The 55479-nt window shown below is 64.2% G+C and carries 52 protein-coding genes, 1 tRNA gene and 1 pseudogene (1 of these 54 only partly in view); 27 read left to right on the forward strand and 27 right to left on the reverse strand.

What is annotated here, in order from left to right; genetic code table 11:
• Positions 1-194: 194 nt before the first annotated feature.
• The 8 genes and pseudogenes from ACLV8F_RS17055 to ACLV8F_RS17090 form a co-directional block, all read right to left on the reverse strand.
• Entirely contained in the window at positions 195-1037 is an 843-nt protein-coding gene (locus ACLV8F_RS17055; RefSeq protein WP_411885399.1) for an alpha/beta hydrolase, read from the reverse strand.
• Positions 1038-1040: 3 nt separating this feature from the next.
• Positions 1041-1868, reverse strand: a complete 828-nt coding sequence (locus tag ACLV8F_RS17060; RefSeq protein WP_411885400.1) for a peptidase — start codon at positions 1866-1868, stop codon at positions 1041-1043.
• A 50-nt stretch (positions 1869-1918) separates the two neighbouring features.
• On the reverse strand, positions 1919-4468 hold the full coding sequence (gene mutS / locus ACLV8F_RS17065; protein ID WP_411885401.1) for a DNA mismatch repair protein MutS: 2550 nt from the start codon (positions 4466-4468) through the stop codon (positions 1919-1921).
• Between the two features lie 294 nt (positions 4469-4762).
• Positions 4763-4972, reverse strand: a pseudogene (locus ACLV8F_RS17070) (RNA polymerase sigma factor); the annotation flags it as partial.
• A 24-nt stretch (positions 4973-4996) separates the two neighbouring features.
• Positions 4997-5725: a cytochrome c biogenesis CcdA family protein gene (locus ACLV8F_RS17075; RefSeq protein WP_411885402.1), complete on the reverse strand. Its 729-nt coding sequence runs from the start codon at positions 5723-5725 to the stop codon at positions 4997-4999.
• Positions 5725-6111 (reverse strand): thioredoxin family protein, encoded by a 387-nt coding sequence (locus ACLV8F_RS17080; protein ID WP_411885403.1) that lies wholly within the window; start codon positions 6109-6111, stop codon positions 5725-5727. The genes ACLV8F_RS17075 and ACLV8F_RS17080 overlap by 1 nt, the downstream gene beginning before the upstream one ends.
• A 191-nt stretch (positions 6112-6302) precedes the next feature.
• Positions 6303-8591 carry an FUSC family protein gene (locus ACLV8F_RS17085; RefSeq protein ID WP_411885404.1) on the reverse strand — a complete coding sequence of 763 codons (2289 nt, stop codon included), beginning with the start codon at positions 8589-8591 and terminating at the stop codon, positions 6303-6305.
• Positions 8592-8665: 74 nt separating this feature from the next.
• Positions 8666-9664: an inositol monophosphatase family protein gene (locus tag ACLV8F_RS17090; RefSeq protein ID WP_411885405.1), complete on the reverse strand. Its 999-nt coding sequence runs from the start codon at positions 9662-9664 to the stop codon at positions 8666-8668.
• Between the two features lie 140 nt (positions 9665-9804).
• On the opposite strand from ACLV8F_RS17090, the gene ACLV8F_RS17095 reads away from it, so the two are divergent.
• Positions 9805-10596, forward strand: a complete 792-nt coding sequence (locus ACLV8F_RS17095) for an RNA methyltransferase (protein WP_411885406.1) — start codon at positions 9805-9807, stop codon at positions 10594-10596.
• Positions 10597-10605: 9 nt separating this feature from the next.
• Entirely contained in the window at positions 10606-11382 is a 777-nt protein-coding gene (cysE, locus tag ACLV8F_RS17100) for a serine O-acetyltransferase (protein WP_411885407.1), read from the forward strand.
• Positions 11383-11392: 10 nt separating this feature from the next.
• Here cysE and ACLV8F_RS17105 read toward each other — a convergent pair whose 3' ends face one another.
• The 3 genes from ACLV8F_RS17105 to yjgA are packed head-to-tail and all read right to left on the reverse strand — an operon-like array spanning position 11393 to position 13889.
• Positions 11393-12664, reverse strand: coding sequence for an amidase (locus ACLV8F_RS17105; protein ID WP_411885408.1), 1272 nt, complete (start codon positions 12662-12664; stop codon positions 11393-11395).
• Complete coding sequence (gene mog / locus ACLV8F_RS17110) at positions 12661-13275, reverse strand: molybdopterin adenylyltransferase (RefSeq protein ID WP_411885409.1); 615 nt, start codon at positions 13273-13275, stop codon at positions 12661-12663. The genes ACLV8F_RS17105 and mog overlap by 4 nt, the downstream gene beginning before the upstream one ends.
• Entirely contained in the window at positions 13272-13889 is a 618-nt protein-coding gene (gene yjgA, locus ACLV8F_RS17115) for a ribosome biogenesis factor YjgA (protein ID WP_411885410.1), read from the reverse strand. Before yjgA ends, mog begins: the two co-directional genes overlap by 4 nt.
• A gap of 25 nt (positions 13890-13914) precedes the next feature.
• On the opposite strand from yjgA, the gene pmbA reads away from it, so the two are divergent.
• The 3 genes from pmbA to ACLV8F_RS17130 all read left to right on the forward strand — a co-directional run bounded on the left by pmbA (position 13915) and on the right by ACLV8F_RS17130 (position 16017).
• Positions 13915-15339 carry a metalloprotease PmbA gene (gene pmbA / locus ACLV8F_RS17120; RefSeq protein WP_411885411.1) on the forward strand — a complete coding sequence of 475 codons (1425 nt, stop codon included), beginning with the start codon at positions 13915-13917 and terminating at the stop codon, positions 15337-15339.
• An 88-nt stretch (positions 15340-15427) separates the two neighbouring features.
• Positions 15428-15646 carry a hypothetical protein gene (locus ACLV8F_RS17125; RefSeq protein WP_411885412.1) on the forward strand — a complete coding sequence of 73 codons (219 nt, stop codon included), beginning with the start codon at positions 15428-15430 and terminating at the stop codon, positions 15644-15646.
• On the forward strand, positions 15643-16017 hold the full coding sequence (locus ACLV8F_RS17130) for a hypothetical protein (protein ID WP_411885413.1): 375 nt from the start codon (positions 15643-15645) through the stop codon (positions 16015-16017). Before ACLV8F_RS17125 ends, ACLV8F_RS17130 begins: the two co-directional genes overlap by 4 nt.
• Positions 16018-16046: 29 nt before the next feature.
• On the opposite strand, the gene ACLV8F_RS17135 is transcribed toward ACLV8F_RS17130, so the two are convergent.
• The 15 genes from ACLV8F_RS17135 to ACLV8F_RS17205 all read right to left on the reverse strand — a co-directional run bounded on the left by ACLV8F_RS17135 (position 16047) and on the right by ACLV8F_RS17205 (position 33259).
• Complete coding sequence (locus ACLV8F_RS17135) at positions 16047-16496, reverse strand: GatB/YqeY domain-containing protein (protein WP_411885414.1); 450 nt, start codon at positions 16494-16496, stop codon at positions 16047-16049.
• 120 nt (positions 16497-16616) lie between these two features.
• Entirely contained in the window at positions 16617-16829 is a 213-nt protein-coding gene (gene rpsU / locus ACLV8F_RS17140; RefSeq protein ID WP_007872347.1) for a 30S ribosomal protein S21, read from the reverse strand.
• A gap of 266 nt (positions 16830-17095) precedes the next feature.
• Positions 17096-18337, reverse strand: coding sequence for an NAD(P)/FAD-dependent oxidoreductase (locus tag ACLV8F_RS17145; RefSeq protein WP_411885415.1), 1242 nt, complete (start codon positions 18335-18337; stop codon positions 17096-17098).
• A gap of 27 nt (positions 18338-18364) precedes the next feature.
• Positions 18365-19489, reverse strand: coding sequence for a sterol desaturase family protein (locus tag ACLV8F_RS17150; protein WP_411885416.1), 1125 nt, complete (start codon positions 19487-19489; stop codon positions 18365-18367).
• Between the two features lie 58 nt (positions 19490-19547).
• On the reverse strand, positions 19548-19739 hold the full coding sequence (locus ACLV8F_RS17155) for a hypothetical protein (RefSeq protein WP_411885417.1): 192 nt from the start codon (positions 19737-19739) through the stop codon (positions 19548-19550).
• Positions 19736-20905: a PepSY-associated TM helix domain-containing protein gene (locus ACLV8F_RS17160; RefSeq protein ID WP_411885418.1), complete on the reverse strand. Its 1170-nt coding sequence runs from the start codon at positions 20903-20905 to the stop codon at positions 19736-19738. The genes ACLV8F_RS17155 and ACLV8F_RS17160 overlap by 4 nt, the downstream gene beginning before the upstream one ends.
• Before the next feature lie 132 nt (positions 20906-21037).
• Positions 21038-21805, reverse strand: a complete 768-nt coding sequence (gene cobA, locus ACLV8F_RS17165; RefSeq protein ID WP_411885419.1) for a uroporphyrinogen-III C-methyltransferase — start codon at positions 21803-21805, stop codon at positions 21038-21040.
• Between the two features lie 8 nt (positions 21806-21813).
• Positions 21814-22722 (reverse strand): DNA-binding protein YbiB, encoded by a 909-nt coding sequence (ybiB, locus tag ACLV8F_RS17170; protein ID WP_411885420.1) that lies wholly within the window; start codon positions 22720-22722, stop codon positions 21814-21816.
• A gap of 43 nt (positions 22723-22765) precedes the next feature.
• The gene (locus ACLV8F_RS17175; RefSeq protein WP_411885421.1) at positions 22766-25669 is read right to left on the reverse strand and encodes a molybdopterin-dependent oxidoreductase; all 2904 of its coding nucleotides are present in this window, start codon (positions 25667-25669) and stop codon (positions 22766-22768) included.
• The gene (gene nirD, locus ACLV8F_RS17180; protein ID WP_411885422.1) at positions 25666-26052 is read right to left on the reverse strand and encodes a nitrite reductase small subunit NirD; all 387 of its coding nucleotides are present in this window, start codon (positions 26050-26052) and stop codon (positions 25666-25668) included. Before nirD ends, ACLV8F_RS17175 begins: the two co-directional genes overlap by 4 nt.
• 20 nt (positions 26053-26072) lie before the next feature.
• A complete protein-coding gene (gene nirB, locus ACLV8F_RS17185) occupies positions 26073-28523 on the reverse strand; it encodes a nitrite reductase large subunit NirB (protein ID WP_411885423.1) in 2451 nt (816 codons plus the stop codon).
• A gap of 45 nt (positions 28524-28568) precedes the next feature.
• Positions 28569-29378 (reverse strand): ABC transporter ATP-binding protein, encoded by an 810-nt coding sequence (locus ACLV8F_RS17190; RefSeq protein ID WP_411885424.1) that lies wholly within the window; start codon positions 29376-29378, stop codon positions 28569-28571.
• A gap of 17 nt (positions 29379-29395) precedes the next feature.
• Complete coding sequence (ntrB, locus tag ACLV8F_RS17195; RefSeq protein ID WP_411885425.1) at positions 29396-30358, reverse strand: nitrate ABC transporter permease; 963 nt, start codon at positions 30356-30358, stop codon at positions 29396-29398.
• 63 nt (positions 30359-30421) lie between these two features.
• Positions 30422-31678 carry an ABC transporter substrate-binding protein gene (locus ACLV8F_RS17200; protein WP_411885426.1) on the reverse strand — a complete coding sequence of 419 codons (1257 nt, stop codon included), beginning with the start codon at positions 31676-31678 and terminating at the stop codon, positions 30422-30424.
• Between the two features lie 369 nt (positions 31679-32047).
• Positions 32048-33259 (reverse strand): nitrate- and nitrite sensing domain-containing protein, encoded by a 1212-nt coding sequence (locus ACLV8F_RS17205; RefSeq protein WP_411885450.1) that lies wholly within the window; start codon positions 33257-33259, stop codon positions 32048-32050.
• 101 nt (positions 33260-33360) lie between these two features.
• Between ACLV8F_RS17205 and tsaD the strand changes: the two genes are divergently transcribed.
• Positions 33361-34404: a tRNA (adenosine(37)-N6)-threonylcarbamoyltransferase complex transferase subunit TsaD gene (gene tsaD / locus ACLV8F_RS17210; protein ID WP_411885427.1), complete on the forward strand. Its 1044-nt coding sequence runs from the start codon at positions 33361-33363 to the stop codon at positions 34402-34404.
• A gap of 31 nt (positions 34405-34435) precedes the next feature.
• On the opposite strand, the gene ACLV8F_RS17215 is transcribed toward tsaD, so the two are convergent.
• On the reverse strand, positions 34436-34837 hold the full coding sequence (locus ACLV8F_RS17215; protein WP_411885428.1) for an Hsp20/alpha crystallin family protein: 402 nt from the start codon (positions 34835-34837) through the stop codon (positions 34436-34438).
• Positions 34838-34978: 141 nt separating this feature from the next.
• Here ACLV8F_RS17215 and ACLV8F_RS17220 point away from each other — a divergent pair, with 141 nt between their 5' ends.
• From ACLV8F_RS17220 to ACLV8F_RS17320, 21 genes are all read left to right on the forward strand, one after another.
• Positions 34979-36244, forward strand: coding sequence for a branched-chain amino acid ABC transporter substrate-binding protein (locus ACLV8F_RS17220; protein ID WP_411885429.1), 1266 nt, complete (start codon positions 34979-34981; stop codon positions 36242-36244).
• 54 nt (positions 36245-36298) lie between these two features.
• The gene (locus ACLV8F_RS17225) at positions 36299-37486 is read left to right on the forward strand and encodes a pyridoxal phosphate-dependent aminotransferase (protein WP_411885430.1); all 1188 of its coding nucleotides are present in this window, start codon (positions 36299-36301) and stop codon (positions 37484-37486) included.
• Positions 37487-37620: 134 nt separating this feature from the next.
• Positions 37621-37887, forward strand: a complete 267-nt coding sequence (gene rpsO, locus ACLV8F_RS17230) for a 30S ribosomal protein S15 (RefSeq protein ID WP_348046953.1) — start codon at positions 37621-37623, stop codon at positions 37885-37887.
• Positions 37888-38108: 221 nt separating this feature from the next.
• Positions 38109-40226: a polyribonucleotide nucleotidyltransferase gene (pnp, locus tag ACLV8F_RS17235; RefSeq protein WP_411885431.1), complete on the forward strand. Its 2118-nt coding sequence runs from the start codon at positions 38109-38111 to the stop codon at positions 40224-40226.
• Between the two features lie 77 nt (positions 40227-40303).
• On the forward strand, positions 40304-41290 hold the full coding sequence (locus ACLV8F_RS17240) for an NAD(P)H-quinone oxidoreductase (protein ID WP_411885432.1): 987 nt from the start codon (positions 40304-40306) through the stop codon (positions 41288-41290).
• Between the two features lie 7 nt (positions 41291-41297).
• On the forward strand, positions 41298-42059 hold the full coding sequence (tpiA, locus tag ACLV8F_RS17245) for a triose-phosphate isomerase (protein WP_411885433.1): 762 nt from the start codon (positions 41298-41300) through the stop codon (positions 42057-42059).
• A 33-nt stretch (positions 42060-42092) separates the two neighbouring features.
• A complete protein-coding gene (secG, locus tag ACLV8F_RS17250; protein ID WP_411885434.1) occupies positions 42093-42512 on the forward strand; it encodes a preprotein translocase subunit SecG in 420 nt (139 codons plus the stop codon).
• Positions 42513-42626: 114 nt separating this feature from the next.
• Positions 42627-42711: transfer RNA gene (locus tag ACLV8F_RS17255), tRNA-Leu, on the forward strand.
• Positions 42712-42810: 99 nt separating this feature from the next.
• On the forward strand, positions 42811-43170 hold the full coding sequence (locus ACLV8F_RS17260) for an NADH-quinone oxidoreductase subunit A (RefSeq protein WP_007864471.1): 360 nt from the start codon (positions 42811-42813) through the stop codon (positions 43168-43170).
• A 71-nt stretch (positions 43171-43241) separates the two neighbouring features.
• Positions 43242-43721 (forward strand): NuoB/complex I 20 kDa subunit family protein, encoded by a 480-nt coding sequence (locus ACLV8F_RS17265; RefSeq protein WP_007864469.1) that lies wholly within the window; start codon positions 43242-43244, stop codon positions 43719-43721.
• Between the two features lies 1 nt (position 43722).
• A complete protein-coding gene (locus tag ACLV8F_RS17270) occupies positions 43723-44340 on the forward strand; it encodes an NADH-quinone oxidoreductase subunit C (protein WP_411885435.1) in 618 nt (205 codons plus the stop codon).
• 25 nt (positions 44341-44365) lie between these two features.
• Complete coding sequence (locus ACLV8F_RS17275) at positions 44366-45619, forward strand: NADH-quinone oxidoreductase subunit D (RefSeq protein WP_411885436.1); 1254 nt, start codon at positions 44366-44368, stop codon at positions 45617-45619.
• 17 nt (positions 45620-45636) lie between these two features.
• Positions 45637-46131 (forward strand): NADH-quinone oxidoreductase subunit NuoE, encoded by a 495-nt coding sequence (gene nuoE, locus ACLV8F_RS17280; RefSeq protein WP_411885437.1) that lies wholly within the window; start codon positions 45637-45639, stop codon positions 46129-46131.
• Positions 46128-47531, forward strand: coding sequence for an NADH-quinone oxidoreductase subunit NuoF (gene nuoF, locus ACLV8F_RS17285; RefSeq protein ID WP_411885438.1), 1404 nt, complete (start codon positions 46128-46130; stop codon positions 47529-47531). Before nuoE ends, nuoF begins: the two co-directional genes overlap by 4 nt.
• Before the next feature lie 20 nt (positions 47532-47551).
• On the forward strand, positions 47552-49708 hold the full coding sequence (nuoG, locus tag ACLV8F_RS17290) for an NADH-quinone oxidoreductase subunit NuoG (protein ID WP_411885439.1): 2157 nt from the start codon (positions 47552-47554) through the stop codon (positions 49706-49708).
• The gene (nuoH, locus tag ACLV8F_RS17295) at positions 49705-50778 is read left to right on the forward strand and encodes an NADH-quinone oxidoreductase subunit NuoH (RefSeq protein WP_411879974.1); all 1074 of its coding nucleotides are present in this window, start codon (positions 49705-49707) and stop codon (positions 50776-50778) included. The genes nuoG and nuoH overlap by 4 nt, the downstream gene beginning before the upstream one ends.
• Before the next feature lie 144 nt (positions 50779-50922).
• Positions 50923-51420: an NADH-quinone oxidoreductase subunit NuoI gene (nuoI, locus tag ACLV8F_RS17300; RefSeq protein ID WP_411885440.1), complete on the forward strand. Its 498-nt coding sequence runs from the start codon at positions 50923-50925 to the stop codon at positions 51418-51420.
• 38 nt (positions 51421-51458) lie between these two features.
• Positions 51459-52112 carry an NADH-quinone oxidoreductase subunit J gene (locus ACLV8F_RS17305; protein WP_411885441.1) on the forward strand — a complete coding sequence of 218 codons (654 nt, stop codon included), beginning with the start codon at positions 51459-51461 and terminating at the stop codon, positions 52110-52112.
• Positions 52109-52417 (forward strand): NADH-quinone oxidoreductase subunit NuoK, encoded by a 309-nt coding sequence (gene nuoK, locus ACLV8F_RS17310; RefSeq protein ID WP_007864437.1) that lies wholly within the window; start codon positions 52109-52111, stop codon positions 52415-52417. The genes ACLV8F_RS17305 and nuoK overlap by 4 nt, the downstream gene beginning before the upstream one ends.
• A gap of 7 nt (positions 52418-52424) precedes the next feature.
• Entirely contained in the window at positions 52425-54449 is a 2025-nt protein-coding gene (gene nuoL / locus ACLV8F_RS17315) for an NADH-quinone oxidoreductase subunit L (protein ID WP_411885442.1), read from the forward strand.
• A gap of 30 nt (positions 54450-54479) precedes the next feature.
• Positions 54480-55479, forward strand: the 5' portion of a protein-coding gene (locus ACLV8F_RS17320; RefSeq protein WP_411885443.1) for an NADH-quinone oxidoreductase subunit M. Its footprint extends 476 nt past the window's final position; 1000 of the gene's 1476 nt are visible here — the first part of the coding sequence; it begins with the start codon at positions 54480-54482; the stop codon falls past the right edge of the window.

Genomic DNA, 55479 nt, shown 5'->3' on the forward strand with positions numbered 1-55479 from the left:
GGGTCGCCTTTTCTTTGGTGACTTTGGTGTTCGCGTAACTTCGCTGCGCGAAGTGAGCGAACCCCGCGCGCGCAGCGCGCCTTTTGGCGAACAAAAGAAAACCCGCTTTGCGGGTTTCGCCAAAGTTACTGGCCGCCGGGCCACTCCCGGCCAGCAGGACCCAGCAGCGAGCACACCGCCGGAGCAAGAAAGAACTACTCGAGGAAATTCCTCAAAGCAGCTTCGACGGCCGCTGCCGTCGCCAGCGGCTTCTCCATCGGAAACAGGTGGCTCCCATCGAGCATCATGATCCGCCCCTTTGTCACCTTCTCGGTCATCGCCATCCCGACCTGTTTCATCTCGACCGACTCCCGCCCGCCTATGAACGTCACGGGGCATTTGAGCGGATGGCGCTTGAGCAGGCCTTCGAGGTTGTCGGGCAGGGTGTTGTAGATCGCGGTTTCCACGTCGCGGTCGAAGCTGAGGAGTTGCTTGCCTTCGTCGTCTCCGGTGCCCGCATAGGTGCCGTGTTCTATGTAGTCGCGCAGCACCTGCTCGTCCCAGGCGGCAAAGGCTTTTTTGCTTCGGAAGTGCTCAAACACTTCTTCTTTGCCCAGCCACTGGTTCTTGCGTTTGCGGCTGATGGCGCCGGGCGAGATGGATCCGACCAGTTGCGCGCGTTTGGCGACGCTCAAGGCGCGGGCGCGCCAGCCGCCCAGGATGGGCGAGTCGACCAGCACCACGCCTTTGACGGGTTGGCCGCCCAGTTGCGGGTTGCGCGCGGCGCACATCAGGCTTAAAAATCCGCCCAGCGAATGGCCGACGAGGAAAGCCGGCTGGCCGCACTTTTCAACCTCGCGGGCCGTGAAGTCGGCGAGCTGCTGCACCAGGTGGGGCCAGTTGCTGGTGACGGGGTAGCGCGGGTCGTGGCCGAATTTGTCGATGGCCTTGACCTGGAAGCCGCGGGCTTTCAGGCTCTGGAACAACACGCTGTAAGTGCCGGCCGGGAAGCTGTTGCCGTGCGAAAAAATGACCAGCGGTTTTGACGAAGAGGGCACGGTTTAAATGAGTTTCTCGTCGGGCGTGCTGATTTTCTTGAGGGGCTCGTGGCGTGTGGCCGGCATCTTCAGCGGGATGTCGGTGTGCGCGTCGTCCCAGACCGGGTCCTCGATGCTGTCGAAAACCTCGCGCAGCTTCTGGCCCCAGCTGCTGTGCATCATGCGGTAGTAGGGGTTGTCGTTGTCGATGCAGACAATCTTGTCGCTCTTGTAGGTGTCGGCTTCATAGACCACCAGGTCCAGCGGCAGGCCCACCGAGAGGTTGGACTTCATGGTCGAGTCCATGGACACCAGCACGCATTTGGCGGCCTCGGCCAGCGGCGTGGCGGGGGTCAGCACGCGGTCCAGCACGGGTTTGCCGTACTTGGATTCGCCGACCTGGAAGTAAGGCGTTTCGTCGGTGGCCTCGATGAAGTTGCCGGCCGAATACATCTGGAACAGGCGCATGTTCTCGCCGCGGATCTGCCCGCCGAAGACCAGCGAGACGTTGAAGTCCACGTCGGCGTTTTTCAGCGCTTCCGCGTCGCGGTCGTAGACGCGGCGAATCGCCGAGCCCAGCACGCGGGCGGCGTCGAACATGCTTTTGGCGTTCCAGATGGTGATGGCTTCGCCGCCTTCGTGGTCCTTGAGCTGCTCGACCTGCAGGATTTCGCGGATGGACTGCGAGATCGACAGGTTGCCGGCCGACAGCAGCACCATGAAGCGGTCGCCAGCCTTCTCATAAACAATCATCTTGCGGAAGGTGCTGATGTGGTCCAGGCCCGCGTTGGTGCGGGAGTCTGACAAAAACACCAGCCCGGCGTTGAGTTTGGCGGCGACGCAGTAGGTCATGAGGTGCTCTGGAAGTGTGGGGGATGTGGGGGAGGTCGGGTTGCGCTGGGTCACGGCGAGGCGGAAATCTTTTTCAGGCGGTACAGGGCGTCCAGCGCTTCGCGCGGCGTCAATGCATCGGGGTCTATGGTACCCAATGCCTTGTCGACGGCGCTTTGCTCGGGCGCGAAGGCTTCGGGAGGCGCGGCGAACAGGTCGACCTGGGCGCGGGCTTCGGTCTGGTGGGCCTCGAGCGCATTGAGCGCGTGGCGGGCATGGTTGACGACGGCGGCGGGCACGCCGGCCAGCTTGGCCACGGCAATCCCGTAGCTCTTGCTGGCGGGGCCGGGCTCGATGTGGTGCAGGAACACGATGTCGGCGCCGGACTCGACCGCGCTCACATGCACGTTGATCGCGCCGTGGTGCTGCGCCGGGAATTCGGTGAGTTCGAAGTAATGCGTGGCGAACAGCGTGAAGGCTTGCGTCTTGTTGTGCAGGTAGGCGGCGATGCCGCCGGCCAGCGCCAGGCCGTCGAAGGTGGAGGTGCCGCGGCCGATTTCGTCCATCAGCACCAGCGAGTGCGGCGTGGCGGCGTGCAGGATCTGCGCGGCCTCGGTCATTTCCAGCATGAAGGTCGACTGCGCGTTGGCCACGTCGTCGGCCGCGCCTATGCGGGTGTGGATGGCGTCTATGGGCCCGAGCCGGCAACTGGCGGCGGGCACATAAGAGCCCACACCGGCCAGCAGCACGATGAGCGCCACCTGGCGCATATAGGTCGACTTGCCGCCCATGTTGGGGCCGGTGATGACCTGCATGCGGTGCTTGCCGCTCATGCTGGAATCGTTGGCGATGAATGAGCCGCCGCCGGTTTCGGCCAGGCGCGCCTCCACCACCGGGTGCCGGCCTTGCACGATGTCTATGCAGGGCTCGCGCACAAACACCGGCGCCGCCCAGTTCAGCGTGAGGGAGCGTTCGGCCAGCGCGCACAGCGCGTCCAGCGAGGCCAGGGCGCGCGCCAGGCGGCTCAGCGCGGGGATGAAGTCCTGCAGCTGGTCCAGCAGCTGTTCGTACAGCCATTTTTCGCGTGCCAGGGCGCGCTCCTGCGCCGACAGGGCCTTGTCTTCAAAGGCTTTCAGTTCGGGCGTGATGTAGCGTTCGGCGTTTTTCAGGGTCTGGCGGCGGCGGTAGTCGTCGGGCACCTTGTCGAGCTGGCCCTGCGTGACTTCGATGTAGAAGCCGTGCACCTTGTTGAACTGCACGCGCAGGTTGGCGATGCCGGTGCGGGCTTTTTCGCGGCCTTCGAGGTCCAGCAGGAAATCGTCGCAATTGGTCTGGATGGCGCGCAGCTCGTCCAGATCGGCGTCGCAGCCATGGTTGATGACGCCGCCGTCGCGTATCAGCGCGGCGGGCTCGTCCAGCACATAGCGGCCCAGCAGCGCGGCACAGCCGGCCGGCGGCTGCAGGTCTTCAAAGATGCGCGTCAGCAATTCCGGGAAGTCGCTGCCCGCGGGCGCGGCGAGTTCGGCCTTTTGCAGCGTGTCTTTGAGCGCCACCAGCTCGCGCGGCCGCACCTGGCGCAGCGCGATGCGGGCGGTGATGCGTTCCACGTCGCTGCAGCCCTTGAGCCTGGCGCGCAGGGTTTGCTGCGAGCCGCCGCGCAAATGCGTGATGGCTTCGAGGCGCGCCGCGGCCTGCGCGCGGTCGCGGCGCGGCGTGAGCAGCCAGCTCTTGAGCGCGCGGCTGCCCATGCCGGTGGTGCAGGTGTCCAGCAGGGAGAACAGCGTGGGCGAATCCTCGCCGCGCAAGGTTTGCGTGAGTTCCAGGTTGCGGCGCGTGGTTTGCGGCAGCTCGATCAGCTCGCCGGAACGCACCACCTGCAAACCCTGCACATGCGACAGCGCGCGGCCCTGCGTGTGTTCGGCATACCCGAGCAGCGCGGAGGCGGCGGCGTGCGCTTCGTTCAAGGCCTCGGCGTTCCAGGAGGCGAGCGAGGCGACCTTGAGCTGGTCCAGCAGGCGGCGCGCGCCCAAGGCGGCGTCGAATTGCCAGGCCGGGCGGGCGGTGGCGGCGCAGCGCTGGCCCTTCAGGCGCTGCTCGAAAGCCGGCGTCACGTCGACGTTGTAGAGCAGCTCGCTGGGGGCCACGCGGGCCAGCCAGGCTTCGAGCTCGTCGTTCGCGCAGTGCGCCAGGTGGATTTCGCCCTGCGTCACGCTGAGCCAGGCCAGGCCGCAGGTGTTGCGCGCGCCCTGGTGCACGGCCAGCAAAATCGATTCGGTCTTGTCGTTCAGCAGTTCGGTGTCGGTCAGCGTGCCGGGCGTGACCACACGCACCACCTTGCGCTCGACCGGGCCCTTGCTGGTCGCGACGTCGCCGACCTGCTCACAAATCGCCACCGACTCGCCGAGCTTGATCAGCTTTGCCAGGTAGCCTTCGAGCGAATGAAAGGGCACACCGGCCATGACCACAGGTTCGCCGGCCGACTGGCCGCGCCGCGTCAGCGTGATGTCGAGCAGGCGCGCGGCTTTTTCGGCATCGGCGAAAAACACCTCATAGAAGTCGCCCATGCGGTAGAACACCAGCGTGTCGGGGTACTCGGCCTTGATGCCGAGGTACTGCTGCATCATGGGCGTGTGGGAAGGTGCTAGCCCGTCCTCCCCCCGCAGCTTGATTTTTTGCTCGCTTTTTATCAACTTGGCACGACCTTTTCTCTCAATCTCTGTTCCCCTCTGCTGCATCGAATTTCAGAAAAGTCCACCAATTCATCGCCGGAAAGGCTGGCCCAATATCGGCCAAACTGTTTTTGGCGGCGTCGATATCCAGGATTGTCGGGCCTGGTTTGTGAGACCAGAACCATTATCTTGCATATGGGAACTCCCCTGTGGCCGGGTAAGCGGGCTCAAGTGCAGATCGTGCTATCAGGACGTTCGCCGGGGGGGGCAGGCCAAACCGAGGGGACCTGTCATGTATTCGCGCACCAGCTCGCGCGCCCGGTGCCGCCGGCTTTTGATCGCGCCGTCCTTCTCGCCAAGCCGTCCGGCGATTTCGGCGATGGTGAGCTCCTCGAAATCGCGAAGGAGCACCACTTCAAGGTAATGCGCGGGCAGCGACTCCAATGCGGCGACAAGGGTGGGTTTTCCCCGGTACAACGGTTAAAAGCGCGTCGTCAATTGTGTCAACCATGCGGGTGATCGATCTACCAGCCATGCCTCAACCGGTTTGTCGGCGCCGGTAAGAACCGTGGCCGCCAGGGCAATCATGATGATGCCAAGCACGACCTTGCCGGTTTTGCCGGCCTCCATCAGCCTGTTGCGCATCTTCATCATTGCGCCGCGCGAAACATAAGCCAGGGCAACGACAGGCAGGGCTGCCCCCACGCCGAAGATGCCCATCAGCAAGGCGACCTGCGGCAGTTTTGAGCCCTGGCTGGCCAGCAGGACAGCGGCTCCCAGGGTTGGCCCAACGCAGGGGCTCCATACGACGCCCAAAACAAGGCCAATGGCGAACTGGCCCCAAAGGCCGTCCAGCTGCATGCGGGCGATGAGGTTGTTGCCGGCGTCTCCAAGGCCTGAAGTGGCTGATGCGAAGCGTTGTTGCAAACTGCCCGACACCAGCACGAGCCCGATCAGGCCCAGCATCACCGCGCCGACATCGCGAAAGAGGGCGGTGTCCAGGCCGAGGGTCGACCCCGCCCATGCCAGGGCTGTCCCTATCAAGGCGTAGGAAAGGGCAAGTCCTCCGGCCAGAACCAGGGGTGCCTGCGGATGGGCGTTGGTGGCCGAACCCAGAAGGATCGGGATGATGGGCAGTACGCAGGGTGAAAGCGTCGAGAGAAGCCCCGCAAGAAAGCCGAACCCGTATGAGCCAGGCCCGAACTCCATCAGTTGACCGTCTTCTTGATCAGCCCTTCAATGCCGCCCGGGCTGGTGTCGCCGACTGAACGGCCGACTTCCTTTGCGCCCTTGAAGGCCACAAGCGTGCTTTGCATGGTGACCTTGTATTTCTTGAGCGTGGGTTTACTGGTGTCGAAATCGATAGTCATCAAGGTCACATCCTTGTAGGCAGGCTGCTGCATCAGGCTGTCGACGATAGGTTTTTGCTGCTTGCAGGTAGGGCACCAGGTTGCGCTGATGTCCAGCACAACCGGTTTGCCTTCGCTCGCCAGTTTGTCGAAGTCTTTTTGGTCAAATGGCTTGATATCTCCTGCCATCGCCAGAGAGGTCATCGCCGTCAAGGCAAACAAAAGGGCGGTTTTCGTGAGTGTCATGGGGATATCTCCTGGGGGTTGAGGTTGAGGAAGGCTTGGCAGAATTTCGTTGAGTCCGGACATAAGCCGCCAACGCTGCAGGTCCTTTCGAGCTCCACTGTGGCGGTTTGTCATGTACCAAGAGGCGGTGAGGCGTCAAAAAAGTTCGCGACGGCGTCAATATTTATTTTGTCGTTTCGTGAGGCGTTTTCTTACAGGGGATGGTGATCATCTCCATTTCGCGCCGCGGTCGGCTCAGCAGGTTCCGCCAGCGCGCGGGCCTGGGCCTGCCGCAGTTCGCTGGCCATCGCGCAGGCCAGCGTCAGCCGCCGCAGCAGCCAGGGCGTGAGGTCGGCGGCCAGCAGCGGGTCGGGGCGGGGCTGGAAGGGCTGGCCGGCAACGGGCGGGCCGGCTTCGGGGATGGCCTGCCCGGCGGTGTCTGTGCCCGCCAGCTCGGCGGCTATGCAGCGGGCGGATTGCGCCAGCGCCGGCTGGGCCACCGCCATGTCCAGCTGGGCGCGGTGCAGCAACAGCAATGATTTCACCGCCGTGAGCTGGGCCAGCAACTGGTAGCTGCGTGCCTGCAGGGCTTCCAGCGGCTCCAGCGGCGGGCGCACCTTTTGCGGTTCGGCCAGGCTGCGCTGGGTGGCCAGTGTGAGGTCCGACAGGCTGTTGTAGGCCTCGCGCCGCGCCAGCCGCCAGGGCAGGTCGGAGGTCTTGCTATCGTCCAGCAGCGCCAGCGCCAGCTGCGCATGCTTGAGCTGCGCCTGCACGCTGCGCCGCACCAGCGCCGGGATCTGGTTGCGCTCCCAGGCCGGCAGCACATAGCTGAACAGCCAGGCGATCAGCGCGCCCAGCAGGGTGTCGCCCAGGCGCTCGGCCATGGCGAAGCTGGGCTGTATGCCCACCAGCAACAGATGCGCCTGCAGCAGGCCGGCCACGGTGGCGGCGATCGAGGTGTAGAGGTAGCGCCTGAGCGCAAACGCATGCGCCAGGCCCATGGCGAGCGCCACCACGCCGAAGAGGGTGCGGGCGCCGGGGTGCGCGGCCAGCACGGCCATGACCAGCGCGCAGCCCAGCAGCGTGCCGGCGACGCGGGCGTTGCGGCGCTGCACGGTTTGCGCCAGGTTGCCGCGCATCACCACCACGATGGTCAGCAAAATCCAGTACTCATGCGCCACCCAGGGCAGGTGCAGCGACACCCCATAACCGGCGGCCACGGCCAGCGTGCAGCGCAGGGCGTAGCGCAGTGTGGGCGCGCTCCAGGTCAACTGGCCCAGCAGCGGCTTCCAGGACCAGCGCGTGGCGCTGACGAAGAGCTGCCACTGCGTGCGCACGGCCGTCAGCACGGGCGCCAGGTCGCCGCGCGCCAGCGCCGCCATCTTCACGGCCTCGTCGTTGATGTGGCCTATGCGGTCGGCCATGTTGTGCAGCAGCGCCAGCGGGTCCGTGGTGTCGATGCGCAGCGGGTCGGGCGCCAGCGGGTCGGCGGGCTGGGTGCGCGGCGGCAGCGCACCGGCCAGTTGCGGGCGCAGGTCGGTGATGGGGCTGATCGCCGCGCCGCGCCGGCTCAGCAGCAAGTCCATGCCCAGGGCTTCGAGCTGCGCGGCGGTGCCGTCCAGCGCCAGCTGCAGGGCGGGCAGCGCGGCCACGCTGGCGCTGTGCTCCAGCAGGAAATCCAGGTCCAGGTCGCAGGCCAGTTGGTGGTCGCGCGCCTCCAGCAGGCTCAGCAGCAGTGCGGCCAGGCGCTGGCGCCCGGGCGTGGTGGGCGACTCCAGCACCACGTCGCGCGTGTTCTGCAAATGGTCGGCCAGCGTGGCCTGCTGCTGCAGCACGCTCGCCAGCAGCGCGGAATGGTCGGGTTGCGGGCCGAAGCGCCGGGCCTGCGTGCGCAGGATCTGCGCGAAGCTGTGCAGGCATTCGGCCAGCAGCTGCGCGCGAAAGCGGGCGTTCAGCAAATGCGTGGTCAGCACCGCCCACAGCAGGTACAGCCCGGCGCCGGCCAGGAACCAGGCGCCGTGCAGCGCGATCTGCTCGAGCGTGCCGACCGGCGGCGCGGCCATCGAAAACAAGGTGGAGAACAGCAGCGAAAAACAGATGGGCCCGCCGCGCTTGCCCCAGGCCATCATCATCACGGCCAGGAAGGTGGCGGCCGTGACCACGATGCCCAGCAGCAGTTCGTCGTGATGCACCAGCTGCACCAGCATGAAGAGCGGCGCGCCCAGCAGCGGCGCGGGCAGCATCTGCATGATCTTGCGTTTGCGCGGCGCCGGCACGTCGGGCAGGCTGGTGATCATCACGCCGACGGCGGCGGTGGAGGCGGCGGCCAGGCCGGCGGCCTCGAAGATGGCCAGCATGATGAGCACCAGGCCCAGCGAGACGGTGAGCCCGTTGGCGACGTACTGGCTCAGCAGCACGTGCAGGCTTTTTTGCAACCAGCCTTGCGCCTGGTACCGCAGGCTTGCCGGCGTGGGGGATGAGGCGGTGTCGGGCGGGTTCATGGTGTGCCTGGGCACACTTTACCGAAACGCATGAGGCATGAAAAAAGCCCGCGAGGCGGGCTTTTTTGTTTTGCTTAGAAAGGGGCGTCAGGCGCCTTGTTGGCCGGGTGGTCCCCGGCCTTGATGCGCTTGGCTTTGAGAGTGGGCTTTTCGGCCGGCGCGGGAGCTGGCGCTGCCGTTGCCGCGTCTTCGGCGCTTTCCTCAGGCTCTTGCGCGTCGGACGTGTCCTTGAGGGCCTTGCGCACGGCGGCCTTGTCGCCGGCGCCGGCGAATTTGCTGTACTTGCCCAGGGTGGTGACCAGCTGGCCGTAAATGCGCGGGTTGCCGGCGACGCATTCGCCGTGGTCCATGAAGTCGGCCTCGCCCGTGAAGTTGCCGATCAGGCCGCCGGCTTCGGTCACCAGCAGCGAGCCGGCCGCCACGTCCCAGGGCTTGAGGTTGGATTCAAAAAAGCCGTCGCTGAAACCGGCGGCCACATAGGCCAGGTCCAGCGCGGCGGCGCCGGGGCGGCGCACGCCGGCGCACTGGCTCATCACTTCGCCCAGCATGTTGAGGTAGGTCTTGAGCTTGTCGCCGGGGCGGTAGGGGAAACCGGTGGAGATCAGGCATTCCTGCAGGCGGGTGCGCTTGGCCACGCGGATGCGGCGGTCGTTCATGTAGGCGCCGCGGCCCTTGGTGGCGCAGAAGATGTCGTTGCGGGTGGGGTCGTAGACCACGGCCTGCTCGACCTTGCCCTTGACGGCCAGCGCAATGCTGACGCAATAGACCGGGAAGCCGTGGATGAAGTTGGTGGTGCCGTCCAGCGGATCGATGATCCAGACGAAGTCGGAGTCCTTGGCGCCATGCTCGCTGCCCGATTCCTCGGCCAGGATGCCGTGGCCGGGGTAGGCGGTCAGCAGGGTTTCGATGATCGCGGCCTCGGCGGCCTGGTCGATCTCGGTGACGAAGTCGTTGGTCTGCTTGACCGAAATGCGGACCGATTCAACGTCAAGCGCCGCGCGGTTGATGATGGCGCCGGCAGCGCGCGCAGCCTTGATGGCCACGTTGAGCATGGGGTGGAGGTTGCTGGACATAACTTGTAGGGAAGAACGGGAAAAACCGGCGCCGGCGATGCGGGCGGCGGGCAATGGCGGTATTTTCCCATAAATGGGATTCGCCCCGGTTTCGGGCCGGCTGGCGGCCCCGAAGCAGGTTTCCAGGACAATCCAGCCCCATGCACACCCGATTCATCCTGATCAACACCAGCCACGCCGGCAATGTAGGCGCCACCGCCCGCGCCATGAAAACCATGGGTTTCGACGACCTGGTGCTGGTCGCGCCGCGCTGGGCCAATGTGCTGAACCGCGAAGAAACCATACAGCGGGCCAGCGGCGCGCTCGACGTGCTCAAGAACGCCCGCATCGTCGCCACGCTGGACGAGGCGCTGGACGGCATGGCCCACCTGTGCGCCACCGCCATGACGCCGCGCGACTTCGGCCCGCCCACGCGCGCGCCGCGTGAGCACTTTGCGGGCTTGCTGGGGCAGGACGCGCCCTCCGGAGCGCTGCCAGCCGCGCCCGAATCGGTGGCCTTTCTGTTCGGCTCCGAGCGCTTCGGCATGCAGAACGAGGACGTCTACCGCTGCCACGTGGCGCTCAGCATCCCGACCGATCCGAAGTTCGGCTCGCTGAACCTGGGCGCGGCCGTGCAGCTGATTGCTTACGACTGGCGCCAGGCGCTGGGCGGCTTCAGCGTGCAGGCCGCGACGGCCGAGCCCACGCTGGCCGATGCGGCGGCGGTGGCCGGCATGCTCAAACACTGGGAAGAAGCGCTGGCCGGCATAGGCTTCCTGGACCCGGCCTCGCCCAAAAAGCTGATGCCGCGGCTCAACCAGCTCTTTAACCGGGCGCAACTGAGCCCCGAGGAAATCCACATCCTGCGGGGCGTGGCCAAGGCCATGCTGCAGAAAGCCGCCCAGTTGCCGTCTAAAGACAGCACGCCAGCAGGGTCGGCGGACGGCCACTAAACTCCCCCCATGTTTTCCCGACTCCGCTCCGACATCCAGTGCATCCTCGACCGCGACCCCGCCGCCCGCACGGCCTGGGAAGCGCTGACCTGCTACCCGGGCCTGCATGCCCTGGTGCTGCATCGCCGCGCGCACTGGTGCTGGAACCACGGCTTCAAATGGCTGGGCCGGTTTATCTCGCATGTTTCGCGCTGGATGACCGGCATTGAAATCCACCCCGGCGCCAAAATCGGCGAGCGGGTGTTCTTCGACCATGCCATGGGCGTGGTGGTCGGTGAAACCGCCGAGATCGGCGACGGCTGCACGATTTACCAGGGTGTCACTCTGGGCGGCACCTCGCTCTACAAGGGCGCCAAACGGCATCCGACGCTGGGCCGCGACGTGGTGGTCAGCGCCGGTGCCAAGGTGCTGGGCGGTTTTGTGGTCGGTGACGGCGCCAAGATCGGCAGCAATGCGGTGGTGATCAAGCCCGTGCCGGCAGGGGCCACGGCGGTGGGAATTCCCGCGCGCATCATCCCGTCCAAAGTGGGCGAAAGCGCGGACGTCACGACCTCGCCCAAGTTTTCCGCCTACGGTATCACCCTGGACGACGACCCGATCGGGCAGGCCATGAAAGGGCTGATCGACAACGCGTCGTCCCAGGAGCACCAGATCGCCCTGCTCTGGCAGGCGATTGAAAAACTCTCCGGCCCGCAAACGGCCATGAGCAAGGACTGCGTGCCCAAGGACGCGGCGCTCACCGAGACGTTTGAAGCCGAGAAGCTCAATCAGCTGGTCGGCAAGTAAGCCGCCGGTTTCAGGCCGGCTTCAGCGCGCGTTCGAGGAAAGCGGCGGCCTGCAGGCAGGCGCGGTCGGCATACGGCGCGCCAATGATTTGCAGGCCCATAGGGAAACCGTTCACCCCCTCCGCGCCGGCCACGTTCACACAGGGTACGCCGAGCAGCGTCCAGGCGCGGTTAAAGATCGCCGCGCCGGTGCTGCCGTAGCCCGCCGGCGCTTCGTCGGGTGCGCTGGGCGTCATCAGCACGTCGAATCCCTCAAACCATTCCGCGCAGGCTTTGCGGCCTTCTGAGGCGGTGCGTTGCGCGGCTTCGTAGGTGGCCGGCGTGATGTTGCGGGCGGCTAGCAGGTAGTTGCGCAGGATGTCCGACAGCGCCTCGGGATGGTGGTCCACCTCCCAGGCCAGGCTGCGCCAGACCTCGTAGCCCTGGATGATGTCCTGGGCGTCGAATATGTCCTTGATCCAGGCGGGCAGGGTGATGCGTTTCACGTCGGCGCCTGCGGCCTTCAGCGCCTGGCTGCCGGCTTCGATCGCTTGCCGGGCGCTGGGGGACAGCTCGGCCCAGGGATAGGTGTCGGGCACACCCACGACCCATGTTTTTGGGGCCGGCGCAGCATCGAGCGCCAGCGCGCGGCCGGTTACAGCTTGGGCAAACCAGGCTGCGTCGGCCACGCTGGCGGCGAACAGGCCGACCGTGTCCAGCGACCAGGAAAAACATTTGAGGCCGGCTGTCGGCAGCAGGCCGAAGCTGGGCTTGAAACCCGTGACGCCGCAATAGGATGCCGGGCGGATGACCGAACCGCCGGTTTGTGTGCCGATGGCAAAAGGCACCAAGCCGGCCGCGACGGCCGCCGCCGAGCCGGCCGAGGAGCCGCCCGGCGTGCGGCCCGGCGCGTTCGGGTTCAGTGTGACGGTCGGATGCAGGAAAGCGAATTCGGTGGTGCTGGACTTGCCTATCACCAGCCCGCCGGCGCGGCGGATCACGCCGACCATGGCCGCATCGGCGCGCGCCGGTTCAGCCGGGTAGAGCGCCGAGCCGTAGCGCGTCGAGAAGCCGCGGGTGTCGAAGATGTCCTTGACGGCCACCGGCAAGCCCTGCAACGGGCCTGTGAGGACCGGGAGCTGGGCGAGGGCCGTGGGCAGGTCCAGGCGGGCCGTGAAGGCGCGCAGGGTGGGGTCTGTGGCGTCCAGCCGTGCAAAGGTTTCCTTGAGCAGGCCGGCCGCGTCCAGCGTGCCGGCAGCCAGCCGGGCGGCCGTCTCGATGGCGGACGGCGCTTGCGGCTTCATGCGGCCGGCGTGCTTGACGTACCTGGCGTACGGATGGCCGACTTGGGCCGGAAGGCCTTGCAGACGGCCGGGTCGGTTTCGAGGTAAGGGCCGCCTATCAGGTCTATGCAATAGGGCACGGCGGCAAAGATGCCGGGCACCACCGACTCGCCGGCCTCGTTTTTGAGGCCCTCGAGGGTTTCCTGGATGGACTTGGGCTGGCCGGGCAGGTTGAGGATCAGGCTTCTATCGCGTATCACCGCGCACTGGCGCGACAGGATGGCCGTGGGCACAAATTTGAGGCTGATCTGCCGCATCTGCTCGCCGAAACCGGGCATTTCCTTGTGGGCGACGGCCAGCGTGGCCTCGGGCGTCACGTCGCGCGGCGCGGGGCCGGTGCCGCCGGTGGTCAATACCAGCGAGCAGCCGGCGTCGACCAGCGCGATCAGCGCGGCGCTGATACCAGCCTGCTCGTCGGGAATCAGGCGTTCTTCAAAGGTGATGGGGTTGCGCAATGCGCGTGTAAGCCAGTCTTTCAGCGCCGGCAGGCCTTTGTCGACGTAGACGCCGGCCGAGGCGCGGTCGCTGACCGAGACGATGCCGACCTTGACCGCGTCGAAGGCCTGGCTCACGCCTGGGGCTCCTCGGACTCCTCGGGTTCCCCAGGGCCTTGGGCCATGGTTTGCCGCACCAGCTGGAAGATTTCGCGGTAGGACTTGCCGTGGCGCGGTGCTTCACCGGGTTTTTCGGGCTTGGCGTCCTTGCGGGCCTGGCGGACCAGCGCGCGCAGCTGTTGCGAATCGGTGCCGGGATATTCTCCGAGCCAGTCGCCCAGCGCGGCGTCGTCGGCGATCAGCTTGTCGCGCCACTGTTCGGCCAGGTGCAGCGCCAGCGTCAGGTCGGCCGAGCCGTTGAGCTGTTCGTTGATGGCCTCGCGTATCGGTTCCGGGTCCAGCGGGCGCATCAGCTTGCCGATGAACTGCATCTGGCGGCGTTTGCCCTCGAAGTTGGTGATTTTTTTGGCGTCGGCGATCGCGTCGCGCAGCTTGTCGGGCAGGTCCAGGCGCGCCATCAAATCGGCGCGCAGGGTCAGCAGCGCTTCACCGAGAGCCTGTTTTTCGTCGGCCTCGGCCTTGAGTTGGGTTTTGCTGGGCGGGCCGACTTCCTCGAGTGCGATTTCCTCGGGTTTGACGAAGCGTCCGTTGGACCAGTAGCCCTTGATGGCCTTGGGAGTCTTGTTGTTCATGGCAGTCAGTATCATAGCTACCCATATGACCCAAAAAGCTTCCTCTCGTTCCGGCGCCGCAAAGCGCGCCGCTTCCAGTCCTTCCCGCCCCTCCTCGCAGCCCGAATCCGGCTTCAGCTACCACCGCGATTTTTTCGAAGACCTCGTCGACACCGCACTGGGTCACGCCAAAAAACTGGGCGCTACGGATGCCGCGGCCGAGGCTTCCGAAGGCTGCGGCCTGTCGGTCAGCGTGCGCAAGGGCGAGCTGGAAAACGTCGAGCGCAACCGCGACAAGTCGCTGGGCATCACCGTCTACATCGGCAAAAAGCGCGGCAATGCCGCCACCAGCGATTTCTCCAAGGCGGCCATCCAGCAGACCGTGAAAGCGGCCTACGACATCGCGCGCTTCACGGCCGAAGACGAAACCTCGGGCCTGCCCGACGAGCGCGACATCGCGCGCAAGCACCCCGAACTCGACCTGTTCCACCCCTGGTCCATCGATTCCGAAGAAGCCGCGCGCCTGGCCCTGCTGTGCGAGGCCGCCGCGCTGGGCACCAGCCGCCTCATCACCAACAGCGAAGGCGCCGGCGTGTCGGCCCAGCAAAGCCACTTTTTCAGCGCCCACACCAAGGGCTTTCGCGGCGGTTATGCCAGTTCGCGCCACAGCATTTCGGTGGCGCCGATTGCCGGCAAGGGCAACCAGATGCAGCGCGATGCCTGGTACAGCTCCATGCGCGACGCGGCTGAGCTGGCCGCCCCCGAGGCCGTGGGCCGCTACGCCGCCGAGCGCGCGCTGGCACGCCTGAAAAGCCGCAAGATCCCGACCACGCAATGCCCGGTGCTGTTCGAGTCGCCGCTGGCCGCGGGCCTCCTGGGCGGCTTTGTGCAGGCCGTGAGCGGCGGCGCGCTGTACCGCAAAAGCACCTTCCTGGCCGACAGCCTGGGCAAGGCGGCCTTCCCGAAACACATCGACGTCGCCGAAGACCCGCACCTGCGCAAAGGCAAGGGCAGCGCGCCCTTCGACGAAGAAGGCGTGAAGACCAAGGCGCGCCAGGTGGTGGCCGGCGGCCGCGTTGAGGGCTACTTCCTGAGCACCTATTCGGCCCGCAAGCTGGGCATGCGCACCACCGGCAATGCCGGCGGTTCGCACAACCTTGTCATGACCAGCCGCCTGACCCGCCCAGGCGACGATCTGGACGCCATGCTGCGCAAGCTGGGCCGCGGCCTTTTCGTGACCGAGCTGATGGGCCAGGGCGTGAACTACGTGACGGGCGACTACTCGCGCGGCGCTTCGGGTTTCTGGGTCGAAAACGGCCGCATTGCCTTTCCGGTCGAGGAAATCACGATTGCCGGCAACCTCAAGGACATGCTCATGGGCATTGAGGCCGTGGGCGCCGACGCCTATAACTACGGCGCCAAAACCGTGGGGTCAATCCTGGTCAACCGCATGAAGGTGGCGGGGAGTTGAAATCGGAGGCTTTTAGGTGCATTTTTGGTCTTGTATTTTCACCTTTTTGGTACTACATTGATTCTTTAATTCCCAACAGGAGAATTCAATGGCTGATGTACGTGTTCTTAAATTCGATGTGGGTTCGAGTACTGATGTTGCGTTGCAGCGGCTAAAGAACCGCTTTGATGCGTCCACTTCATCGGAGGCAATGCGAAGAAGCTTGGCAATTGCTGATACGGTGACCGAGTTGAGTGCCAAAGGCGAACGCATTTTTGTTCGAGACATCAACGGGGAAATTCGCGAATTGCTGATCGGTGCGCAATGAGTGATGGGGTGGCGGAGGCGGCCGTCCGTCAGGGAATTGAGGCCGCGGCCGCTACTGCTGCGCCCAAGCTTGCTGTCAAAGCCCTGTCCGAGGATAAGTCAGTCCAGGACGGGCAATTCACGCATCAAAAATGGGAGCGATTGAGCACCCAGCGCGATACCCTTATTAACGCCGTCATCCGTGTGTTCACTTGGCTCAACGGAGGTGTTTATCTGCTAGTTCTTCTCGCCTGGATTGCCGGGCATTTTTCAAACTACCGAATCGTTGACGGAAATACGCTTATGGCCTTGATTGGAGCAACTGTGGTGCAAGCCGGACTTGCTTTTGCGGCCATCGTGAAGTTCTTGTTTCCGGCCACTTCTGACGAATAGGAAAGGCGCGGTAGGAAGTCTGTTTGTAATCAGCCAGCCAGCGCCGCCTTCACTGCCGCCGAGACCTGGCCCATGTCGGCCTTGCCGGCCAGTTTGGCCTTGACCGCGCCCATGACCTTGCCCATGTCGCCGGGGCCCGTAGCGCCCAGCTCGGCCACGATGGCCTTGACGGCGGCGGTGACTTCATCGGCGCTCAGGCGCGCCGGCAGGTAGGCCTGCAGCACCACCAGTTCGGCGGCTTCCTTGTCGGCCAGGTCCTTGCGTTCGGCCTTCTGGAAGGCTTCCAGCGAGTCCTTGCGCTGCTTGATCAGTTTGTCGACGATGGCGACCACGGCCGCGTCGTCCAGCACCACGCGCTCATCGACCTCTTTTTGCTTGAGGGCCGCCAGCAGCAGGCGTATGGTGCCCAGGCGCTCGCTGTCCTTGGCGCGCATGGCGGTCTTCATGTCTTCGGTGATCTGGTCTTTGAGGGCTGACATTCGGGGCTCCTGAGGGCGGGAATATGGGGAGGGGCTGGCGCACGCAGGCGCCAAAAAGCACAAAAGCCCGCAGAGCGTCCTCGTGCGGGCTTTTTGTTGCCGTGAGGCGGTACTAAAGGATTAGTACAGCTTTTTCGGCAACTGCATCGAGCGGATGCGCTTGTAGTTGCGCTTGACGGCGGCTGCCTTCTTGCGCTTGCGCTCTGCCGTTGGCTTTTCGTAAAACTCGCGGGCGCGCAGGTCGGTCAGCAGGCCGAGTTTTTCAATGGTGCGCTTGAAGCGGCGCAGAGCCACGTCGAAGGGCTCGTTGTCTTTTACACGGATGGTGGTCATTGTTCAGTTGATCCAAAAGGTGCGCCTTTATCGATCTGATCAGGATCAGGCCAGGCACGGGTTTGCTAGCAAAGCCTTGGATTATATACCAGCCCCCACGCTTTTCACTTCGCCTTCGGCTCCGTGTAATGCGCTGCCCCCCGAGGGGGCGCTGCGCCTGCGGCCCGGCAAAGCCGGTTCCGCGGCCCCTGCTGGTAGGGAGAGCAGCCGCGCCTTCGCTTCGCTGGGCCTGGTATTTTCCGACGTTTCGAGGGTTTTTTCGCGCTTCAGGGGGCCGTCGCCCGCGCCGCCAGAGCTTCGGCGCAGGCATGCGCCGAAGCCCAGGCCCACTGGAAGTTGTAACCGCCCAGCCAGCCGGTGACGTCGACGACTTCGCCTATGAAATAGAGGCCGGGCTGCTTCGATTCCAGGGTCTGGGAGGACAGGTCGCGGGTGTCCACGCCGCCTACCGTGACTTCGGCCTTTTTGTAGCCTTCGGAGCCGTTGGGGGTGAGTTCCCAGTCGGCCAGGCGCTGGGCCAGGGTCAACAGGGCTTTGTCGGTGGCGTCGCTGATGGGGCGCTGCAGGGCAGGGTCCTGGCCGGCCCAGGCGTCGGCCAGGCGGCTGGGCACCAGGGTGGCGAGTTCGTTGGCGATCAGTTTTTTGGACGTGGCCTTGGCGCGCAGCAGCAGCTTGGGCAGGTCCACGCCGGGGGCGAGGTTGATGCGGATGGGCTGGCCTTCGCGCCAGAAGCTGGAAATCTGCAGCACGGCCGGGCCGCTCAGGCCGCGGTGGGTGAACAGCAGGTCTTCCGAAAAGACCACGGCTTTTTTGCGTTGCTTGGGCGTGGCGTCGGCCGGGCTGGTTTCGATCAGCACCGGCAGCGCCAGGCCGGCCAGCTGGGCATAAGGTGCCCAGCCTTCGCCGTCGAAGGTCAGCGGCACCAGCGCGGCGCGTGGTTCCACCAGGCGCAGGCCGAACTGTTTTGCGATGCGATAGCCGAAATCGGTGGCGCCTATCTTGGGAATCGACAGGCCGCCGGTGGCGATGACGACCTGCGGCGCCGTGATGAGGCCGCGGTCGCTCAGAAGCTCGTAATTCCCGCCCGTCTCCTGGGGGGTCTTGATACCCTGGATGCCGCAAGGCTGCCAGCGCGTGACCTGGCCGGCCTCGCATTCGGCCAGCAGCATGTTGATCACGTCTTCCGCCGACCGGTCGCAAAACAGCTGGCCCTTGTGCTTTTCGTGGAAGGGGATGTTGTGGCGCTGCAGCAGGGCGATGAAATCCTGCGGCGTGTAGCGCGACAGCGCCGAGCGGCAAAAGTGCGGGTTCTCGCTCAGGAACTGCGCGGGCGTGGCGTCGCGGTTGGTGAAGTTGCAGCGGCCGCCGCCCGAGATCCGGATTTTCTCCGCGACCTTCTCGCTGTGGTCCAGCAGCAGCACCTTGAGGCCGCGCTGGCCCGCCTGCGCCGCGCAGAAGAGGCCGGCGGCGCCCGCGCCTATCACCACGGCGTCAAAGTGATGTGTCAACTCAGCCCCTGGTCCGATGGACCCAACTCAAGGTTTCCATGTGAAAGGAAACTTGAGCTGCTTCAAAAAGCCATTCGGCACATAGTCGCCCAGTACGCCATAGCGGTCCGGCCACAGCCGGGTGCTTTTGACGGCGGTGCCGAAGAGGTAGTCGATGAAGGCGTAGTGCGCCGAGTAATTGCGGTCCAGCGCTTCCTGGTCCTGGCTGTGGTGCCAGTGGTGGAAGTTGGGCGTGACGATGATGTAGCGCAGTGGGCCCAGGCGCACGCTGACGTTCGAATGGTTGAAGACCGCCTGGAAGCCGACGATGACGATGTAGGCGTCAATCACTTCCTTGGAGAAACCGAACACGTAGATGGGTGCCAGGATCAGCGTGCGGGTGATCAGCAGCTCCAGGATGTGCTGGCGCGAGCCGGCCAGCCAGTCCATGCTTTTGGCGCTGTGGTGCACCGCGTGCAGGCGCCACAGCACGGGCACCTCGTGGTAGGCCCGGTGCGTCCAGTACTGCACCAGGTCGGCCACCAGCACGATCAGCAGCACGCCGGCCCAGAAGGGCAGGCCCTGCACCCAGCCGCGGATGCCGTCGTTGGCGGCCCAGCCGAAGAACTTGTGCACCAGCAGGTTGGTGGCCAGCAGCACAAAGCCCACGATCATGTGGTTGACGATGAAGTGGTGGAAGTCGGTCTGCCACTCGGCGCGAAACACCGGCTGGTCCTTGCGCAGCGCGAACAGCTTTTCAATGAAGATGAAGATCAGCGAGGAGCCCAGCAGGTCCAGGATGAACCAGTCCAGGCCGATGTAGGGCGTGTTGTCGGCGAAGTCGTTGACCGGCACCTTGTGGCCGCCCAGCAGCGCGGTGGCCACCACCAGCAAAAAGGCGGCGCCGGCCAGCCAGCGCGAGCGGTTGAAGATGATGTTGACCAGCGAGATGCCGCCGGCGATCACCAGCGAGGCAAACATCACCATGCGGATGACGTCGACGTTGTAGCTCTTGCGCAGCTCGGGCGTGGTCAGGTATTCGGGGAAGTGAAAGGCGAGGACGCCCAGAAAGCACAGGATGCCCAGGCTGAGGGCGATCACACCGCTCATGATGCCTTTTCCGGGGCGGAGTTCTCCGTGGCTTTCCGTCAGTTCATTGAGTTTTTCAAGCATCGCGCCATTCCCTCTGTTGTTGTTTTTGACTTCGGGAGTGTAGCGTTGCCGTGTGGCTTCAGCGTTCGCGCTCGCGGCGCAGGCCGAACCAGCCGCAGACCGCCACCGGCAGGCCCAGCGCCAGCCAGGAGGCCCAGTCCCACAGGTCGTCCCCGACCAGGGCCGAGAGCAGGCCCAGCGCGCTCAGCAAGCCCAGGGCGATGGGCCACCCCCAGAGCGGCCAGAAAGCGGATGCCTTGCGCGCGCTCATTTCGCCGCCTCGCTTGCGGCAACCGGCATCTCGCCTGCCATCTCCGGCCCGGCGGCCGTCTCGCGCTTGCCCGCCGGCACGCGGCGCACCCACCAGAGGTAAAGCCCGCTGCCCAGCACGATGATGGTGATGATGTCCAGCACGGTCCAGAGGATCTGCATCGGCAGGCCGCCGTAGTCGCCGAAGTGCAGCGGCTGCGACAGCAGCAGGCCCTGCAAATACCAGGGCAGCTCGCGGCTGTCGGTGACCTGGCTGGTTTGCGCATCGACCAGCACCGGCTTGAAGAGGCGCGCCGTCAGCGGCTCGGTGCCGCGCATGAAAACGCCGTAGTGGTGCGGGCTGGTGAAGGCCGTGCCGGGAAAGGCGATAAAACCCATCTTCATGCCCGGCTCCAGCGCCCTGGCCGCCACGACGGCCTGCTGCAGCGAGCCCAGCTCGGTGACCGGCGGCTGGCCCTTGTAAGGCGCGACCATCTCGGCCATCTGGTCCACCTGCCAGTAGCGCACCAGCAGGTCGGCCCAGGTGTTGATCATGCCTGTGGCGCCGACCACGAACAGCCAGGTCAGGGTGACGATGCCCAGCAGGTTGTGCAGGTCCAGCCATCTGGTGCGGCCCGAGCGCACATGCCGGACTTCGCCGAAGCGCAGCTTGCGCATGAAGGGCGCGTACAGCACCACGCCCGAGACGATGGCCACCAGCAGCAGCAAGCCCATGAAACCGAGAAAGAGCTTGCCCGCCAGGCCGGCGAACAGGTCCACGTGCAGCGAGAACATGATGTACATGAAGCCGCTGTCCAGCTGCGGCTCGGCCAGCGCCTGGCCTGTGCGCGCATCGACGGCCACCTGCTTGAGGCCGCTTTGCGACAGGGGCTCAGGCGACAGCGTGACGAACCAGACGCGGTCGTCGTCCGGCTCCTGCGAGACAAACATGCCGCCAAGGCCCGGATGGCGGGCCTTGGCGACTTCCATCACCTTGTCGAGGCTGACGCGCGGCGCGTCCGCCGGCATGTCGGCCGCTTCCACCTCGGTGCCCAGCAGGTGGCCTATTTCATGGTGAAAGATCAGCGGCAGGCCGGTCAGGCACAGCAGCAGCATGAAGAGGGTGCAAACCAGGCTGGTCCATTTGTGGAGCCAGGACCAGGTCTTGATGGCGCTTGAGCTGAGCATGGGTGTTGTTGAAGGCCGAAGGCCGGTGCGTCGTTCAAATGAGAATGACTATTATCTGCGAAGACAAGCGCCGGACGCGATCAAACCCGGGAGCGGCGCACCCCAGGTGAAAAGAAAATGATTGGCGCGAAGTCAGGCCGCGCGTGCGGCTTCAGGGTGCGCGGCGGCCAGCGCCACGCCGCTGATCACGTCACCCACCACGATCACCGACGGGCTGGCCATGCCGGCCTCGCGCACGGATGCCGCCAGCGTGCCCAGCGTGGTGGTGATGTGGCGCTGCGTCGCCAGCGAGGCGTTCTGGATCACGGCAACCGGCGTGCTGGCCGGCAGGCCGGTCAGCAGTTCATCCTGGATGCGCTCGGCACCGCTCACGCCCATGTAAATCACCAGCGTGAGGCGCGCGCTGTGCGCGGTGGCGGCCAGCGCCCGCCAGTCGGTGCCGCTGTCGCCGGGCTTGGCATGGCCGGTGACGAAGACCACGCCGTGCGCATGCTCGCGGTGCGTGAGCGGCACACCCAGCGAGGTGACGGCGGCCAGGCCCGAAGTAATGCCGTTGACGACTTCCACCGCGATGCCGGCATCGCGCAGGTGCTCGACCTCTTCTCCGCCGCGCCCGAAGATAAAGGGGTCGCCGCCCTTCAGGCGCACCACGTCTTCGCCTTCGCGGGCGGCCATCAGCATGAGTTTTTCAATAAAAGCCTGCGGCGTGGACTTGCAGCCGCCGCGTTTGCCCACGTAGACGATGCGCGCATCGGGCCGCGCGAAAGCCACGATCTCTTCGCTCACGAGGTCGTCCACCAGCAGCACGGTCGCGCGCTGGATGGCCTTCAGGGCCTTGAGGGTCAGCAGTTCCGGGTCGCCGGGGCCGGCGCCAACGAGGGTGACTTTTCCGTGGTTCATGGTGGTCGTTATTTGATTTGAGGCAACAACTGCAAGATATGTTCCACCTGCCGCGCAATCGACGGCGGCACCGGTATGTCGCCGGCCATCACAGCCTGAATGTAGGCTGCGGTGCCGGCTGCGTCCACCGTCTTGGGCAGCTCCGGCAGGGAGGCCAGCGTGCCGGCCTGGGTTTCCTGCAGAAGTGAGCGCTTTCCGCCGATAAACGCCTCCATCTGCGGCATGCGGCGCGCATCGGCCACGCCTTCGCCCTCGGTGCCGCGCAGCAGCATCGCGTTGGCGCCGGTCAGCTCGAAAGTCTGCGCCATCGATATTGCGTATTCAGGATGTGTGTAGCTGCTCACCACCAGGCTTTTGCCCAGGCAGGGGCTCATGATCTTGACCAGGCTGTGCGCCGGGTTGCGCAGGCCGACGGCGCGGCGCACGTCGAGCAGGCGCTTGAGGGAGGGCAGCAGCACTTCGGTGGGGGTGAAGACGGCCTCGCCGTCCGCGATCTTGCGCACGGCCGGCAGCGCATGGATGTCCAGGGCTTGCAGCACCTCGGAGGCAAACACCCGGCTTGATTCGGTGGGCGTGCCGTGCACCAGAACGGGCACGCCTTCACGCGCCAGCAGCAGCGCCAGCAGCGGAGTGAGCACCGGCAGCTTGCGCGCGCCGTTGTAGCTGGGCAGCACCACGGTGGGGGTTGCCGTTGCGGGGAAGTGCGCGAGGCGCTGGTGCACGGCGTCGAGGAAGCCGGCCATTTCCGCGGGTGTTTCGCCCTTGATGCGCATGGCCAGGCAAAAGCCGCCGATTTCGAGGTCGGTCACCGTGCCGTCCAGCACCTGGCCCAGCAGGTCGGCGGCCTGCTCGCGCGACAGGGGGCGTGCGCCGTCCTTGCCGCGGCCGATTTCCTTGATGTACTGGCTAATACCCATAAACGTGATTGTCCGCGAATGCAGATAACTTCCTGTTATGAGCTTAAGCGAGCTGCCGGATCGGGATCACGGTGCGCGGGGTGATTGGCACTTCGATGCGCGCCGAGCGTACCCGGCGCTTGAGTTCGGGCACGCAGGAGCCGCAGTTGGTGCCGCATTGGAGCGTCGCCTGCAGCGACGCCAGCCGCTCCTCGTCGGTGTGCAGGTGGCCCGCGCCACCGCCGCCGGCGGCCAGCAGTTCGAGGTGTTCGTCAATCGCCGTGTCGCTGACGTTGAGGCAAGTGCAGACCAGCTTGCCGCGCGACTGCACCGCCACCGGCGGTTTGGCGCCGGGCAGCAGCAGCAGGCGGCCGTAGGCCTGGGCCGGCAACTCGTCTTGCAGCAGGGTCCTGATCCAGGCTTGGGCGCTGGTGTCGCCGGCCAGCACAAAGCCGGCGAGTTCGGCCTTCTCCGCATTGCCTACCAGCCGCACTGTGCGCCGCTGGCCTTTTTTGCGGTCGGCATAACGCAGCACGTCGACGCCACCCAGGCCGAGGATGTCTTCGAGTGCGGCCAGCACCTCGTCGGCCGGGGCTTCATGGCCGGCCGCGCGAAACAGCAGGCCGGAGCGTTCGCGGCCCTGCTCGGCCAGCGGTGTGTTGTTCGAAAAAGGTACGCAACTGGTGAAAGGGAAGGCCGTCATCAGCGGCTTGAGCTGCTCGCGCGCGGCCAGCACGGCGTCGCCGGGCAGCCAGGCCATGGCCAGCAGCGTCCAGGGCATTTCGGCCTTCAGGATTTTCACCGCGGCGTGTTTGAGTTCGGGCTGTTTGGAGCTGGGGCAGTAGGCCGAAGTGGTCAGCGCGTTGACGCCGGCCAGCGTCTCGCCGCTGGTGGAGCGCCCACTCAAATATTCCTCGCCCCAGTGCATGGCGATAAAAGCCTGGCTCACCGCCACTTCGGGCGAAGCCTGCAGCGGCACCACGATGGAGCCCCGTTTGGAGGTGACGTGCACCAGGTCGCCGTCTTTCAGCAGCCGCCGCGCCATGTCTTGCGCGTTCATCTGCACCGAGGGCTCGGCCACGTGGCCGAACAGCCGCCCCAGCGTGCCGGTGCGGCTCATGCCGTGCCACTGGTCGCGCAGCCGGCCGGTGGTCAGCGAGAACGGGTAGCGCGACTCGCGGGGCTCGGCCACCGGTTTGTAGACGGTGTTGGCGAAGCGCGCCTTGCCGTCGGCGGTGGGGAAGATGCCGTCTTCGTAAAGCCGGATCTTGCCCGCGCTGTCGCCGGGCTTGAAGGGCCACTGCTGCGGGCCCTCTTCCAGCAATGCGTAACTCAGGCCCGTGATGTCCAGGTCGCGGCCGCGCGTGGATTCGCGGTGTTCGTTCCAGATGGTTTCCACGCCTAGTGTTTCAGCGGCCAGGGAGTAGGGGAGCAAGCTTGTGCCGGATGCGCTGCGGCTGGGCAGGAGCTTCTCCAGCCGCTGCGCAAACTCCACCGCAATCGCCCAGTCATGCCGCGCCTGTCCAGGCGCGGCCACGGCCGGCCGCACGCGGCTGATGCGGCGCTCGCTGTTGGTCACCGTGCCGGTTTTTTCGCCCCAGGTGGTGGCGGGCAGCAAGAGGTCGGCGTAGTCGCAGCTCGACGTGGTGGCAAAGGCTTCCTGCACGATCACCAGTTCGGCGCGCTCCAGCGCGCGGCGCACCGTGGCCTGGTCGGGCATGGACTGGGCCGGGTTGGTGCAGGCAATCCACAGCGCCTTGATCTCGCCGTCGGCGGCGGCCTGGAACATCTCGACGGCCGTTTTGCCTGGTTTCTCGGGAACGGCCGGTACGCCCCACAGCGCGGCGACTTCAGCGCGGTGTTCGGGGTTGGCCAGGTCGCGGTGTGCGCTCAGCAGATTCGCCAGGCCGCCCACTTCGCGCCCGCCCATGGCGTTGGGTTGGCCCGTCAGCGAGAACGGCCCGGCGCCCGCTTTGCCGATGTGGCCGGTCGCCAGGTGCAGGTTGATGAGCGCCGCGTTTTTGGCCGTGCCGCTGCTCGACTGGTTCAGACCCTGGCAATACAGGCTCAGCGTGGCGGCCGATGTTGCGAACAGTTTTGCGGCGGCCAGCAGGTCTTCTTTTTTGATGCCGCAGGTCTCGGCGACCAGGTCGGGCGTGTAGTCGCGCACCGTGGCCTTGAGCGCGTCAAAGCCCGTGGTGTGTGCGGCGATGTAGGCCGCGTCGGTCCAGCCTTCCCACAGCATGATGTGCAGCATGCCGTTGAAGAGCGACACGTCGGTGCCGGGTTGGATGCCCAGGTAGAGGTCGGCGATCTCGGCCGTGTCGGTGCGGCGCGGGTCGCAAAAAATGATCTTGAGCGCCGGGTTGGTGGCCTTCGCATCCTCGATGCGCCGGAACAGGATGGGGTGCGCATACGCCGTGTTGCTGCCGACGATGAAGATGCACTGCGCATGGGCTACGTCCTCGTAGCACGAAGGCGGCGCGTCCGCGCCCAGCGTCTGTTTGTAGCCCGCCACGGCGCTGCTCATGCACAGGCGCGAATTGGTGTCGACGTTGTTGCTGCCTATCAGGCCCTTGGCCAGCTTGTTGAAGACGTAGTAGTCCTCGGTCAGCAACTGGCCCGAAATATAAAAACCCACCGCGTCGGGGCCGTGGTCGCGGATGATCTGCGCAAAGCTTTCGGCGGCAAAGCCGAGGGCGCTGTCCCATGACACGGGCTTGGGCGATTCATGCCGGTGCTCGCGCCGCATGGGCTGCAGCAAGCGCGTCTGCCGCGTGACGGCGGCCGAGGCGGTCAGCGCCAGCGTCGAGCCCTTGGTGCAGAGCCGGCCGAAGTTGGCGGGGTGGTCCGGGTCGCCTTTGACGCCCGTGATCTGGGAGCCTTGCGACTCGATGATCACGCCACAACCGACGCCGCAATAAGGGCAGGTGGACCGTGTCTCGCGCAGGGTCCCGTCAGAGATCATGTGCGGGCCAGTTCTTTCAGTGCGGGGCCGGCGACAGGGGGCGGCAGGTCCGTCGCAAGCGTGGCAAGCTCACCCGCGTCCAGGTGCACCGCGCCGCTTTCCACACGCACGCTGAATTTCTGCACACAGCCTTCGTCGGGCGCGCGGGCGCAGCCGCCTTCGAGCTCTATGGTCCAGTTGTGCAGCGGGCAGGCCACGCTGGTGCCGAAGACGATGCCCTGGCTCAGCGGCCCGCCCTTGTGCGGGCAGCGGTCCAGCACCGCGAAGACCTGGTCCTCGCCGTTGCGGAACACCGCGACGTCCATGCCTTGCGCGCGTGCGACGCGGCGCGAGCCGAGGACGGGAATTTCATCAACCCGGCAGATTTTTTTCCATTCGGACATGGTGATTTCTTCAGGAAATTTCAGAGGACGGCGAGTTTTTCAAACTGCCGGGTGTCGACCGCGGCTTCCTTGACGTCGAACCACGGATCGGGCTCGCCGTCGAGCGCGAACTGCAGGCGTTCCCACAGCGCCTTGCGGCCTTCGTGGTCTTCCAGAATGCGTTTCTTGACGTAGTCCAGGCCCACGCGGTTCACGTAGTGCACCGTGCGCTCCAGGTACCAGCCTTCCTGGCGGTAGAGTTCGCAGAAGGCACCGGTGTATTCGAGCACCTCGGCCGCGGTCTTGAGCTTGGTGAAGAAATGCGCGACCTCGGTCTTGATGCCGCCGTTGCCGGCCACGTACATCTCCCAGCCCGAGTCGACGCCGATGATGCCGACATCCTTGATGCCGGCTTCGGCGCAGTTGCGCGGGCAGCCGCTGACGGCGAACTTCACCTTGTGCGGCGCGTACATGCGCCACATCGCGCGCTCCAGGTCCTTGCCCATCTGCGTGCTGTCCTGCGTGCCCATGCGGCACCATTCGCTGCCCACGCAGGTCTTCACCGTGCGCAGGGCCTTGGCATAGGCGTGGCCCGAAGGCATGCCGATGTCGTTCCAGACGTTCTGCAAGTCCTCTTTCTTCACGCCCAGCAAGTCGATGCGCTGGCCGCCGGTGACCTTGACGGTCGGGATCTTGTATTTGTCGACCGCGTCGGCGATGCGGCGCAACTCGCTGGCCGTGGTCTCGCCGCCCCACATGCGCGGGATCACGCTGTAGGTGCCGTCTTTCTGGATGTTGGCGTGGCTGCGTTCGTTGATGAAGCGGCTTTGCGGGTCGTCTTTGGCCTCCTTGGGCCAACTGCTGGTGACGTAGTAATTGACGGCCGGGCGGCAGGTGGCGCAGCCGTTGGGCGTCTTCCATTCCATGAATTTGTAGACGCCGGAGATCGTGAGCAGCTTGTTGTCGCGTATCGCGTCGCGCACCGCCTGGTGGCCGTGGTCGGTGCAGGCGCACATGGCCTTGAGCTTGGGCGTGGCCGAGTAGTCGCCGCCCGCGGTGAACATCAGGATCTGCTCGACCAGGCCGGTGCAGGAGCCGCACGACGCGCTGGCCTTGGTGTGCTTGCGCACTTCGTCCAGCGTGAACAGGCCTTTTTCCTTGATGGCCTTGCAGATGGTGCCCTTGTTGACGCCGTTGCAGCCGCAGACTTCGGCTTCATCAGGCATGGAGGCGGCCTTGCTGTGGCCCTCGTGGCCGGTATCGCCGATGTTGGATTCACCGAACATCAGCTTGTCGCGTATGTCGGCCACGCTGCGGCCGTCGCGCAGCAGCTTGAAGTAATAGCTGCCGTCCACCGTGTCGCCGTAGAGGCAGGCGCCGACCAGCTTGTCGTCCTTGATGACCAGCTTTTTGTAGACGCCGCCGAAGGGGTCGCTCATCACGATTTCCTCGGTGCCGTCGCCGCCCATGAACTCGCCGGCGCTGAAAAGGTCTATGCCCGTCACCTTGAGCTTGGTGGACGTCAGCGAGCCCGAATAGCGGCCTATGCCGTACTGCGCCAGGTGGTTGGCCGCCACCTTGGCCTGCTCGAACAGCGGCGCGACCAGGCCGTAGGCGATGCCGCGGTGCGCCGCGCATTCGCCGACCGAGTAGATGCGCGCGTCGGTGACGGTCTGCATGGTGTCGTTGACGACGATGCCCTTGCTGCAGTGCAGGCGCATGGCTTCGGCCAGCTGGGTGTTGGGGCGTATGCCGACGGCCATGACCACGAGGTCGGTGGCCACCTCGGTGCCGTCCTTGAATTTGATGGACGTCACGCGGCCTTCGTCGTTGCCGGTGAGTTCTTGCGTCTGCGCGCCCATCATGAATTTCAGGCCGCGGTCTTCCAGCGACTTCTGCAGCAGCTTGCCCGCCACGTCGTCGAGCTGGCGCTCCATCAGCCAGGGCATGACGTGCACGACAGTGACTTCCATGCCGCGCAGCATCAGGCCGTTGGCCGCTTCCAGGCCCAGCAGGCCGCCGCCTATGACGACCGCCTTTTTGTATTTCTCCGAGGCTTCGATCATCGCGTTGGTGTCGGCGATGTCGCGGTAGGCGATCACGCCCTGCAACTCCTTGCCCGGCACCGGCAGGATGAAAGGGTTGGAGCCGGTGCACATCAGCAGGCGGTCATAGGCCTCTTCGGTGCCGTCTTCGGCGCGCACCACGCGTTTGATGCGGTCGACCTCCACCACCTTCTTGCCGGCGTGCAGCGTGATGTGGTTGTCGGTGTACCAGTCCCAGGAGTTCAGCACGATCTCGTCCAGCGTCTGCTCACCGGCCAGCACCGGCGACAGCAGGATGCGGTTGTAGTTGGGATGCGGCTCGGCGCCGAAGACGGTGATGTCGTACATGCCGGGCGCGATTTTGAGCAGCTCTTCGAGCGTGCGCACGCCGGCCATGCCGTTGCCGACCATCACCAGTTTTTGCTTTTCCTTGACGCGCATGTCCATGGCGGTCTCCGTTGGTTTGTCTCTGTGCCGTGCCTGATGGGTGGATCAGGCGGCTTTTTCCACATGCGCCTGGCGCGTGTAGAGGAAGTCGATCACCGCCTTGCGGTAGTGCAGGTACTGCGTGCTTTCGGCCAATTCCACCCGGCTGCGCGGCCGCGGCAACTCGATGGCCAGCACCTCGCCGATGGTGGCCGAGGGGCCGTTGGTCATCATCACGATGCGGTCGCTCAGCAGCACGGCCTCGTCCACGTCGTGCGTCACCATCACTACTGTGCTTTGCGTGGTGGCGACGATCTGCAGCAGCTCGTCCTGCAGCTTGGCGCGGGTCAGCGCGTCCAGGGCGCCGAAGGGCTCGTCGAGCAGCAGCACTTTCGGTTCCATGGACAGCGCGCGGGCGATGCCGACGCGCTGCTTCATGCCGCCCGAAATCTCGCCGGGGCGCTTTTGCGACGCGGCGGTCAGCCCGACCATGGCCAGCGCCGCATCGGTGCGGGCCTTGAGTTGCGCCTTGTTCTCGGTCGCCGCGAACACACGCTCGACGGCCAGGTAGACGTTTTCAAAGCAGGTGAGCCAGGGCAGCAGCGAATGGTTCTGGAACACCACGGCGCGCTCGGGGCCGGGCCCGCTGATTTCGCGGTTGGCGCATAGCAGCGTGCCCTGGGTGGGCGTTGTCAGGCCCGCGATCAGGTTTAGCAGCGTGGACTTGCCACAGCCCGAGTGGCCGATCAGCGCGACGAACTCGCCCCGGGCGACCGTAAGGTTGATGTCCTTCAGTGCGCAGAACGGGCCCTTCTTGGTCTTGAAGGTCTGCTCGACGCCCTGGATCTCGATGTACTTGGTGGTGAAGGATGTCATGGCTTGTTTCCCCGTGTTCAGTTTTTGACTTCTTCGAAGGTGAAGGCCGTGGCCAGCTTGATCAGGGCGAACTCCAGCAGCAGGCCGACGATGCCGATCACGAAGATCGCGATGATGATGTTCTTGACGTTGAGGTTGTTCCACTCGTCCCAGACCCAGAAGCCGATGCCGACGCCGCCGGTCAGCATCTCGGCCGCCACGATCACCAGCCAGGCGGTGCCGACGGCCAGGCGCACGCCGGTCAGCATGTAGGGCAGCACGGCGGGGAAGAGGATCTTGGTGACGATCTTCCACTCGCTGAGGTTGAGCACGCGCGCCACGTTCATGTAGTCCTGCGGCACGCGCTGCACGCCGACGGCGGTGTTGATGATCATGGGCCAGATCGAGCAAATGAAGATGGTCCAGATGGCGGCGGGGTTGGCACCCTTGAAGACCAGCAGGCCGATGGGCAGCCAGGCCAGCGGCGAGACCGGGCGCAGCAGGCTGATCAGCGGGTTGAACATGCGGCTCAAAAAGCTGAAGCGGCCTATCAGGAAGCCGACCGGAATGCCGACGACCGCCGCCAGGCCGAAGCCCATGGCCACGCGCTTGAGCGAGGACAGCACGTTCCAGCCCACGCCCTGGTCGTTGGGGCCCTTGCTGTAAAACGGGTCGCTGAAGATCTGCACCGCCTGCACAAAGGTGTCTTTGGGCGAGGGGATGCTGCCGCCCGTGCCCATGAAGACCAGTTCCCACACCAGCGCCAGCAGGCCCAGGCCCAGCAGCGGCGGCAAGACGTTCAGCCAGAGAAACGAAACGTCCCACGCCGCGCGAGCCGGCGGGGCGACGGCTGCCTGCGCCGGAGGTGAAACGGTGGTGGAGTTTGTCATGTCGTGATGGAGGACTGCTTGCAGGCTGCCGGCTTCCCGGGCCCTGAGTTGGTCGCCGCCGCGGGCCGCGGGTGCGGCCTCAAGCGGGCTGTGGAAGACGGCACTGACCATGGCGTGACCTCTTTGCGTGGGGTGGAGAATTTGGTGAACGGGGTGGGGCTGGCCGGAACAGGCCTAGGCGCGGATCTTGAAGCTGTCGGCATACTTCTTCGGGTCCTTGCCGTCCCAGACCGTGCCGTCAAACAGCTTGCTGCTGCGCATCGTGTCCTTGGGAACGCTGACTTTCATCGCACCCGCAACTTCCCTGTAGAGGTCGATCTGATTGATTTGTCTGGCCGCGCCGAGGTAGTCGGGATGGTCTTTGATCAGGCCCCAGCGTTTGTGCTGTGTCAGGAACCACATGCCGTCGGACAGGAAAGGGAAGTTGACCTGGCCGTCATCGAAGAACTTCATGTGGTTCTTGTCGTCCCACGTCTTGCCCATGCCGTTGTCGTAGCGACCGAGGATGCGCTGGTTGATCGCGTCGACGCTGGTGTTGATGTAGGATTTTTCGGCGACGGTTTCGGCCATCTTGAGCTTGTTGTTGAGGCTCGCGTCTATCCACATGCTGGCTTCGAGGATCGCCATCATCACGGCACGGCAGGTGTTGGGGTTGGCCTTGACGAACTCCGCCCGCGTGCCAAGCACTTTTTCCGGATGGTCCTTCCAGATGTCCTGGGTGGTGATCGCCGTGACGCCGATCTTGTCCATGATGGCGCGGTGGCCCCATGGCTCGCCGACGCAGAAGCCATCCATGTTGCCGACGCGCATGTTGGCGACCATTTGCGGCGGTGGTACCACGATGACCTTGGCATCGCTCACCGGGCTGATGCCGGAAGCAGCCAGCCAATAATTGAGCCACATCGTGTGGGTGCTGGTCGGGAAAGTGCCGGCGAAGGTGTATTCGCGCTTTTCCTTGGCCATCACTTTGGCCAGCGCGGGTCCGTCGACGGCGCCCTTGTCGGCAAGCGCCTTGGACAGCGTGATGGCCTGGCCGTTGCGGTTCAGGCCCATCAGCACCGCCATGTCTTTTTTAGGGCCGCCGACGCCAAGGTGCACACCGTAGACCAGGCCGTAAAGCACGTGCGACATGTCGAGTTCGCCATTGACGAGCTTGTCGCGCACACCGGCCCAGCTGGCTTCCTTGCTGGGGATGATTTTCACGCCGTACTTTTTGTCAAAACCCAGCACCGAGGCCATGACAACCGAAGCGCAATCAGTCAGCGGAATGAAGCCAATCTTCACTTCCTTCTTTTCCGGCGCATCCGAGCCCGCGGCCCAGGCCCCGCCGGGAAGCATGCCGGTGAACAGCGCGGCGCTGCCGGCAGCGCCGGCTTTTTTGATGAAATCGCGGCGGGCGGGTTTGAAGGGGCCGTAAGACTGCTGCGTCATGCTGAACTCCTGGTGGCAATAAAAAGAGGAAGAGAAGAAAAACACGCTGGAAAAACAAAAACGGCGTCCACCTTTCACCTGCACGAAGCGGGTAAGAGATGGACGCCGTTGTCCGGGACAAGCCTCGAAAGGCTTGCTGTCGAGCCGTCTTTGGCTCAACTTGGGAATGCTTCAAGCAGAAAGCGTGCCAGCAGATTTTGGCGTTGGTTGTTGCGGAGTTTTCCCTTTAAAAACAAGGACCTGGGCCGAAGAGGGCGTGGAGCAGGGTGGGTTGGAGTGCGCCCATCGTGGTGCGCAGCAAGGCCCCAGGCACGGGATTTGTGCAGCGCAGCAGATTGGCGGGCGCGGCGCGGGGCCGCGAAGCGGGGGTTAAAGATAGTCGGCCATCGCCAGCACGGACTCGGCCACGTCCAGCAGCCGGCGGTTCTGGCTCATCGCCGTTTGCCGCAGCATCTTGTAGGCGTCGTCTTCGCTGAGCTTGCGCGTGGCCATCAGCAGTCCTTTGGCGCGCTCCACCACCTTGCGCTCGTTGAGCGCGGCGCGCGCGGTTTCGAGTTCATCGCTCATGACCTGCAGGCGATGCGCCTGTTCCTGCACCAGGCCGAGGATGGAACGCTCCAGCTGCGGGCCATAGTGCGCGGGCGCGTGCGGGCCGGCATCGGCCTGGCGCGAGAGTTCGTCCAGGATGGCTTTCTGGTCGCGCAGCTCGGCATGCGCCTGGGCGATCTTGCGTTCGCACAGGCCGCGCAGGTTGGCCGCCAGCAGGTCCTCCACCGTTTTCATGGCGTCTATGCGCTGCGTGCAGCAGTCAAACCAGGTCTGGCTCAGGTTGGGGTCCAGCCGGCCGCCGGCGTTCGGGGCGCAACCGGTGCGGCGCAGGCGTTCCAGTTCGGCCATGGATTCGGCGAGTTGGGCGACGTTCCAGGCATTCAGCACGGCCGGCTCCGCGAACTCGGTGAACACCTCGAAGCAGCGTTCCTGCGATTCGATCAGGTGCAGCCACTGCTGCTGGCGCGCTGCGTCGGTGTGGCCGGATACGAAGGTGGCCGCGCCGCAGGCACGTTCCTGCCCCGCGAACTCCTTGCCCTGCATGAAATTGAACATGGCCACCAGAGCGCGGGAAATCTCGGGGTCGGTGGCGCTGTCGGCCGCTTCAAAAACAACCACCAGCAGGCCTGCGATCAGCCGTACGAAGGCCGTCGTGGACTCGTCGGGCGTGGTCGCCTGGGCAGCTACGCGCTGGCGCAGGGCGGGCAGGGCGTCCAGCGCGTGCAGCACAAAGGCAATGCGGCTGAAGAGGCGGGCGCCGTTGCGCACGCGGCTGGGGGCGGTGTCCAGCGCGTCGAAGTGGTCGCGCACAAATTGCTGGACGCGTTCGCATTCGGCCACTTGCTGCAGGCGCTGCTCGGCAAAGCGCGTGCCCTGCGAGCCGAGAAACACGTTGGAAATGCCGCGCTCTTTTTGCAGCGCATGGATCAGGCGGCCTATGGCATTGACCAGCTCGCTGGTGAGCGCAAGCTGTTCAAGTTCGCCGATTTCACATTGGCGCGCGGCGACGAGGAAACTGAGTCCGGACTTCATCATGGGGGGTGTTTTTTGGAGGAGCAGCAACATCCGTGCCGCAAGACCCTGCAAGACCCCGCAAGGGGCTGGGCCCGCGGGGACACTTTACACTTGCCCGCATGCTGGTATTGGGAATCGAGTCTTCTTGCGATGAAACGGGCGTGGCGCTGGCGCGCGCCGAGGGCAGCGGCGTGCCGCGCCTGCTGTCGCATGCGCTGTTCAGCCAGATCGACATGCACCAGGCCTATGGCGGCGTGGTGCCGGAACTGGCCAGCCGCGACCACATCCGCCGCGTGCTGCCGCTGACGCACCAGGTGATGGCCGAGGCGAGCAGCAGCCTGGCGCAGGTCGACGTGGTGGCCTACACGCGCGGGCCCGGCCTGGCGGGTGCGCTGCTGGTGGGCGCGGGCGTGGCCTGCTCGCTGGCCGCCGCGCTGGGCAAGCCGGCCATGGGTGTGCACCATCTGGAGGGCCATCTGCTGTCGCCCTTCCTGAGCGCCGACCCGCCTGAATTTCCGTTTGTGGCCTTGCTGGTATCCGGCGGCCACACACAGCTGATGCGGGTGGACCGCGTGGGCAGCTACGAGCTGCTCGGTGAAACCATTGACGATGCGGCCGGCGAGGCTTTTGACAAGTCGGCCAAGCTCATGGGCCTGCCTTACCCAGGCGGCCCGCATTTGTCGAAATTGGCGGAAGGGGGCGACAGCGCCGCCTTCAAATTGCCGCGGCCCTTGTTGCACAGCGGCGACCTGGATTTTTCCTTTGCCGGGCTCAAGACCGCGGTGCTCACGCAGGCCAAAAAACTGGGCGCTGAGTTGGACGGCCGCAAGGCCGACCTGGCGGCGTCCACGCAGGCGGCGATTGTCGAGGTGCTGGTGAAAAAATCACTGGCCGCCATGGCGCAAACCGGGCTCAAACGCCTGGTGGTGGCCGGCGGCGTGGGCGCGAATTCCTTGCTGCGCACCCAGCTCAATGCGGTGTGCAAACAGCGCGGCATCCGCGTGCATTACCCCGAGCTGCATTTATGCACCGACAACGGGGCCATGATTGCCCTGGCTGCGGCGATGCGACTACAGGCGGGGCTGGAAACGCCGCAGCGCGGCTACACCTTTGACGTGAAACCGCGCTGGAACCTGGCGGAGTTGCAGGCGGAGCCGGCCTGAGCCGTGCCGCCCGCAACCCGGGGTGCTTCGATTACTGGATATTCAGAGTCGTCACGTTGCTGACGGGGAATTTTTTACCCAGCGTCAGGGTCAGCACGCCGTTTTCGAGTTTGGCCGAGCTGTTGGCCGTGTCGATTTCCAGCGGGAAGCGCCATGCGGCCTTGACCTTGCGGGCTGCGTCTTCCTTGCTGGAAACGCGGACCACGTCGCCTTCGATGCCGATGTCCAGCTGTTCGCGGGCCAGGCCCGGAACGTCGAGTTGCAGGGTGTAGGCCTTTTCAAGGTCTTCCACGCTGGCGGCCTTGGCGGCGCCGGTGTCGGAGAGCGAAGAGAAGGTGTCGTTGAGGAATTTTTCCAGTGCGCCGTTGCTCACGACGGGCGCATAGTGGCGATGAAAAGCGCGGGTGGGGCGGTTGGCGAGAGAGTAAAACATGTCGATTCCTTGATGGGTTAACAAGGGGCGTTTTCCCCTTACACTGCGCGGCGCTCACCGTGATTGCCGCATGCTCACCAGTTAGGTGTGCAGCCGGTTTATTCAAGCCAGAACAAGCAAAAGGCAAGGGTCTATTTTTTTATGCGAAAACACTTGAAACGCCTGTTCATGGCCCTATGTCTTGGCGCCTCGCTGGCCGCCACGGCGCAGACCGCGAGCCCGCCGCCAGTACGCATCGCGCTGATCGAAAGCCTGTCGGGCGCCTTCGCCAATACCGGTGAAGCGGTGTTCCGCAATCTCGTCTGGGCGACGGAGCGTGTCAACGCGCGCGGCGGTGTGACGCTCGCCGGCGGGGCGCGCAAGCTGCTCGTCGAGCGCTATGACAACAAGGGCCAGAACGAAGAAGCGCTGGCCGCCTTGCGTTCGGCCATCGACGACGGCGTGACCATCGTCGCGCAGGGCAATTCATCCGCGATCGCGGCAGTGCTCATAGACGCCATCAACAAGCACAACGAGCGCGAGCCCAACAAGCGCGTGATCTTCCTGAACTACTCGGCGGTCGACCCCATCCTGACCAACGAAAAATGCAGCTACTGGCACTTCCGTTTTGACGCGCATGCCGATATGCGCATGGCCGCGCTGATGGACGTGCTCAAGGACGACAAGGCGCTCAAAAGCATTTACCTGTTCGGCCAGGACTACAGCTTCGGCCAGGCGGTGCTGCGCGAGGCGCGCAGGCAGCTGGGCGTGCAGCGCCCCGACATGCAGATCGTCGGCGACGAACTGCACGCGCTGGGCCGCGTCAAGGATTTCATTCCCTACGCCGCGAAGATCAAGGCCAGCGGCGCGCAGGCGGTACTCACGGGCAACTGGGGCAACGACCTGACCTTGCTGATCAAGGCGGCCAAGGAAGTCGGCTACGAGGGCAAGTTCTACACCTTCTACGGCAATGCGCTGGGCGTGCCGGGCGCGTTGGGCGACGCCGGCGTGGGCAAGGTGGTCGCGGTGGCCGACTGGTTCCCCAACGAGCCGGGCGCGCAGTCAGAGGCGTTTTACCAGTCCTTCCGCCAGCGCTTTCCCAAGCCGCAGGACGACTATGTGCACATGCGCATGCAGCTCATGGTTGAGGCACTGGCCCAAAGCATTGACAAGGCAGGCAGCGCCGAGGCCGGCGCGGTCGCGGCGCAGCTCGAGCGCAGCACCGTGACCTTCGCGGGCCATCAAGGCACGATGCGCGCGGTCGACCACCAGTTCCAGCAGCCGCTGCTGGTGGCGTTGATGGGTAAGCAAGGCTCGCCGGGCGTGAAGTTCGACGTGGAAGGCTCGGGCTACGGCTTTCGCGTGATCAAGACGATTTCGCCTGAACGCGCCGAGCAGCCCAGCAGCTGCAAGATGGCCAGGCCCTGAGCTTTCCTTCCCCCTTTTTTTGACTGACGCCGGCAGGCAGATCGACATACTCCCATGAGACAGGCCGTTTTAAACCTTGAAGAATCCATGATCCGCCAGGTCGCGAATGCGGGCATGGGGCGCAGCGACGTGCTCAAGTTCTGGTTTGGCGAGAGTGACGAGGTCACGCCGGCTTTTGTCCGCGACGCGGCGGCTGCTTCCCTGCAACAGGGTGAGACCTTTTATGCCCACAACCTGGGCCTGCCCGAGTTGCGCGAAGCCATCGCCGCTTACGCCACGGGCCTGCGCTGCCCCGGCGCTGCGCCCATCACGGCCGAACGCATCGCGGTGACCTCGGGCGGCGTCAACGCGCTGATGCTGGCCGTGCAGGCGCTGGTCGATGCGGGCGACGAAGTCGTGGCCGTGACGCCGGTCTGGCCCAACCTGACGGCCCAGCCGGCCATCATGGGCGCGCACGTGAAGTGCGTCAGCCTCAAGCCGGTGGCGGGTGAGTGGCGGCTCGACGTGGCCGAGTTGCTGGCCGCCATCACACCGGCGACCAAGCTGCTGATCGTCAATGCGCCCAACAACCCCACGGGCTGGACCCTGGCGCGCGCTGAGCAGGAGGCCATCCTGGCGCATTGCCGCCAAACCGGCACCTGGATCCTGGCCGACGAGGTCTACGAGCGGCTGTATTACGAGCCCACGCCCAACGGCTGCGCGCCGAGTTTCCTGGACATCGCGGCGCCGGAAGACCGGCTGGTGGTGGTTCACAGCTTTTCCAAGAGCTTTTTGATGACCGGCTGGCGCCTGGGCTGGCTGGTGATGCCGGCCAGCATGACGCCGCACATGGGCAAGCTGGTGGAATTCAACACTTCCTGCGCGCCGGTGTTCGTGCAGCGGGCCGGGTTGGTGGCGATTGAGCGCACGGCCGACATCACGCCCCGAGTGGTCGCCCACCTCAAAACCTGCCGTGACACCCTGGTTCCGCTGCTGCAGGCTGTGCCGGGCGTGCAACTGGCGCCGGCCAAAGGCGGCATGTACGCCTTTTTCAGGCTGGAAGACCAAGCGCGCTTCGGCGACTCGCTGGAGACGGCCAAACGCCTGGTCGTGGAGGCCGGGCTGGGCCTGGCGCCCGGCAACGCCTTCATGGTCGACCCGGGGCCGGAGGCCCAGGGTTGGCTGCGCTGGTGTTTTGCCAGCCAGGACCTTGACCGGCTGGGGCAGGGGGTGGGCCGCCTCAGGACTTGGCTTGGGCTATAATCCAAGGCTCTGCGCAGGTCGAGGCCTTTTTTGGGGCTTTTGCCTGCCGGAACACGACGAAAGCGGTTTATTCACTCCCATGTCGGGAGCGCTGCTTCGCTCGCAAGCGCACCTCGGTGCAAGAAAGAGAAAACATGATTGCAAAATCGATCAAGGCCGAAATCGTTCAGGCCAACGCACGCGCCGCCGGCGATACCGGCAGCCCTGAAGTTCAAGTGGCGCTGCTGACCGGCCGCATCAACGAACTGACCCCCCATTTCAAAGCCAACGCCAAGGATCACCACGGCCGCCGCGGTCTGCTGCGCATGGTGAGCCGCCGCCGCAAGCTGCTGGACTACCTGAAGTCCAAAGATGCCGAACGTTACACCGCGCTGATCGCCAAGCTTGGCCTGCGCAAGTAATCGGTAACAACGATTTGAAAGCGCCTGAGTTAGTTCACTAGCTCAGGCGCTTTTTACTTCGGAGCAAGGCAAAACGAACACGCGCTGTGTCATTCCACAAGAAAAGCCCCTGGTCAGCCCGCTGATTTCAGGCATTTTGTGGAATGGCATCGTGTTCAGCCAGCCCCCGCTCCGGGCCTCCCGCGCTGCCTCAAGCGCGTGAATTTAGTGGAGATAAGAACATGAGCATTTTCAACAAAGTCACCAAATCATTCCAATGGGGCCAGCACAAGGTCACGATGGAAACCGGCGAAATCGCGCGCCAGTCCGGCGGCGCCGTCGTCGTTGACATGGACGGCACCGTGGTGCTGGCCACCGTGGTCGCCAAGACCGACGCCAAGCCCGGCCAGGACTTCTTCCCCCTGACCGTCGACTACCTCGAAAAAACCTACGCCGCCGGCCGCATCCCCGGCAGCTTCTTCAAGCGCGAAGGCCGCCCCAGCGAATTCGAAACGCTGACCTCCCGCCTGATTGACCGCCCGATCCGCCCGCTGTTCCCCGAAGGCTTCTTCAACGAAGTGCAGGTCGTGATCCACGTGCTGTCGCTGAACCCTGAAGTCGAAGGCGACATTCCCGCGCTGATCGCTTCGAGCGCCGCGCTGTCGATTTCCGGCATCCCGTTCAACGGCCCCATCGGAGCCGCGCGCGTGGCCTACATCGACGGCCAGTACGTGCTTAACCCCGGCAAGACCCAGCTCAAGGAATCGAAGATGGACCTCGTCGTGGCCGGCACCGAAGCCGCCGTGCTGATGGTCGAGTCCGAAGCCCAGCAGCTGTCCGAAGAAATCATGCTCGGCGCCGTGGTGTTCGGCCATGAGCAGGGCAACATCGCCATCAGCGCGATCCACGAACTCGTGCGCGACGCCGGCAAGCCGGTCTGGGACTGGCGTGCTCCTCCCAAGGACGAAGTGCTGATCGCCAAGGTCGGCGCGCTGGCCGAAGAAAAGCTGCGCGCTGCCTACCAGATCCGCAACAAGCAGGCCCGTACCCACGCCACGCGCGAAGTGACCACCTGGACCAAAACGGGCCTGAAGGCCGAAGGTGTTGAATTCGACAGCGTGGCCGTCGACGGCATGCTGTTCGACATCGAAGCCAAGATCGTCCGCAGCCAGATCCTGGCCGGCGAACCCCGCATCGACGGCCGTGACACGCGCACCGTTCGCGCCATTGAAATCCGCAACAGCGTACTGCCGCGCACCCACGGCTCGGCCCTGTTCACGCGCGGCGAAACCCAGGCGCTGGTCGTGACCACGCTGGGCACCGAGCGCGACGCGCAGCGCATCGACGCGCTGTCCGGCGACTACGAAGACCGCTTCATGCTGCACTACAACATGCCTCCGTTCGCCACCGGCGAAACCGGCCGTGTCGGCAGCCCGAAACGCCGCGAAATCGGCCACGGCCGCCTGGCCAAGCGCGCGCTGATCGCCGTGCTGCCTTCCAAGGAAGAATTCCCGTACACCATGCGCGTGGTGTCCGAAATCACCGAATCCAACGGCTCCTCGTCGATGGCTTCGGTCTGCGGCGGCTGCCTGTCGCTGATGGACGCCGGCGTGCCGATGAAAGCCCACGTGGCCGGCATCGCCATGGGCCTGATCAAGGAAGACAACCGCTTTGCCGTGCTGACCGACATCCTGGGCGATGAAGATCACCTGGGCGACATGGACTTCAAGGTCGCCGGTACCACCTTCGGTATCACCGCGCTGCAGATGGACATCAAGATCCAGGGCATCACCAAGGAAATCATGCAGGTCGCGCTGGCCCAGGCCAAGGAAGCCCGCATGCACATCCTGGGCAAGATGCAGGAAGCCATGGGCGAGGCCAAGGCCGAAGTGTCCGACTTCGCACCGCGCCTCTACGTCATGAAGATCAACCCCGAGAAGATCCGCGACGTGATCGGCAAGGGCGGCGCCGTCATCCGCGCGCTGACCGAAGAAACCGGCACGCAGATCAACATCGAGGAAGACGGCACCATCACCATCGCCTCGAACGACAGCGCCAAGGCCGACGAGGCGAAGCGCCGCATCGCCGAGATCACCGCTGAAGTCGAAATCGGCAAGGTCTACGAAGGCCCGGTCACCAAGATCCTGGACTTCGGCGCGCTGATCAACCTGCTGCCCGGCAAGGACGGCCTGCTGCACATCAGCCAGATCGCCCACGAGCGCGTCGAAAAAGTTACCGACTACCTGAGCGAAGGCCAGATCGTCAAGGTCAAGGTTCTCGAGACCGACGAAAAAGGCCGCGTCAAGCTGTCGATGAAGGCCTTGCTGGACCGTCCGGCCCAGGACCAGGACCGCGGCTGATCCGTCTTGCGACGGATTTTGCAGCCGCCTGGCGCCCGTGCATCGGGCGCCGGCGGCGCAAATGAACTGCATACGCCATGAAAGCTGTTGAAATTACCTCCTACGGCGCGCCCGAGGTGTTGCGTCTGGGCGCGCGTCCGGCACCCGTCGAAGGACCCGGCGAGGTGGTGATCCGCGTGAGCGCCAGCGGCGTGAACCGCCCCGACGTGTTGCAACGCATGGGCAACTACCCTGTGCCGCCGGGTGCGTCCGACATTCCGGGTCTGGAAGTCGCCGGCGTGATCGTCTCGGGTGATTCCAAGGCCATGGCCGCGGCCGGCCTCAAGCTCGGTGACCGCGTCTGTGCGCTGGTGGCCGGCGGGGGTTATGCCGAGCTGTGCGTCGCGCCCGTGGGCCAGTGCCTGCCGGTGCCTGAGGGTCTCAGCGACATCGAAGCTGCTTCGCTGCCCGAGACCTTCTTCACGGTCTGGAGCAATGTGTTCGAGCGGGCTCGTTTGCAGCCGGGTGAAACCCTGCTGATCCAGGGTGGCTCCAGCGGCATAGGCGTCACGGCCATCCAGATCGCCAGGGCCATGGGCGCCACGGTGCTGGTCACGGCCGGCAGTGACGACAAATGCGCGGCCTGTGTGGCCCTCGGTGCCGACCACGCCATCAACTACAAGGCCAGCGACTTTGCCGAAGAGGTGAAAAAACTGACCGGCGGGCAGGGCGTCAACGTCATTTTGGACATGGTCGCCGGCAGCTATGTGGCGCGTGAAATCGAGTGCCTGGCCGAAGACGGCCGGCTCGTCATCATCGCGGTGCAGGGCGGCATCAAGGCTGAGATCAATGCAGGCCTGGTGTTACGCAGGCGGTTGACCATCACCGGCTCGACCTTGCGTCCGCGTTCCATCGAGTTCAAAGCGGCAATTGCGAAAGCGCTCAGGGAAAAAGTCTGGCCGCTGCTTTCGGCCGGCAAGATCAAGCCCGTGATTCACAACACCTTCGCCGCGGCCGATGCGGCCAAGGCCCATGCGCTGATGGAGTCGAATTCACACATCGGCAAAATTGTTTTGACCTGGTGAGCCAAAGATGAAAAAACTCATTGCGGGAAACTGGAAGATGAACGGCGGCCTGGCGGCCAACGCGGCCCTGCTGGACGCGCTGGCGCAAGGCCTGGCCTCCGCGCCTGCCGCGTGCGAAGTGGCTGTTTGTGTTCCCGCGCCTTATCTCGCGCAGGTGCAGGCAATGCGTTCGGCGCAGGCCGGCCTGGCTGCTGTGGAACTGGGCGCGCAGGACGTCTCGGCGCATGCCTCGGGTGCTTACACCGGTGAGGTGAGCGCCGCCATGCTCAAGGATTTTGCCTGCCGCTTCGCCATCGTCGGCCATTCGGAACGCCGCCAGTACCATGGCGAAACCGATCAGCTGGTGGCCGACAAAGCCAAGGCCGCGCTGGCATCGGGCATCACGCCCATCGTCTGCGTGGGCGAGACGCTGGCCGAGCGCGAAGCGGGCCACACCGAGGAGGTCGTCAAGCGCCAACTGGCTGCAGTGATCCATACGAATGGCCACTGCATCAGCGAAATCGTCGTGGCCTATGAACCCGTGTGGGCCATAGGCACCGGCAAGACGGCGTCGCCCGAAGAAGCCCAGGCGGTGCATGCGGTATTGCGTGCGCAGTTGAAGGCGGCCACGGACCAGTTTGCGCGTGTGAAAATCCTGTATGGCGGCAGCATGAACGCGGCCAACGCGGCAACGCTGCTGGCCCAGCCCGACATCGACGGCGGCCTGATTGGCGGCGCCTCGCTCAAAGCCCCCGATTTTTTGACCATCATTGCTGCAGCCCGTCAATGACGAGCGCAGAACGCTATTAATTTAGGAGTAGATATGAACGTTGTATTAACCATTGTCCTCGCCGTGCAAATGCTGTCGGCGCTCGGCATGATCGGCCTGATCCTGGTGCAGCACGGCAAGGGCGCCGACATGGGCGCGGCATTCGGCAGCGGCGGCTCGGGCAGCCTGTTCGGCGCCAGCGGCAGTGCCAACTTTTTGTCGCGCAGCACGGGTGTTCTCGCGGCGTTGTTTTTTGCCTGCACCTTGCTGCTTGCTTACTTCGGCGGCGCATCGCTTCCGCGCAACAGTTCCAGCGTGCTGGAAGGCGCTGCGGTAACGGCACCGGCTCCTGCCGCTGCGGCTTCCGGCGCCGGCCAAATCCCCGGAACCACAGCACCCGCAAGCACCAGCGCCACAGTTCCTGCGCCCCCTGCAGTGGCCGCATCGGGCTCCGCGCAAATCCCGACGAAATAACGTGATTTTGCTGCCGCCTCTCGTCGAGGGAGGCGGCATTTCAGGGTAAACTCTGAGACTGTCTGGAAAGCCAAAACCGCAAGGTTCCTCATGCCATCCAGACAGTTAAATACCGCGGACGTGGTGAAATTGGTAGACACGCTATCTTGAGGGGGTAGTGCCGAAAGGTGTGCGAGTTCGAGTCTCGCCGTCCGCACCAGATTGACATGCATCGGCAGCAGCGCTCCGGCGATGCTGTCGGCTCAAACGGCAAGCTGAAACAAACCGCACAGGTGGCTTTTCAGAAGTTGAATCCACGATGAACCTCGATCAATACCTTCCTGTTCTCCTGTTTATTCTGGTTGGTGTGGGTGTCGGCGTGGTGCCCCAGGTCCTGGGGCGTTTGTTGGGTCCCGTGCGCCCCGACAGCGAAAAAAACTCCCCTTACGAATGCGGCTTCGAAGCTTTCGAAGATGCCCGCATGAAATTCGATGTGCGCTACTACCTGGTCGCCATCCTCTTCATTCTTTTTGACCTCGAAATCGCGTTTCTTTTTCCCTGGGCCGTGGCGCTCAAGGAAATCGGCCCCGTCGGTTTCTGGTCGGTCATGATTTTCCTGGGCATTCTGGTCGTGGGCTTCGTCTACGAGTGGAAAAAGGGCGCCCTGGACTGGGAATGAGAAGTTAGAAGATAAGAAGATCCCGAGGGCTTTTCAGGGTCTAGGGCGGGTTTCGCCACAAAGGTACGGGTATGTCACTTGAAGGTGTTTTCAACGAAGGCTTCATGACCACGAGTTACGACTCCGTGGTGAACTGGGCCAAGACGGGTTCGCTCTGGCCCATGACGTTCGGCCTGGCCTGCTGCGCCGTCGAAATGATGCATGCGGGCGCGGCGCGTTACGACCTGGACCGTTTCGGCATGTTGTTCCGTCCCAGCCCGCGCCAGTCCGACCTCATGATCGTGGCCGGCACGCTGTGCAACAAGATGGGCCCGGCCCTGCGCAAGGTCTACGACCAGATGTCCGAGCCGCGCTGGGTGCTGTCCATGGGCTCGTGTGCCAACGGCGGCGGCTACTACCACTACAGCTATTCCGTGGTCCGCGGCTGCGACCGCATCGTGCCGGTGGACGTGTACGTGCCGGGTTGCCCGCCCACGGCGGAAGCCCTGATGTACGGCATCATCCAGCTGCAACAGAAAATCCGCCGCACCAACACGATTGCGAGGGCATAGCATGTCCTCCTTGTCATCTTCTCCCGTGTCCGTGGAGCAACTCGCCGAAACGATTCGGGCCGTGCTCGGCGACAAAGTCAAAACGCTGAAGACCGCACTCGGTGAAATCACCCTCACGGTTGCCGCCGCCGACTACCTCGCGGCCGCCACCTTGCTGCGCGATGCGCCCGGCTGCCGTTTCGAGCAGCTCATTGACCTTTGCGGTGTCGACTATTCCGAATACCGCGACGGCCAGTACGACGGCCTTCGCTACTGCGTGGCGACGCACCTGCTGTCGGTCAGCCTCAACCAGCGCGTGCGCCTCAAGGTGTTCTGCCCCGACGACGATTTCCCGGTGGTGGATTCGCTTAACGGCATCTGGAATTCGGCCAACTGGTTTGAGCGCGAAGCCTTCGACCTCTACGGCATCATCTTTGAAGGCCACAACGACCTGCGCCGCATCCTGACGGACTACGGTTTCATCGGCCATCCTTTCCGCAAGGACTTCCCGACATCGGGCCACGTGGAAATGCGCTACGACCCCGAGCAAAAGCGCGTGATTTACCAGCCGGTCACCATCGAGCCGCGTGAGATCACGCCGCGCGTGATCCGTGAAGACAACTACGGCGGGCTGCAGTAGGCAGCACCGGCAAGAGATACCCCACATGGCTGAAATCAAAAACTACACGCTCAACTTTGGACCGCAGCACCCCGCGGCGCACGGTGTGCTGCGCCTGGTGCTCGAGCTCGACGGCGAAGTGATCCAGCGCGCCGACCCGCATATCGGCCTGCTGCACCGTGCGACCGAGAAGCTCGCCGAAAGCAAGACCTACATCCAGTCGCTGCCTTACATGGACCGCCTGGACTACGTCTCGATGATGTCCAACGAGCACGCCTACTGCCTGGCCATCGAGAAGCTGCTCGGCGTCGACGTGCCGGTGCGCGCGCAGTACATCCGCGTGATGTACGCCGAAATCACGCGCCTGCTCAACCACCTGCTGTGGCTGGGCGCGCACGGTTTCGATTGCGGCGCGATGAACATCCTGATTTATTGCTTCCGCGAGCGTGAAGCGCTGTTCGACATGTACGAGGCCGTTTCCGGCGCGCGCATGCATGCGGCTTACTTCCGCCCGGGCGGCGTCTACCGCGACTTGCCCGAGAGCATGCCGCAGTACCGCGTCAGCAAGGTCAAGAACGCCAAGGCCATCGCGGCGCTCAATGAAAACCGCCAGGGCTCGCTGCTCGACTTCATCGAGGACTTCGTCAACAAGTTCCCCGGTTACGTCGACGAATACGAAACCCTGCTGACCGATAACCGCATCTGGAAACAGCGCACTGTCGGCGTGGGCGTCGTCTCCCCCGAGCGCGCCCTCAACCTCGGCTTCACCGGTCCCATGCTCCGCGGTTCAGGTTTCGCCTGGGACCTGCGCAAGCAGCAGCCCTACGACGTCTACGACAAGATGGACTTCGACATCCCGGTCGGCAAGACCGGCGACTGCTACGACCGCTACCTGGTCCGCATCGAAGAGATGCGCCAGTCCAACCGCATCATCAAGCAGTGCATTGACTGGCTGCGCGTGAACCCCGGCCCCGTGATCACCAGCAACCACAAGGTTGCCGCGCCTGACCGCGAATCCATGAAGTCCAACATGGAAGAGCTGATCCACCACTTCAAGCTTTTCACCGAAGGCTTTCACGTGCCCGAAGGCGAAGCCTACGCAGCGGTCGAGCACCCCAAGGGCGAGTTCGGCATCTACATCGTCAGCGACGGCGCCAACAAGCCCTATCGCCTGAAAATCCGCCCGCCGGGTTTCCCGCACCTCGCGGCCATGGACGAAATGTCGCGCGGCCACATGATTGCCGATGCCGTCGCCGTGATCGGCACCATGGACATTGTGTTCGGTGAGATTGATCGCTAAACCGGATGGTTTCCCCCATGATTTCTGAACAAACCCGAGCGCGCTTCGATCGCGAAGTCGCCAAATACCCCGCGGACCAGAAGCAGTCGGCCGTCATGGCCTGCCTGACCATCCTGCAGGAAGAGCACGGCTACGTGAGCGCCGAAAGCGAAAAAGCCGTGGCCGAATACCTCGGCATGGCGCCCATCGCCGTGCGTGAAGTCACCACCTTCTACAACATGTACAACCAGCGTCCCGTTGGCAAGTACAAACTCAACGTCTGCACCAATCTGCCTTGCCAGTTGCGCGACGGCGCCAAGGCGCTCAAGCACCTGGAGCACAAACTGGGCATCACCATGGGCGAGACCAGCGCCGATGGCCTCTTCACGCTGCAGCAGTCCGAATGCCTGGGCGCCTGCGCCGATTCGCCCGTGATGCTCGTCAACGACCTCACCATGTGCAGCTTCATGAGCAACGAGAAGCTGGACCAGCTCATCGAAGGTCTCAAATCCGCCGAGGCAAAGCAACCATGACGCTCGCACCCCTGACTCCCCACAGCGCAGCCGCGCAGAGCGTGCTGTCCCAGTTCTCGGCCACCGGCGTGCAGACCTGCTTCCACGGCCGGCACATCAACCCGCAAATCCTGGCCGACCTCAACGGCAGCAACTGGCGGCTTAAAGACTACGAAGCGCGCGGCGGCTACCAGGCCCTGCGCAAGATCCTCAAGCAGGACGGCGGCGAGGGCATGACGCCCGACCAGGTCATTGCCGAAGTCAAGGCCGGCAGCTTGCGCGGCCGCGGCGGCGCGGGTTTCCCGACCGGGCTCAAGTGGAGCTTCATGCCGCGCCAGTTTCCGGGCCAGAAATACCTGGTCTGCAATTCGGACGAGGGCGAGCCGGGCACCTGCAAAGACCGCGACATCATGCAGTACAACCCGCACAGCGTGATCGAAGGCATGGCGATTGCCGCCTACGCCATGGGCATCAGCGTCGGCTACAACTACATCCACGGCGAAATCTTCGCGACCTACCAGCGTTTTGAAGAGGCGCTGGAAGAAGCCCGCGCCGCCGGCCTGCTGGGCGACAACATCCTGGGCAGCGGTTACAGCTTCCAGCTCCATGCCTCGCACGGCTTCGGCGCCTACATCTGCGGCGAAGAAACCGCGCTGCTCGAGTCGCTCGAAGGCAAAAAAGGCCAGCCGCGCTTCAAGCCGCCGTTTCCGGCCAGCTTCGGCCTCTACGGCAAGCCCACCACCATCAACAACACCGAGACCTTCGCGGCCGTGCCCTGGATCATCCGCAACGGCGGCCAGGCCTACCTCGAATGCGGCAAGCCCAACAACGGCGGCACCAAGATCTATTCGGTCTCGGGCGACGTCGAATTGCCCGGCAACTATGAAGTGCCCATGGGCACGCCGTTTTCCAAGCTGCTGGAACTCGCCGGCGGCGTGCGCAAGGGCCGAACGCTCAAGGCCGTGATCCCCGGCGGGTCGTCTGCGCCCGTGCTCCCGGCATCCATCATGATGGACTGCACCATGGACTACGACTCCATCGCCAAGGCCGGCTCCATGCTGGGCTCGGGCGCGGTGATCGTGATGGACGACAGCCGTTGCATGGTCGAGTCGCTCAAGCGCCTGTCCTACTTCTACATGCATGAGTCCTGCGGCCAATGCACGCCTTGCCGCGAAGGCACGGGCTGGCTCTGGCGCGTGGTGGACCGCATCCACAACGGCCATGGCAAACAAACCGACATGGACCTGCTCAATTCGGTGGCCGACAACATCCAGGGCCGCACCATCTGCGCGCTGGGCGACGCCGCGGCCATGCCGGTGCGCGCCATGATCAAGCATTTCCGTCATGAGTTTGAAGCCATGATCAAGACGCCGGCCCCTCAGGCTCCCACATCCCAGGCTCCGGCTGCTGCGCAAGCCTAAAGCCGCGGAAAGAAAAAAATATGGTTGAAATAGAACTCGACGGCCAGAAGGTGGAAGTGCTGGAAGGCAGCACGGTGATGCATGCGGCCGAAAAAGCCGGCACCTACATTCCGCACTTCTGCTATCACAAGAAACTCAGCATTGCCGCGAACTGCCGCATGTGCCTGGTCGATGTGGAGAAGGCGCCCAAGCCCATGCCGGCCTGCGCCACGCCCGTGACGCAGGGCATGATCGTTCGCACCAAGAACGACAAAGCCATCAAGGCCCAGAAGGGCGTGATGGAGTTCCTGCTGATCAACCACCCGCTGGACTGCCCGATCTGCGACCAGGGCGGCGAGTGCCAGCTGCAGGACTTGGCCGTCGGTTACGGCGGCAGCGAATCGCGCTACGAAGAAGAAAAACGCGTCGTCTTCCACAAGGACGTCGGCCCGCTGATTTCCATGCAGGAAATGAGCCGCTGCATCCATTGCACGCGCTGCGTGCGCTTTGGCCAGGAAGTGGCCGGTGTGATGGAGCTTGGCATGTCGCATCGCGGCGAACACGCCGAGATCGAAACCTTTGTCGGCATGTCGGTGGACTCCGAGCTGTCCGGCAACATGATTGACATCTGCCCGGTCGGCGCGCTGACCAGCAAGCCTTTCCGCTACAGCGCCCGCACCTGGGAACTGTCGCGCCGCAAGTCGGTCAGCCCGCACGACTCGACCGGCGCCAACCTGATCGTCCAGGTCAAGAGCAACAAGGTCATGCGCGTGGTCCCGCTCGAGAACGAAGACGTCAACGAGTGCTGGATCGCCGACCGTGACCGCTTCTCGTACGAGTCCCTCAACGGCGACGAACGCCTGACCAGCCCCATGCTCAAGCAGGGTGGCGAGTGGAAAACCGTCGACTGGCAGACCGCGCTCGAATACGTGGCCAACGGCCTCAAACAAATCAAGGCCGACCACGGCGCCAACAGCATTGGCACTCTGGCCAGCCCGCACAGCACGCTTGAAGAGCTCTACCTCGCCGCCTCATTGATGCGCGGCCTGGGCAGCGACAACATCGACTACCGCCTGCGCAACGCCGAGTTCACCACGCCATCGGCCATCCGCTGGCTGGGCACCTCGATTGCTTCGCTGTCGCAACTGCAGCGCGTGCTCGTGGTCGGCTCCAACCTGCGCAAGGACCATCCGCTGTTTGCGCAGCGTATTCGCCAGGCCGTGCGTAAGGGTGGGGCGCTCAGCACCATCAATTCCACTGCGGAGCTGGCACACGCCGACGCCTGGGCGATGCCTGTGGCCAACACGCTGCTGGCAGCGCCAGAAGCCTGGGCCCAGTCGCTGGCCGACGTGGCCGCAGCGATTGCCGCCGACAAGGGCGTTACGGCCCCGGCCTCCGGCCAGGCCACCGATGCCGCCAAGGCCATCGCCAAGTCCCTGCAGGGCGGCGAACGCAAAGCCATCCTGCTGGGCAACGCCGCGGCGCACCACGCCAACGCTTCCAGCCTGCTGGCGCTTGCCAACTGGATAGGCGCACAGACCGGCGCCACTGTGGGTTACCTGACGGAAGCCGCCAACACCGTGGGCGCCCAACTGGCCGGCGCCTTGCCCGCCGGCAAGGGCCTCAACGCAGGCCAGATGCTGGACGGCCAGCTCAAGGCCGTGATCCTGCTCAACAATGAGCCTGAGTTTGATTCCGCCTTGGGCGCCAGGGCCAAGTCCTCGCTCAACGCCGCGCAAATGGTTGTGACCCTGAGCCCCTTCAAGGCCAACATGGGCTTTAGCGACGTGCTGCTGCCTATCGCGCCTTTCACCGAAACGCCCGGCACTTTCGTGAATGCCGAAGGCCGTGTGCAGGGCTTCCATGCCGTCGTCAAACCGCTGGGCGACACCCGTCCGGCCTGGAAGGTCTTGCGCGTGCTTGCCAACCTGCTGGACCTGCCAGGTTTTGATTTCGAATCTTCGCAAGACGTGCTCAAGCAGGTTGCCGGCGCCGAGGCGGCCCAGCTTTCCGCGGACAAACTGGGCAATGCCACGCAAGCCGGCATCCAGCTGTCGGCAGCGCACACTCAGGCCCCCGCAGTGGCCAGCATTTACCAGCTCGACGGGTTGGTCAGGCGCGCAACCTCGCTGCAGCTGACGGCGGACGCCCGCCAGGCCGCAGGCCTTGACGCGAAGCTCGAAGGAGTGGCCGCATGATTGATGCGATTTACACCTTCGGCCAGGGTTTGATGGGCGGTATCTGGCCGGCCACTGTGTGGCCCGTGTTGTGGGCGCTTATCAAGATCGTGTGCGTGCTGTTGCCGCTGATGGGCTGTGTGGCCTACCTCACCTTGTGGGAGCGCAAGGCTATCGGCTTCACGCAGATTCGCCTCGGCCCCAACCGTGTCGGGCCTTTCGGCCTGCTGCAGCCGATTGCCGATGCGCTCAAGCTGCTGACCAAGGAAATCATCATCCCGACGGCCGCCAGCAAGGGCCTCTTTGTGCTCGGCCCCATCATGACCATCATGCCGGCCCTGGCCGCGTGGGCGGTGATTCCCTTCGGGCCCGAGATCGCGCTGGCCAACATCAACGCCGGCCTGCTGTTCCTCATGGCCATCACTTCGCTGGAAGTCTATGGCGTGATCATCGCGGGCTGGGCCTCGAACTCCAAATACGCTTTCCTGGGCGCCATGCGCGCTTCGGCGCAGATGGTCAGCTACGAAATCGCCATGGGCTTCTGCCTGGTGGTGGTGCTCATGGTGTCTGGCAGCCTCAACATGACCGACATCGTGATGAGCCAGGGCAAGGGCACGCTGGCCAGCCATGGCTGGACCTTCCTGTCCTGGAACTGGTTGCCGCTGTTGCCGATTTTTGTCGTCTACTTCATCTCCGGCCTGGCCGAAACCAACCGCCACCCCTTCGACGTCGTTGAGGGTGAGTCCGAAATCGTGGCCGGCCATATGGTCGAGTACTCGGGCATGGCTTTCGCGATGTTCTTCCTCGCCGAATACGCGAACATGTGGCTGGTCGCCATCCTGGCCGTGCTGCTGTTCCTGGGTGGCTGGCTGCCACCGGTTGAAGCGCTGAGCTTCATCCCGGGCTGGATCTGGCTGGGGGCCAAGACTTTTGTCGTGGTCACCATGTTCCTGTGGGTGCGCGCCACCTTCCCGCGCTTTCGTTATGACCAGATCATGCGTTTGGGCTGGAAGATTTTCATTCCCGTGACCCTGGTCTGGCTGGTGGTCGTCGGGGCCTGGATGCAGACCCCGTACAACATCTGGAAGTGACTATGAACCCCCACGTTCGCTCACTTCGTGTAGCTCTCTGCCCCCCGAGGGGGCCGCTGCGCCTGCGGTCTGGCAAAGCCAGTCCCGCGGCCCCTGCTTGCATCAACACACTGCCTGCAAGCTCCACTCCCGCAGGAAATTGATATGTCCACCGTAGCTTCCATCAAAGACTTTGCGTCGAGCTTCATGCTCACCGAGCTGTTCAAGGGCATGGCCCTGACCGGCAAGTACATGTTCAGCCGCAAGATCACGGTCCAGTTTCCCGAAGAGAAAACTCCGCTGAGCCCGCGCTTTCGCGGCCTGCACGCGCTGCGCCGCTATGAAAACGGCGAAGAGCGCTGCATTGCCTGCAAGCTTTGCGAAGCGGTGTGCCCGGCGATGGCCATCACCATCGAATCCGACGTGCGGGAAGACGGCAGCCGCCGCACTTCGCGCTACGACATCGACCTGACCAAATGCATCTTCTGCGGTTTCTGCGAAGAAAGCTGCCCGGTCGATTCCATCGTCGAGACCCACATCTTTGAATACCACGGCGAAAAACGCGGTGACCTGTACTTCACCAAAGAGATGCTGCTGGCCGTGGGCGACCGCTATGAGTCCGAAATTGCCGCCAACCGCGCGGCGGATGCCAAGTACCGCTGAACCCCAGGCCGCTGGCTCAAGAAAGAACCCACAAGAACATGGACGCTAAAACAGGTCTTTTTTATGTCTTCGCCGCGGTGCTGCTGTTTGCGGCATTCAAGGTGATTACCGCGCGCAATCCTGTGCATGCGGCGCTCTACCTCGTGCTGGCATTTTTCCAGGCGTCCGCCGTCTGGATTCTGCTCAAGGCGGAGTTCCTGGCCATCACGCTGGTGCTGGTCTACGTGGGCGCCGTGATGGTGCTGTTCCTGTTCGTCGTGATGATGCTGGACATCAACATCGACAGCGTGCGCAAGGGCTTCTGGAAGCACTTCCCGCTGGCCGGGTCCGTCGGCGCCATCATCGCGCTGGAAATGTCTTACGTGCTGATGGGCGGCTTCCGTGAGCCGCCCAAGGTGGCGACGGCGGCGGGCCAGATAGGCGCGCAGGTCTCCAACACCAAAGAACTCGGCAAGCTGCTGTACTCGGAATACCTCTATCCGCTGGAAGTCGCCGCGGTGATTCTGTTGGTGGCCATCATTGCCGCCATCGCGCTGACCTTGCGCGCGCGCAAGGACTCCAAGTACCAGAACCCGTCCGAGCAGATCCGGGTCAAGCGCGCCGACCGCGTGAGCCTGGTCAAGATGAAATCCGTGATGCCCGCACCGGTTGTCGCCGTCGCAGCAGCACCTGCCGAGGAAAAGAAACCATGACGCTCACCCTCGGACATTTTCTTTCGCTGGGCGCGATGCTGTTCGCGCTGTCGGTCATCGGCATCTTCCTGAACCGCAAGAACCTGATCGTGCTGCTCATGGCCATCGAACTCATGCTGCTGGCGGTTAACATGAATTTTGTGGCCTTCTCCTACTACCTGAACGACATGGCCGGCCAGGTGTTCGTGTTCTTCATCCTGACCGTCGCGGCGGCCGAATCGGCCATCGGCCTGGCCATCCTGGTGCTGCTGTTCCGCAACAAGTCCAGCATCAACGTAGACGAACTCAATACGCTCCAGGGCTAAAAATACAATGAGTCAAACCCTCTCAGCATCGGCCCTGCTGGCCGTCCCGTTGGCGCCGCTGGCCGGCGCCCTGGCGGCCGGTATCCTGGGCACTTCCTTCGGCGGCAACTGGATAGGCCGGCGCCTGTCGCACACCCTCACCATCCTCGGTGTGCTGGTGGCCTTCATCATTTCGGCCATGACGCTCAAGAGTGTCGCGGTCGACGGCGCGCGTTTCAACGAAACGCTCTACACCTGGATGAACGTCGGCGGCCTGAAAATGGAAATCGGCTTCCTGGTCGACGGCCTCACCGCCATGATGATGTGCGTGGTGACCTTCGTCTCCCTCATGGTGCACATCTACACCATTGGCTACATGGAAGAAGACGAAGGCTACAACCGCTTCTTCGCCTACATCTCGCTGTTCACCTTCTCCATGCTGATGCTGGTGATGAGCAACAACATGCTGCAGCTGTTCTTCGGATGGGAGGCCGTGGGTCTGGTGTCCTACCTGCTGATCGGGTTCTGGTTCAACAAGCCCACCGCCATTTTTGCGAACATGAAGGCCTTCCTGGTCAACCGCGTGGGTGACTTCGGTTTCATCCTCGGCATCGGCCTGATCGCCGCCTACGCCGGCACGCTGAACTACGCCGAGGCCTTTGCCAAGGCCGACGAGCTCTCCAAACTGACGTTCCCCGGAACCGGCTGGATGCTGGTGACCGTGGTCTGTATCTGCCTCTTCATCGGCGCCATGGGCAAGTCGGCGCAATTTCCGCTGCACGTCTGGCTGCCTGATTCCATGGAAGGCCCGACGCCCATCTCCGCGCTGATCCACGCGGCGACCATGGTGACCGCCGGCATCTTCATGGTGGCGCGCATGTCGCCGCTGTTTGAGCTCAGCGATACCGCGCTCAGCTTCATCATGGTGATTGGCGCCATCACGGCCTTGTTCATGGGCTTTCTCGGCATCATCCAGAACGACATCAAGCGCGTCGTCGCGTATTCCACGCTGTCCCAGCTGGGCTACATGACGGTGGCGCTGGGCGCCTCTGCCTATTCGGTCGCGGTGTTCCACCTGATGACGCACGCTTTCTTCAAGGCACTGCTGTTCCTGGCCGCGGGATCGGTCATCATCGGCATGCACCACAACCAGGACATCCGCTGGATGGGCGGCGTGCGCAAGTACATGCCCATCACCTGGATCACCTCGCTGCTGGGCACGCTGGCCCTGATCGGCACGCCGCTCTTCGCGGGTTTCTATTCAAAGGACAGCATCATCGAAGCCGTGCACGAAAGCCACCTGGCCGGCTCCGGTTTCGCGTATTTCGCCGTGCTGGCGGGCGTCTTCGTCACGGCCTTCTATTCGTTCCGCCTGTATTTCCTGGTGTTCCATGGCAAGGAGCGCTTCGACCAGAACCCCGACGCGCACCACCATGGCCACGACGACCACGGCCACCATGACGACCACCACGAACCGCACGAATCCCCCTGGGTCGTGACGGTGCCGCTGATCCTGCTGGCGATTCCCTCCGTGGTGATCGGCTTCCTGACGATCGAGCCCATGCTGTACGGCGAGTTCTTCAAGGACTCCATCCTCGTGAACCTTGAAAAGCATCCCGCCATGGAAGAGCTCAAGCAGCTGTTCCACGGCCCGGCGCAGATGGCCTTGCACGGCCTGACGGCCGCGCCGTTCTGGCTGGCCTTGTCGGGCACGGTGCTGGCCTGGTACATGTACATGGTCAACCCGGCGCTGCCGGCCGCGATCAAACGCATGTTCATGCCGATTTTCACGCTGCTCGAGAACAAGTACTACCTCGACTGGTTCAATGAAAACGTGCTGGCCCGGGGCACGCGTGCGCTCGGCAACGCGCTCTGGAAGGGCGGCGACCAGAAGCTGATCGACGGCGCGCTGGTCAACGGCTCCTGGAAGCTGATCGGCTGGATATCCGGTATCGTGCGCCGGCTGCAGTCCGGCTACATCTACCACTATGCCTTCGGCATGATCATTGGCGTGTTTGTGTTGATGACGTATTTCGTCTGGCTCAATCGCTGATCAGTTCAACAAAATCAAGGAAGAACAAGAATGGGTTTGTTGAGTCTTGCGATCTGGACACCGATTGTTTTCGGTGTGGTTCTGCTGGCGCTGGGCCGCGATGAGCAGGCGCACAGCGTTCGCTGGATCGCGCTGATAGGCGCGGTCGTCAGTTTCGGGGTGACGCTGCCGCTGTACGACGGCTTCCAGCTGGGCACCTCGGCCATGCAGTTTGTGGAGAAGGGCAGCTGGATACAGCGCTTCAACGTCAACTACCACGTGGGTGTCGACGGCATCTCGCTGTGGTTTGTGCTGCTGACGGCCTTCATCAACGTGGTGGTCATCATCGCCAGCTGGGAAGCCATCACCACGCGCGTGAACCAGTACATGGCCTCCTTCCTGATCCTCAGCGGGCTCATGATCGGTGTGTTCTCGGCGCTGGACGGCATTTTGTTCTACGTGTTCTTCGAAGCCACGCTGATTCCGATGTACCTCATCATCGGCATCTGGGGCGGCCCCAACAAGATCTACGCGGCCTTCAAGTTCTTCCTCTATACCTTGCTCGGTTCGCTGCTGATGCTGGTGGCCCTGATTTACCTGTACAACAAGTCGGGCGGCAGCTTCGACATCCTGACCTGGCACAAGCTGCCGCTGGGCAGCACGATACAGACGCTGCTGTTCTTCGCCTTCTTCGCGGCCTTTGCGGTCAAGGTGCCGATGTGGCCGGTCCACACCTGGCTACCCGACGTGCACGTCGAAGCGCCCACCGGCGGATCCGCCGTGCTGGCGGCCATCATGCTGAAGCTGGGCGCCTACGGTTTCCTGCGTTTCTCGATGCCCATCGCCCCGGACGCCGCGCACGAATGGGCCTGGCTCATGATCGCACTGTCGCTGATCGCCGTCATCTACGTCGGTGTGGTGGCCCTGGTGCAGCAAGACATGAAAAAGCTGGTGGCTTATTCATCGGTGGCGCACATGGGTTTCGTCACCCTGGGTTTCTTCATCTTCAATGACCTCGGTGTTTCCGGCGGCCTCGTGCAGATGATCGCCC

Origin of the sequence: Polaromonas sp. YR568, assembly GCF_943369675.1 — a bacterium.
Classification (GTDB): domain Bacteria; phylum Pseudomonadota; class Gammaproteobacteria; order Burkholderiales; family Burkholderiaceae_C; genus Polaromonas.

Excerpts from the sequence above, each read along its gene's own strand:
- ACLV8F_RS17225 (WP_411885430.1), top strand. The coding sequence starts at position 36,299 with ATGAGACAGGCCGTTTTAAACCTTGAAGAATCCATGATCCGCCAGGTC.
- pmbA (WP_411885411.1), top strand. The coding sequence starts at position 13,915 with ATGACCCAAAAAGCTTCCTCTCGTTCCGGCGCCGCAAAGCGCGCCGCT.
- secG (WP_411885434.1), top strand. The coding sequence starts at position 42,093 with ATGAACGTTGTATTAACCATTGTCCTCGCCGTGCAAATGCTGTCGGCG.
- tpiA (WP_411885433.1), top strand. The coding sequence starts at position 41,298 with ATGAAAAAACTCATTGCGGGAAACTGGAAGATGAACGGCGGCCTGGCG.
- ACLV8F_RS17080 (WP_411885403.1), bottom strand. The coding sequence starts at position 6,111 with ATGACACTCACGAAAACCGCCCTTTTGTTTGCCTTGACGGCGATGACC.
- tsaD (WP_411885427.1), top strand. The coding sequence starts at position 33,361 with ATGCTGGTATTGGGAATCGAGTCTTCTTGCGATGAAACGGGCGTGGCG.
- nuoK (WP_007864437.1), top strand. The coding sequence starts at position 52,109 with ATGACGCTCACCCTCGGACATTTTCTTTCGCTGGGCGCGATGCTGTTC.
- ACLV8F_RS17275 (WP_411885436.1), top strand. The coding sequence starts at position 44,366 with ATGGCTGAAATCAAAAACTACACGCTCAACTTTGGACCGCAGCACCCC.
- nuoG (WP_411885439.1), top strand. The coding sequence starts at position 47,552 with ATGGTTGAAATAGAACTCGACGGCCAGAAGGTGGAAGTGCTGGAAGGC.
- yjgA (WP_411885410.1), bottom strand. The coding sequence starts at position 13,889 with ATGAACAACAAGACTCCCAAGGCCATCAAGGGCTACTGGTCCAACGGA.
- ACLV8F_RS17270 (WP_411885435.1), top strand. The coding sequence starts at position 43,723 with ATGTCCTCCTTGTCATCTTCTCCCGTGTCCGTGGAGCAACTCGCCGAA.
- ACLV8F_RS17200 (WP_411885426.1), bottom strand. The coding sequence starts at position 31,678 with ATGACGCAGCAGTCTTACGGCCCCTTCAAACCCGCCCGCCGCGATTTC.
- ACLV8F_RS17135 (WP_411885414.1), bottom strand. The coding sequence starts at position 16,496 with ATGTCAGCCCTCAAAGACCAGATCACCGAAGACATGAAGACCGCCATG.
- nuoL (WP_411885442.1), top strand. The coding sequence starts at position 52,425 with ATGAGTCAAACCCTCTCAGCATCGGCCCTGCTGGCCGTCCCGTTGGCG.
- cobA (WP_411885419.1), bottom strand. The coding sequence starts at position 21,805 with ATGAACCACGGAAAAGTCACCCTCGTTGGCGCCGGCCCCGGCGACCCG.
- rpsU (WP_007872347.1), bottom strand. The coding sequence starts at position 16,829 with ATGACCACCATCCGTGTAAAAGACAACGAGCCCTTCGACGTGGCTCTG.
- ACLV8F_RS17240 (WP_411885432.1), top strand. The coding sequence starts at position 40,304 with ATGAAAGCTGTTGAAATTACCTCCTACGGCGCGCCCGAGGTGTTGCGT.
- ACLV8F_RS17205 (WP_411885450.1), bottom strand. The coding sequence starts at position 33,259 with ATGAAGTCCGGACTCAGTTTCCTCGTCGCCGCGCGCCAATGTGAAATC.
- ACLV8F_RS17130 (WP_411885413.1), top strand. The coding sequence starts at position 15,643 with ATGAGTGATGGGGTGGCGGAGGCGGCCGTCCGTCAGGGAATTGAGGCC.
- rpsO (WP_348046953.1), top strand. The coding sequence starts at position 37,621 with ATGATTGCAAAATCGATCAAGGCCGAAATCGTTCAGGCCAACGCACGC.
- ACLV8F_RS17175 (WP_411885421.1), bottom strand. The coding sequence starts at position 25,669 with ATGATCTCTGACGGGACCCTGCGCGAGACACGGTCCACCTGCCCTTAT.
- ACLV8F_RS17160 (WP_411885418.1), bottom strand. The coding sequence starts at position 20,905 with ATGCTCAGCTCAAGCGCCATCAAGACCTGGTCCTGGCTCCACAAATGG.
- ACLV8F_RS17190 (WP_411885424.1), bottom strand. The coding sequence starts at position 29,378 with ATGACATCCTTCACCACCAAGTACATCGAGATCCAGGGCGTCGAGCAG.
- ntrB (WP_411885425.1), bottom strand. The coding sequence starts at position 30,358 with ATGGTCAGTGCCGTCTTCCACAGCCCGCTTGAGGCCGCACCCGCGGCC.
- nuoE (WP_411885437.1), top strand. The coding sequence starts at position 45,637 with ATGATTTCTGAACAAACCCGAGCGCGCTTCGATCGCGAAGTCGCCAAA.
- nuoF (WP_411885438.1), top strand. The coding sequence starts at position 46,128 with ATGACGCTCGCACCCCTGACTCCCCACAGCGCAGCCGCGCAGAGCGTG.
- nuoH (WP_411879974.1), top strand. The coding sequence starts at position 49,705 with ATGATTGATGCGATTTACACCTTCGGCCAGGGTTTGATGGGCGGTATC.
- ACLV8F_RS17260 (WP_007864471.1), top strand. The coding sequence starts at position 42,811 with ATGAACCTCGATCAATACCTTCCTGTTCTCCTGTTTATTCTGGTTGGT.
- ACLV8F_RS17305 (WP_411885441.1), top strand. The coding sequence starts at position 51,459 with ATGGACGCTAAAACAGGTCTTTTTTATGTCTTCGCCGCGGTGCTGCTG.
- ACLV8F_RS17150 (WP_411885416.1), bottom strand. The coding sequence starts at position 19,489 with ATGCTTGAAAAACTCAATGAACTGACGGAAAGCCACGGAGAACTCCGC.
- ACLV8F_RS17220 (WP_411885429.1), top strand. The coding sequence starts at position 34,979 with ATGCGAAAACACTTGAAACGCCTGTTCATGGCCCTATGTCTTGGCGCC.
- nirD (WP_411885422.1), bottom strand. The coding sequence starts at position 26,052 with ATGTCCGAATGGAAAAAAATCTGCCGGGTTGATGAAATTCCCGTCCTC.
- ACLV8F_RS17265 (WP_007864469.1), top strand. The coding sequence starts at position 43,242 with ATGTCACTTGAAGGTGTTTTCAACGAAGGCTTCATGACCACGAGTTAC.
- cysE (WP_411885407.1), top strand. The coding sequence starts at position 10,606 with ATGTTTTCCCGACTCCGCTCCGACATCCAGTGCATCCTCGACCGCGAC.
- nirB (WP_411885423.1), bottom strand. The coding sequence starts at position 28,523 with ATGGACATGCGCGTCAAGGAAAAGCAAAAACTGGTGATGGTCGGCAAC.
- mutS (WP_411885401.1), bottom strand. The coding sequence starts at position 4,468 with ATGCAGCAGTACCTCGGCATCAAGGCCGAGTACCCCGACACGCTGGTG.
- ACLV8F_RS17095 (WP_411885406.1), top strand. The coding sequence starts at position 9,805 with ATGCACACCCGATTCATCCTGATCAACACCAGCCACGCCGGCAATGTA.
- pnp (WP_411885431.1), top strand. The coding sequence starts at position 38,109 with ATGAGCATTTTCAACAAAGTCACCAAATCATTCCAATGGGGCCAGCAC.
- ACLV8F_RS17105 (WP_411885408.1), bottom strand. The coding sequence starts at position 12,664 with ATGAAGCCGCAAGCGCCGTCCGCCATCGAGACGGCCGCCCGGCTGGCT.
- ACLV8F_RS17075 (WP_411885402.1), bottom strand. The coding sequence starts at position 5,725 with ATGGAGTTCGGGCCTGGCTCATACGGGTTCGGCTTTCTTGCGGGGCTT.
- ACLV8F_RS17090 (WP_411885405.1), bottom strand. The coding sequence starts at position 9,664 with ATGTCCAGCAACCTCCACCCCATGCTCAACGTGGCCATCAAGGCTGCG.
- ACLV8F_RS17155 (WP_411885417.1), bottom strand. The coding sequence starts at position 19,739 with ATGAGCGCGCGCAAGGCATCCGCTTTCTGGCCGCTCTGGGGGTGGCCC.
- ACLV8F_RS17125 (WP_411885412.1), top strand. The coding sequence starts at position 15,428 with ATGGCTGATGTACGTGTTCTTAAATTCGATGTGGGTTCGAGTACTGAT.
- ACLV8F_RS17060 (WP_411885400.1), bottom strand. The coding sequence starts at position 1,868 with ATGACCTACTGCGTCGCCGCCAAACTCAACGCCGGGCTGGTGTTTTTG.
- ACLV8F_RS17085 (WP_411885404.1), bottom strand. The coding sequence starts at position 8,591 with ATGAACCCGCCCGACACCGCCTCATCCCCCACGCCGGCAAGCCTGCGG.
- ybiB (WP_411885420.1), bottom strand. The coding sequence starts at position 22,722 with ATGGGTATTAGCCAGTACATCAAGGAAATCGGCCGCGGCAAGGACGGC.
- nuoI (WP_411885440.1), top strand. The coding sequence starts at position 50,923 with ATGTCCACCGTAGCTTCCATCAAAGACTTTGCGTCGAGCTTCATGCTC.
- ACLV8F_RS17215 (WP_411885428.1), bottom strand. The coding sequence starts at position 34,837 with ATGTTTTACTCTCTCGCCAACCGCCCCACCCGCGCTTTTCATCGCCAC.